The organism is Bradyrhizobium sp. 134 (assembly GCF_023074155.1).
GTDB lineage: Bacteria > Pseudomonadota > Alphaproteobacteria > Rhizobiales > Xanthobacteraceae > Bradyrhizobium.
This window is the reverse complement of sequence record NZ_JADPKX010000014.1, coordinates 1-57,671: the sequence shown is the minus strand read 5'-3', so window position 1 is coordinate 57,671 and position 57,671 is coordinate 1. Positions and strand designations below refer to the sequence as shown.

Here is a 57,671-nt window from a genome sequence, read left to right as displayed (position 1 = left end):
AAGTTAGATATGGCGTCGGTGATGGCTGCGATTGACGATCGATTGAATGAGATCCGACACGTGCGGAATGACATTTGGCGCTGTCGAAGAAGGCTTAAAAGCGAGCTGAGTAATCTCGAGCGTAAGGTTCTCGAAGATCGCCTGCTTGAGCGGCAATCTGCCTTTGAACGGCTCCTAGCGACCACGTTTCCTTTTACATTGACACTGTCAAGCAAAATTCGGGAGCCGCAGGTCATTGGCGCGCAAAATGGCGTCGGCTCATAGAACGCATGCGCCTGCGTCAGAAACGTAGGCTCCGTCGCCGCGGACCGCCGCGCCATCATGGCCGCCGCCGAGCTGAAATGCGTCGGTCCTCAGCCTTTTCACCGATGTGCTGGCCCGCGGTGAGCGCCGATAATGAAACCGTTCGGGCCCGCCATCCAGGACCACGGCTGGGGCACACCGATTGCGCCGTTTCTGCGAAACCGCGGTCACCATGAGTAGCTTTCATCCGACAGAGCGATCGAAGAAGCTTGAATCGGCCGTAGCGTCAGATTGTACAGAGCAGGCGAACGATACTCCAGACTAGGTGTAGCCGAATGAGAAGAGCCGCTATCGCTTTTGCATTATGTTCCGCTCTCGAGCTGCTCGGGCTAAGCGCGAGCGCGGTTGCGGACACAAGGCGGTACGCGTGCACGATCACTGCCGCCGATCGAGAGCCGGTCGGAGTTCGGAACGAGCGGGTCATTCTCACGGTTCAATATGGCTGCCAGATCGCGGATGGTCTCTCGCGTGACGCGGGGATTACAGCAGTGTCGGTCAGCGAGTGGGCTGCTGATAAAGGAACGTACCTAGCGTCCTTGGAATTTCACCGCGCGCTGGAGGGAGTTGCAATTGGGCAACTCTCCGAGGCGACCGGCTTCTCTAGCATGGAAGGGGAGCAAGGCATTGCGGTCGCAACTTCCGGCACGACAGTATTCAAGTTCGCATCTGGCTCATTGGCAGCCCTTTCAGGGAAGACCCTTAAATTCACCACCAAACTTACTGGCCTACGTAGCTTCGAATTGGAGTTCACAGATTGGCCAGAATCTCTTTTTTGGAAGTGACTCGTGTCTTACGCTTTATTTCCGCAAGCGCAGAAATATCCAAAGGAGTGAAGAAGGCAACGGACATTCTGCAGCAGATCGCACTGGAGAGGCTCCGCGCGGAGCTCGATAGGATGTTGCCGCTGGTACTGCGGGTGATGCGTCAAGAGCCCGGGCGCGCATCTTCCACGGCGACACTTATGTGGAAGATAAGGTTCTCGGCGTGTTCGAGCCGCCGGCCCGAGATCATCCGTAAGGACAAGCCGGCAAGCCCAATGAGTTCGGCAAAATGATCAAGCTGCAAGATCGTCGACTAACTCTATGCCCGGCGGCCCAATGGCGATCTGTTGATCCCGGCCATCGCAACCCACCAGGGGGCGTGCCGCGGCTGGTGGCGACTGACGCCGGATTCTACTCTGCCAGCAACGAGGCCGGCGCTGCGAGAGCATTGGGGGGTATGCATCCCCAATCGACCGAGCAAAAGCCCTGAGCGCAAGCGCGAACAGAAGAAGCGCTGGTTCCGCGGTGGCCAAAGATGACGCACGCGATGGACGCATCAGCATGGTTAAGCGGCGAAACGGCCTCAATCGATGCTGATAGAAGGATAACGCCGGAATGCAGCGCTAGGTCGCCCTCGGTGTAATCTCAACCTCGGCAACATCGGCCGGACGATGAGTAGCCGAGCCGCTCCGTAGACCTCGCACCCATCATGCTCGCTTCAGACCCCCGCCGTCCACTCGGCGGGGTTTGTTTTGTCCCATGCCGTTGGCCAAAGGCTGGAAAGCATCAATTTCGCGCCGGGAAGTAGATAAAAGTAGGCTACCCACGGGCCCTATTTGCCGAACAGAGAATATGGGAAGCTTCATTGACGGAGGATGAACGCTCAACGCGCACTTGAAGGCAGCCCGCGCTGATCGAGCCGCTCTAGTGGTGTCCGTCTGTAGTGGGAGCAGCGCCTCGCGCTCATTATCAGACAGGCCTCGTTGTCGCTGCACTCGGTGCCGCGTGCCGGCGTCGGCTCACCGCGTCACGCTTCCGCAAGCGGTGATAAAAGAAAGTCGACGCGCGCCCGATCGAAGCGCCGAATTGCGTCGCGGACTGTCTTACCGAGATGCTGAAGCGAGCTGCAACTGGACTGCCGAATGACAAGGACGGGCCATTGTAGAACGCCGACCTCTTTACCCCGAATGACCAAGGGCCACGAGCTTGCGCCTTTAAGGCTATCGCGGGCTGAGAATCGATCAGCCCCAATGCTCTCCACGAGATCGGGTGTCGCCACTTAGAGCGCGTCTCCACGAGATCAACTGGAATGACGAGCGAACCGAAAGATCGCCTGTAAGTGAAACAACGCCGTCTGCTGACAACTGAGTTCTCTTAGTCATCCAGAAGAGGTGCTGCAGCCCTCAATCATCACTTGCTCCGTATCGATCGCAAACACCATGGGCGCATCTACGTGCGCTGAACTCTCTCGAGCCGATCGTGTTTGCGATCGCTCGATGGGGCGCCAAGCAAAGCTGCGCACCGGAGTGACGCCGGCGCGCGGGAAGACTCTACCTATCTCGCTGGCGGAGAGCGCAAGTGATTGTTTTGTTTCAGACAGAGCGTTAGCGGGTACGCCTGTCGGTGCCACGCAGAGTCAGGTTTATAACAATCCGCATCCTGCCAGCTATCTAGCTCTACAGACGTGGGTTTTTCGTGTTCAACCAGCGCTGGCACACTCGTTGCAAACCCCTGCGCAACAGGCGGCTGTTAGCCTTTGCATCGACATGCAGAGGGGCAGGCCGCTCCTGATGGCACGCGAGCGAGTAAAGATGCCGATATGACCAAGGCTGGAGGGCAGGCATGACATCACCGAGACGCGTCTTGGTCAGCGATTCCGTCGACAAATCAACAGCGTCACACATGGCGCTCGCAAGCGCTTAGCCGAGATGAGCTGCAACATTCTGATCGACCGCTGCGGCATGATCCAGAACCCCGCGGAGTTGCGTCCGGTAGGACCGGCCAGCGAGATTGCACGCTTTACACCTCAACGCCGGATCGGAAATCCGTCGGTCTACCGGAAAAGCGCCGCTTCTTCATTTGAGACGACAATCGAAAGGAAATTTGTATGAGCCGAGCAACTACCGAGAGCGTCGCAGAGATCAAGGCGCGCAACAAGCAGCTAATTGATGAGGTGTTGAAGGTCTACCCAGAGAAGACCGCCAAAAGGCGCGCCAAGCATCTGAGTGTTCACGAGGCGGGGAAGTCCGATTGTGGCGTCAAGTCCAATATCAAGTCCATTCCGGGCGTAATGACCATCCGCGGCTGCGCCTACGCGGGCTCCAAGGGCGTGGTCTGGGGGCCGATCAAGGACATGATCCACATTAGCCACGGTCCGGTCGGCTGTGGTCAGTACTCATGGGGCTCGCGGCGCAACTACTACGTCGGCACGACCGGCATCGACACGTTCGTGACACTGCAGTTCACTTCCGATTTCCAGGAAAAGGATATCGTGTTCGGCGGAGATAAAAAGGTCACCAAACTCATCGACGAGCTACAGGAGCTGTTTCCTCTCAACAGGGGCATTACCATTCAGTCCGAATGTCCGATTGGTTTGATCGGTGACGATATCGAGGCAGTCTCCAGAGAAAAGTCAAAGGAATATGGCGGCAAAACCATCGTGCCTGTGCGGTGCGAGGGTTTTCGTGGCGTGTCACAATCGCTCGGCCATCACATCGCGAACGACGCCATTCGAGATTGGATCTTCGACAAGAGCGCCCCAGAAGCCAGCTCTAAATTTCAGCCGACCGCATATGACGTCGCCATCATCGGTGACTACAACATCGGCGGCGACGCCTGGTCGTCACGGATCCTGCTCGAAGAAATGGGCCTGCGCGTCATCGCCCAGTGGTCCGGGGATGGATCTCTCGCTGAATTGGAGGCGACGCCGAAAGCGAAACTCAACATATTGCATTGCTATCGCTCGATGAACTACATCTCACGGCACATGGAGGAAAAATTCGGGATTCCCTGGTGCGAGTACAACTTCTTCGGGCCTTCCAAAATCGCGGAGTCGCTGCGCAAAATTGCAAGCTTCTTCGATGATAAAATCAAGGAGGGCGCCGAGCGCGTCATCGCGAAATATCAGCCGCTGGTCGATGCGGTGACCGCGAAGTACCGGCCGCGGCTCGATGGCAAGACCGTAATGCTGTTCGTGGGCGGCCTACGTCCTCGCCACGTCATCGGCGCGTATGAGGACCTCGGCATGGATGTTGTCGGCACAGGCTATGAGTTCGGTCACAACGACGACTATCAGCGCACCGCCCAGCACTACGTCAAGGACGGCACGCTGATCTACGACGATGTCACCGGCTACGAATTCGAGCGCTTCGTCGAAAAGATCCGGCCCGACCTCGTCGGCTCCGGTATCAAGGAAAAATACGTCTTCCAAAAGATGGGCGTGCCGTTCCGCCAAATGCATTCCTGGGACTACTCGGGTCCTTACCACGGCTATGACGGCTTCGCGATCTTCGCCCGAGACATGGACATGGCAATCAACTCCCCGATCTGGGGGAAGACCACCGCACCTTGGAAGGACGCTCCGCGGCCGAGCCTCATGGCGGCGGAATAGGAAAGCCGACGCTCGGGCCCTTTCCTCCGCAGAGGAGGGAAGGGCAGGAGAACGAACACAAGAACCTGAAGAGTGCCATGATGACACAGAACGCCGAACACATCCTCGACCACTCCGAGCTTTTCCGGGGAGACGAATACCAGCAGATGCTGGCCAATAAGAAGGCGCTATTTGAGAATCCGCACGATCCCGCCGAAGTCGACCGTATCGGAGAATGGTCCAAGACGCCCGAATACCGCGAGAAGAACTTCGCCCGCGAAGCGCTAACCGTCAATCCGGCGAAGGCTTGCCAGCCGCTAGGTGCGGTGTTCGCCGCGCTCGGGTTCGAGCGCACACTGCCGTTCGTCCACGGCTCCCAGGGTTGCGTCGCGTATTATCGCAGCCATTTGTCGCGGCACTTCAAGGAGCCGACTTCGTGCGTCTCCTCGTCCATGACGGAAGACGCGGCTGTGTTCGGGGGGCTCAACAACCTGACCGACGGGCTTGCCAACAGCTACAACATGTACAAGCCGAAGATGATCGCGGTCGCCACGACCTGCATGGCGGAAGTCATTGGCGACGACCTCAACGCCTTCATCAAAACATCAAAGGAAAAAGGTTCAGTCCCCGCGGACTACGACGTACCATTCGCTCACACTCCTGCATTCGTCGGTAGCCACATTACTGGCTACGACAACACGCTCAAGGGCATCCTCGAGCATTTCTGGGATGGCAAAGCCGGCACGGCGCCTAAACTCCAGCGCAAAGCGAACAACTGGATCAACTTCATCGGTGGCTTCGACGGCTACACTGTCGGGAACATCCGTGAGATAAAGCGCATCTTCGAGCTGATGGGGATCGGCTACACGATCCTCGCGGATAACAGTGATGTGTTCGATACCCCCACCGACGGCGAGTTCCGCATGTATGATGGCGGCACGACACTAAAGGATGCCGCGAACGCAGTCCATGCGAAGGCAACCATTTCCATGCAGCAATATTGTACGGAGAAGACGTTGCCCTTCATCAAGGGGCACGACCAGGAGGTCGTCGCCTTCAATCACCCTCTGGGTGTCAGCGCCACGGACGATTTCCTGATGACGCTGTCGCGTATCACCAACAAGGCAATTCCCAATGCGCTGGAGCGGGAGCGTGGGCGTCTGGTAGACGCAATGGCTGACTCTAGCGCGCATGTTCACGCCAAGAAGTTCGCGATCTACGGCGATCCCGACCTCTGCTATGGCCTTGCCGCATTCTTGCTGGAGCTTGGCGCTGAGCCGACGCACGTGCTCTCGACCAACGGAAGTAAGGGCTGGGAGCAGAAGATGCAGGCGCTGTTCGCGAGCTCGCCGTTCGGTAAAAACTGCCGCGCCTTCCCGGGCAAGGATCTCTGGCACATGCGTTCGCTCCTGTTCACAGAACCAGTCGATTTCCTGATCGGTAACACCTACGGCAAGTATCTCGAGCGTGACACTGGAACGCCGCTAATCCGCATCGGGTTTCCCATCTTCGATCGCCATCATCACCATCGTTATCCAGTGTGGGGCTATCAGGGTAGCATGAATGTGCTGGTCAAGATTCTCGACAAGATCTTTGATGAGATCGATAAAAAAACGAGCTCGGTTGGCAAGACGGACTACAGCTTCGACATCATACGTTGAGGCGAGCGCCCCGCCTCATCGTCCGCAGGAACAGCGGCGCTGTGGCGGGGATCCCGGGTTATCCGCCGGGCCATCCTCTTGGTCTGTGCGAATGTCTTGACATCCCCGAAAGAGACACCATGACTTCGCTTCCCACGACCATACAGGACGTCTTTAACGAACCGGGCTGCGCCAGGAATGCGAGCAAGTCGAACGTCGAGCGCAAGAATGGATGCACCAAGCAGCTGAAGCCGGGCGGCGTCGCCGGTGGGTGTGCCTTCGATGGCGCCAAAGTCGCACTGCAGCCCTTCACCGACGTCGCCCATCTTGTGCATGGTCCAATCGCCTGTGAGGGCAATTCTTGGGACAATCGCGGTTCCGCCTCCTCCGGCTCCGATCTGTGGCGCAGAAGCTTCACCACGGACATGAGCGAGACCGACATCGTGTTCGGCGGCGAGAAGCGGCTGTACAGGGCAGTCAAGGAGATCACAGAGAAATACGACCCGCAGGCCATCTTCGTCTACCAGACATGCGTGCCCGCAATGATCGGTGACGACATCGATGCGGTCTGCAAGGCAGCGTCCGCCAAACTTGGCAAACCGGTCATTCCCATCAATGCACCGGGATTTGTGGGGTCGAAGAACCTCGGCAACAAGCTCGCAGGCGAAGCACTGCTGGAGCACGTCATTGGTACCGGAGAGCCCGATTACACCACTGCTTATGACATCAACATCATCGGCGAATACAACCTGTCCGGCGAGCTCTGGCAGGTCAAGCCGCTGCTCGATGAGCTCGGAATCCGGATCCTGTCGTGCATCTCGGGGGACGGCAAGTATCGCGAGGTGGCTTATTCGCACCGAGCCAAAGCCGCGATGATGGTCTGCTCAAAGGCAATGATCAACGTCGCACGCAAGATGAGGCAGCGCTACGGCATCCCGTTTTTTGAAGGCTCGTTCTACGGTATTGAGGATTCCAGCGATTCACTACGCCAGATCGCGCGCATGCTGATCGAACGCGGCGCGCCGGCCGAGCTGATGGAACGCACGCAAGCCCTGATCGCACGCGAAGAGACCAAAGCCTGGGCTGCGATTGAACGTTTCAAGCCACGCTTTGCCGCAAAGAGGGTTGTTCTCATCACCGGTGGCGTGAAATCCTGGTCGATGGTGTCCGCTTTGCAAGAGGCCGGGCTCGAGATCGTCGGCACGTCCGTGAAGAAATCGACCAAGAAGGACAAGGAACGTATCAAGGAGTTAATGGGCCAGCACGCCCACATGATCGAGGACATGTCGCCTCGCGAGATCTACAAGATGCTAAAGGACGCAAAGGCCGACATCATGCTCTCGGGCGGCAAGTCGCAATTCGTCGCACTAAAGGCGGCGATGCCATGGCTCGATATCAACCAGGAGCGCTGCCACGCCTATATGGGCTATATCGGCATTGTCAAACTCATGGAGGAGATCGAGAAAGCGCTCTACAATCCGATATGGGATCAGCTCCGCCAAGCCGCGCCATGGGATGAGTTCGACCGAATGCGTCAGGCAAGGACGTTTGCGCAGATGTATGCGCAAGCCGCTGATCCAGTTCGAGACGCGAGCAAGAACGGCGTCAATACGATAAGTCTCTCCAATAAAAATGAGGCCAGCGGTGACGAGAGCGCGATTGCGGCCCATCGCCTGAACCTGGCCAAGCCATGCACCAATTCCACCGCACGGTGCGTTGCTTGTAAGGACATTCGTTCCGATTTGCAGCCCCCTGCGCTGCAGGCGGCCGAGTAGGGGAACGGCATGGCGGTCGTCACTACCTCGAAGAAAGCCTGTTCGGTCAATCCGCTCAAAATGAGCCAGCCGATCGGCGGCTCATTTGCCTTCCTGGGACTGCGCGGCGCGATGCCGCTTTTGCACGGTCCGCAAGGTTGCACCTCCTTCGGGCTAACGCTGTTCGTGCGCCATTTCAATGAAGCCGTGCCGATGCAGACGACGGCCATGAGCGAGGTTGCCACCGTGCTCGGTGGCCACGAGAATCTCGAACAGGCGATCCTCAACATCTACAATCGGCTCGAGCCTGAGATCATTGGTATCAATTCGACTGGCGTCACCGAGACCAACGGCGATGACGTCGAAGCCTTCATCCGGTTGATCCGACAGAAGCATCCGAAGCTCGAAAAGCTTCCCCTTGTCTACGTCTCGACCCCGGATTTCAAGGATGCCTTTCAGGATGGCTGGGGCAAGACAGTGGCGCGGATGATCGAGATGCTTGTGGCTCCCGTCGACACGGCGAGACCGCGCGATATCTCCCGCGTCAACGTGCTACCTGGATGCCACCTCACGCCCGGCGATCTCGACGAGCTGCGCACGATTTTTGAGGATTTTGGGCTCAAGCCCTCGTTCCTGCCGGACGTCGCCGGTTCGCTGGACGGTCACATCCCCGACGAATTCACGCCCACCACGATCGGGGGCATTGGAGTGGACGAGATTGCGACCATGGGGCAGGTGGCCTGGACGATCGCGATCGGCGCGCAGATGCGCCGTGCGGCCGAGGCCATGCAGGTGCAGACAGGCGCGCCGTTCCGCCTGTTCGAGCGGCTCTGTGGCCTTATCCCAAATGACGAATTCATCGCCTTCCTGAGCCAGATCAGCGGCCGGTCGGTGCCCTGGAAATATCGCCGGCAGCGTGGACAGCTGGCAGACGCCATGCTGGATGCACATTTCCATATCGGCGGCCGCAAGCTCGCGATCGGCGCCGAGCCGGACTTATTATTCGATCTCTCCAGCTTGCTCCACGAGATGGGCGCACAGGTAAGTGCTGCGGTGACGACGACGAACTCACCGGTGCTCCAGCGGGTCAGGACCGAGGACGTCCTGATCGGCGATCTGGAGGACCTTGAAGAGCTTGCCAGGTCGCGTGACTGCGACCTCTTGATGTCGCATTCACATGGTCGCCAGGCCGCTTCGCGACTCAATGTCCCGTTCTTCCGGGTAGGCTTTCCGATGTTCGATCGCCTTGGCGCTGCGCACCTCACGATGGTTGGCTATCGCGGCACGCGCGATCTGATCTTTGACATTGCCAATCTGATCATCACCGACCGCGAAGCGAACCATGGGCCGACGCCCGACACCTGGCGATCAAGCTGCGGCGGCCCACAGGTCCATCCACCCCAGTTGCATTGAGCAGGGAGAGAAAACAACCCGGATGAAAGTTGCATTCGCCACTCAGGACTTGAAGCACGTCGATGCCCACTTCGGCTGGGCCAAGAACATCGTGATCTACGAGGTCGGCCCGGACGGGCATCGGTTCATCGAGGCGATCCAATTCGACGGTGACCTCACCGAAGACGGCAATGAGGATAAGCTCGCGCCGAAGATCGAGGCGATCAGGGAGTGCGCAATCCTCTATGTTGCGGCGATTGGCGGCTCGGGTGCTGCGCGAGTCGTCGCCAGGAACATCCATCCGATGAAGGTGCTGCAGCCAGAGCCCATCCACGACCTTTGCGTCAAACTCGAAACCGTGCTGAAGGGGTCGCCGCCGCCCTGGCTGCGGAAGCTGCTCACCAAAAGCCGGGATCGTACGGTGGATTTCGAAGCCTGAAGGAATAAAGATGGCCGATCCGTCTGAAGTCACTCCAGCCGCCGCCGCCGCGGAATGGCCATTTCTGAAAGAGCTCATCAAGATCTGGCGCGCCCAGGACACCCACGGCGCCTGGGAGGGCAAAAAGGATCTTGAGCTGCTCGAACCCTACGTTCTCGATAAGCGCAAGCGCCGTGCGCTGCCGATCGTCGGCAATCCCGACCCGGACACGACATGGCGGCTGGAGCTGTTCTTCGACGCCGTTGCGCTCTCTATCGAGAAGGCAACCGGTGTGATGATCTCGCCAATGCTGAAGATGCATCACGAAGGGTTCGGTCGGATCGTGCTGATCGGCGGCCGGCTCGTTGTCGTGAGCAAGCAGCTGCGCGACGTGCATCGCTTTGGTTTCGACCATCTCTCTGATCTCGCCAATCAAGGCGACAAATTCGTCAACAGCGGCGTTGAGATGATCCGTAAGTTCCCGGAAGTGGCGAGTTGTTGAGGCAAGTGTGAGCGATATCGAAACTCTGAAAGCGGAAATAAAGAAGCTGTCGGCCAAGGCGACCCAGGCCAAGATGGACCTCCACGACCTCTCCGAGGAGCTGCCGGTCAACTGGTCGTCGATCCTGAGCGTGGCCCAGAAGGCCCACGCTGCCTTCAGCGAGCTCGAAAGCAAGCGCCAATATCTCGAGGCGCTCGACAAAACATAGCGGACGGTTAGCCATGTCATTCAAGACCCGCGACGGTCGCAATTGGAGGCCGGACTACCTGGTTTCTATCGATCCCACCAAGTGTATCGGCTGCGGCCGCTGCTACAAGATCTGCGGCCGTGAGGTCATGACGCTGAAGGGGCTAAGCGAGGGTGGCGAGATCATCGATCTCGACGAGGACGACGATGAGCTCGAAAAGAAGGTCATGGTGCTGAAGGACGAAGGCGCTTGCATCGGCTGCAGCGCCTGCGCCCGGGTGTGCCCAACAAACTGTCAGACCCACACACCACCTCGTTGATTCAGCTTTCTCCGACGAGATCGACGAGTGAGTTGTCAGATACAAGCTGGTAGGGAACTCCCAGATCCGACCTGTTCTGGCGTGAAGCCGGCAGTTGCCGAATCGGGCCGCGACCTCGCATGGACCGCCGGCGGCGAAGGCCAGCAGGATCGTGAAAACGACAATGCCGACACCTCGTTGAAGAGTGACTCGCCCTGCATCTCGACCTCGAGACTTTCAGGTGCCTTTACATTTTGAGCGTACCCATGACCGCTACCGGATCGGTCAGGCTGATGAGGCCGCCAGACACGAGCGCCAAAGACAGCGGCAGCGACTAACCAAGGAGACCAGCGGGCTGCCAGAATAGAAAGCCAAGGATAAACGTCGACGTGATCGTGGCGAAGGTGGCAAGCTCGATTCGGGGTACGGCGCGGCTTACCAACGTTGCGAGATCGACGTGGAGCGCTCCCCCGAAGAGCAAGAATGCTAACAGTCCCGGACATCGCGACGGACGTGAAGTCGATCTGGAGCACTGTCTTTGTTAGCGCTTCGAGCAGATGCGTGGCGACGAAGGCAGAGATCCCGCGTTTGCCTGACGCTTCTGGCTCGATTGCAAGGTTCGCGATAGTGATGACGAAACAGTGGATCAGCATACCGTAAGCCCTGTGCAAAAAAGCGGGCTTCGTGCCCCAAACCTTCATTGGGAACGCGTGTGCGCGGATCTCATTATGGCCTGCCTGCAACAGCAGTCCACTTGCGAGAGGCCGCATATATTCCAGCAACTGGAATCGTCATTCAGGAGAACTGATAAAGAAGGTGTCGCCAGTCTGGCGTCTGACGACTATCCGACACTGTTCTGTCGCCTTTGTTGGTCCGCGACACTGGCCTAGTTCGCGAGCTCTTGTCTGGCCTCAGGCTAATCCGCTGAAAGCAATCACAATCTTTTCCTTCTGCTGGGTCGGCCAAATTGGCACGAGTTTTGAAGCTCCTTCGTTGCGAGCCGGGAGCCGCCGACCGACCTTCATTTCGTGGATGACACCGCGATCGATGGAACGAAGAAAGAAAAGCAAAATGTCAAATCCGCATCAGACAGCATTCTATGGGCAGGGGGCCTCGGCGAAATCGCCCCGATGTTCTCAGCAGTTTGCCCGAGCGCCTGGCGCGCGCCGGTCGGATCAGCCAGCCAACAGGTAAGGAAGATGGACGTGCAAGAAACCACGGCAGCATGCCGGGACGCCTTCGCCGAACTGGCGTCGCCAGCGCGCACCCACGACCCGTATCCGTTTATGCGGTGGTTGCGCGAGCACGATCCGGTGCATCGCGCGGCGTCGGGCCTCTTTCTATTGAGCCGCCACGCCGATATTTACTGGGCGCTCAAGGCCACGGGCGATGCGTTTCGGGCACCGGCGCCGGGCGAACTGGCGCGCTATTTTCCGCGTGCGGCGACCAGCCGGTCACTCAATCTGCTGGCGTCTACAATAGCGATGAAGGACCCACCGGCGCATACGCGTCTGCGCCGGCTGATCTCGCGCGATTTCACCATGCGCCAGATCGAAAACCTGCGGCCGAGCATCGCGCGCATCGTCGCAGCGCGCCTGGACGGCATGGCGCCCGCGCTGGAGCGCGGGGAGCCGGTGGACCTGCATCGGGAATTCGCGCTGGCCTTGCCCATGCTGGTCTTGGCCGAACTGTTCGGCATGCCCCAGGACGACATGTTCGGGCTCGCCGCCGTCATCGACCCCATTCTGAAAGGCCTGGGCCCGCACGCTAGCGACCCCCAGCTCGCCGCGGCCGACGCGGCCAGCGCCAGGGTGCAGGCCTACTTCGGGGACCTCATACAGCGTAAGCGCACCGATCCCCACCACGACGTCGTGTCGATGCTGGTCGGCGCACACGACGACGATGCCGACACGCTGTCGGATGCGGAGTTGATCAGCATGCTTTGGGGCATGCTGCTGGGCGGCTTCTCAACCACTGCTGCGACCATCGACCATGCGGTGTTGGCGATGCTAGCGTATCCCGAACAGCGGCACTGGCTTGAGGGAGACGCCGTGGGGGTGCAGGCATTCGTCGAAGAAGTCCTGCGCCGCGATTCGCCCGTCATGTTCAGCACCACTATGCGGATCGCCCAGCGCGACATCGAATTGGGCGGCGTGGTGATCCCGAAGAACGCGGACGTGCGCGTGCTGATCGCGGCCGGCAATCGCGACCCGGACGCCTTCGCCGATCCCGACCGCTTTGATCCCGCGCGGTTCTACGGCACCAGTCCCGGCATGTCGACGGACGGAAAGATCATGCTGAGCTTCGGCCACGGCATCCGCTTCTGCGTCGGTGCGCAACTGGCCAGGGTGCAGTTGGCCGAGAGCCTGCCGCGGATCCAGGCGCGCTTCCCCACGCTGGCATTGGCCGAGCCGCCGACCCGGGAGCCCTCCGAGTTCCTTAGGACGTTCCGCGCGCTGCCGGTGCGGCTGCGTGGGCAGGGGGGCTGAGATGCGCGTCGTGGTCGACCAGGATCTGTGCGCAACCACCGGGCAGTGCGTGCTGACGCTGCCGGGCGCCTTTCGCCAGCGCGAACCGGACGGCGTGGCCGAAGTGTGTGTGGCGACGGTCCCGCAGGCGCTACACGCCGCCGTGCGGCTCGCGGCCAGCCAATGCCCAGTCGCCGCCATTCGGGTCATCGAAAGCGACGTTGGCGATGACGAGCGCGCCAGCGCCGACCCTGCGCCTTCTCCGGGAGAGGCCGAGCGGCATGCCGCGAAAGAACAACGCAATCCAGGAGGACACGATGGCGCGGTTTGAAGGCAAGATGGCCGTGGTGACCGGCGCTGGCGCCGGCATCGGCAAGGCAGCGCCCTCGCCATCGCGCGCGAGGGCGGCAGAGTGGTGGTGGCCCACATTGATGGCTCGGCGGGCATCGCCTGCACCGCGCAGATCGCGGCCGAAGCGGGCCACGCGGCTGGCCGTGGCCATGGACATCGCGGACGCGCAGTCGGTGGCAGCGCTGCGCGAGACGGCGGAGCGGCACTTCGGTGGGGTTGACCTGCTGGTGAACAACGCGAGCGACATGCATCTGACCCCGCGCCACTGCGCGATCCTCGACCTGGCCCTGACCGTCTCGGATGAGACCATGGCGACCAATCTGCGCGGCACGCTGCTCTGCTGCCCGCAGGCCATATCGCTCGCGGCGGTGGCGCGATCGTCAACATGTGGTCTTGGCAGGGGCTCAGCGCTGACCCCGCGCAGACGTCCTACGCCGCGTCGAAGGCGGCGATGAAAATGCTGTGGGCCTCGCTCGCCACCCAGTACGGTCATGCGCAGATCCGCTGTAACGCGATTGCGCCGGGTCTCGTCATGACCGAGCGTCTCCTAGCCAAGCTGGACGAGTGCATGCAACGGCATCCGCGGCGGCACCAGCTCCTGCCGCGCGTCGGCTGCGCCGAGGGACGTGGCCGCGCTGGTGGCATTCCTGCTCTACGACGATGCTGCGTTCATCACCGGCCGGGTCGTGTGCATCGACTTCGGCATGCTGGCGCATGTGCCGACGTGCGCCGAGCGTGGCAACAGCCGCGCCGCGCGGCCTGCCGACACACCGCCGAAGCGGCCGCGGCGCCGCGCTGCTGACCGACATGCTGCTCAACCCGCTGGACCGTCGGCACCGGCTGCGGCACGACATCCCGGTCGTGCCCGGCGCTTTCCCCCTGGTGGGGCATCTTCCCGCCATCGTCTGCGACCTGCCGCGCCTGCTGCGGCGCGCGGAAGGGATGCTGGGCAGCCACTTCTGGCTGGATTTCGGCCCTGCCGGACACATGATGACCTGCGTGGATCCGGATGCGTTCGCACTGCTCCGGCACAAGGACGTGTCCTCGGCGCTGATCGAAGAGATCGCGCCCGAATTGCTTGGCGGAACGTTGGTTACCCAGGACGGCGGCGCGCACCGGCAGGCGCGCGATGCGATCAAGGCGGCGTTCCTGCCCAAGGGGCTGACCCAGGCCGGCATCGGCGACCTGTTCGTGCCCGTCATCCGAGCGAGGGTGCAGGCGTGGCGCGACCGCGGCGACGTAACTATCCTGCGCGAAACCGGCGACCTGATGCTCAAGCTGATCTTCAGCCTCTTGGGAATCCCCGCGCAGGACCTGCCGGAATGGCATCGCAAGTACCGGCAACTGGTGCAGTTGATCGTCGCGCCCCCGGTCGACCTGCCCGGACTGCCCCTGCGGCGCGGCCGCGCCGCCCGCGACTGGATCGACGCACAGTTGCGCCAATTCGTCCGCGACGTGCGCGCGCATGCCGCGCGCACGGGGTTGATCAACGACCTGGTGAGCGCCTTCGATCGCAGCGATGATGGGATGTCCGACGACGTCCTGGTCGCCAATATCCGCTTGCTGCTGCTTGCCGGTCACGACACCACTGCCTCGACGATGGCCTGGATGGTGATCGAGCTGGCGCGGCAGCCTGTGCTGTGGGACGCCCTGGTCGAGGAGGCGCAACGCGTGGGCGCGGTGCCGACCCGGCACGCGGACCTGGCGCAGTGTCCGGTCGCCGAGGCGCTGTTCCGCGAGACGCTGCGCGTGCATCCGACGGCCACGCTCCTGCCGCGTCGCGCGCTGCAGGAATTGCAACTCGGCCAACGGCGCATTCCCGCGGGCACCCATCTGTGCATCCCGCTGCTCCATTTCTCGACCTCGGCGCTGCTGCACGAGGCGCCTGATCAGTTCCGCCCGTCGCGGTGGCTGCAACGCACGGAGCCGATCCAGCCGGTGGACATGCTGCAGTTCGGTACCGGCCCACACGTCTGCATCGGCTACCACTTGGTATGGCTGGAACTAGTGCAGTTCTGCATCGCCTTGGCGCTCACCATGCACAAGGCCGGGGTGCGGCCACGGTTGCTGAGCGGCGTCGAAAAAGGCCGGCGCTATTACCCAACCGCACATCCGTCCATGACAATCCGCATCGGCTTCTCATGAGCTGGCATCGCATCCCCGTGTGGCGAGGCAGCGGCGCCGGCGACGGGCGGCATTGCTGCACTGGGCGCGTGCGCTCGGTGCGACGCCGGCAACACCGCGGCGGCTCGGCGCTCGCCGTGGCCGTGTCAGGTACAAGGACATGAACAACATGCAGACCGGTTCTACGCTACACGACGACCGAACTGGCGTTTCCGCGCTCGGCGGATTGGGCGCGCAGGTGCGCGGCGCATCCGGCAGGCTGCTGCCGGAGATCTGGATGCAGGACGGCGCAAAGCGGGTCGAACAGGCGTTGGCGCGTCTTCTCTGCGCCGAAGACGATGGTGAGGCCGAGCTGATGGCGGCGATGCGCTACGCCACCTTGAATGGTGGGAAGCGCACCCGCGCCTTGCTCTGTCTGGCTGCCGGCGCACTGGCCGACACGCCGGCGCACATGCTCGACGACATCGGCGCCGCCATCGAGATGATCCATGCCTGTACCCTGGTCCACGACGACCTGCCCGCGATGGACGACGACGTGCTTCGCCGCGGCCTTCCGACCGTGCACGTCAAGTTCGGCGAAGCCACTGCGATCCTGGTCGGCGATGCGCTGCAGGCGCACGCCTTCCTGACCCTGGCGAGCCTGGATGTGCCGGCCGACAACCGTATCGCGCTCGTGCGCGAACTGGCGCAGGCGGTGTCCGCCGAGGGTGCCGCAGGCGGGCAGGCCATGGATCTGTCGCTGGTCGGAAAGCACGTCGAGCTGGACAGGATCGTGGCGATGCACCGGATGAAGAGCGGAGCGCTAGTGCGCGCGTCCGTTCGCATGGGCGCGCTATGCACCATCGCCGAGGATGCCGCGCACGCTGCGCTGTACTGTGCGCTCGATCGCTACACCGCCTGTTTCGGCCTGGCGTTGCAGGTGGTCGACGACATTCTCGACGCGACAGCTGATACCGCGACGCTGGGCAAGACCCCCGGCAAGGACGCGGCGGCGCAGAAGCCGACCTGCGCGTCGATCATGGGGCTGCAGGCAGCGCGCCAGTTCGCGCTGGATTTGTTGCGCGACGCCGGGGAGGCCATCGCCCCACTGGGGCCGCGTGCGGAACGGTTGGCGCAGATGCTGCTGCGGGCCAACGCGTATCTGTTCAAGCACGCGCCATGCGCATGAGCGCGCCCGTCTGCGTGGAGTCGCCCCTGTGCCGCTGCGATCGGCGGGCGGGAGCGATGCATGCTGCACTGTGTCCGAGTCCGCGGCGCCAATCGCAGCGGTTGCCCAGAACGGCCGCGGCGCGCTGCGCGCAAGCCTATGCGGCGGACCGGCGCCAGCATCGGCGCGTCGCCGCACCGGAGCAGGCGACCGTCCGGCGCTGCCCATGCGCGGGGCCGCGACCGGCCCGCGGCGACGTGCGCGGCGTCTGCCCGGACCGTCTGCAGAAGGAAAATCCCGAGTGAACGCGCTTTCCGAACAGATCCTTTCCGAATTGCGCCACCTGCTGAGCGAGATGAGCGACGGCGGCAGCGTCGGCCCGTCGGTCTATGACACGGCGCGAGCTCTACAGTTCCGCGGCAACGTCACCGGTCGGCAGGACGCATACGCATGGCTTATCGCGCAGCAGCAGGCCGATGGCGGATGGGGAAGCGCGGACTTCCCGCTGTTCCGCCATGCGCCCACTTGGGCGGCGTTGCTGGCATTGCAGCGTGCCGATCCTCTTCCCGGCGCTGCCGACGCAGTCCAGGCTGCAACACGGTTCCTCGAGCGCGAGCCCGATCCCTACGCGCATACGGTGCCGGAAGACGCGCCGATCGCCGCGGAGCTGATCCTGCCGCAGTTGCGCGGCGAGGCCGCATCCTTACTGGGCGGCGTGGCGTTTCCGCGCCACCCGGCGCTGTTGCCGTTGCGGCAAGCGTGCCTGGTCAAGCTGGGGGCGGTAGCGACGTTGCCGAGCGGCCATCCGTTGCTGCACTCCTGGGAAGCCTGGGGAACCTCGCTGAGCACCGCATGCCCGGATGACGACGGCAGTATCGGCATCAGTCCGGCGGCCACCGCCGCGTGTCGTGCGCACGCCGTGACACAGGGGAGCACGCCGCAGGTCGGGCGCGCCGACGCGTATCTGCTAGCGGCATCGCGGGCGACGCGCAGCGGCATCGAAGGTGTCGTTCCCAATGTCTGGCCGATCAATGTGTTCGAGCCATGCTGGTCGCTGTACACCCTGCATCTGGCCGGGCTGTTCGCGCATCCCGCGCTCGCCGAGGCGGTGCGCGTGATCGTCGCGCAGCTCGACGCGCGCCTGGGCGTGCGCGGTCTGGGCCCGGCCTTGCACTTCGCGGCCGATGCGGACGACACCGCCGTTGCGCTGTGCGTCCTGCGCCTTGCAGGCCGCGACCCGGCGGTCGATGCGTTACGCCATTTCGAACTCGGCGAGCTGTTCGTCACCTTCCCCGGCGAGCGCAATGCCTCGGTGTCGACCAACATCCATGCTCTGCATGCGTTGCGACTGTTGGGAAAGCCCGCCGCCGGGACCAGTGCCTACGTCGAGGCCAATCGCAACCCGCATGGTGTATGGGACAACGAAAAATGGCACGTTTCGTGGCTGTATCCCACCGCGCATGCGGTCGCTGCGCTGGCGCAAGGCAAGCCCCAGTGGCGCGACGAGCGCGCGCTGGCGGCGCTGCTGCAGGCGCAGCGCGACGACGGCGGCTGGGGCGCCGGTCGCGCGTCCACATTCGAGGAAACCGCCTATGCGCTGTTCGCGTTGTACGCAATGGACCGGAGCGAAGAGCCGACAGGGCGCCGGCGCATCGCGCAGGCGGTGGCGCGTGCGCTCGAGTGGATGCTCGCCCGCCATGCGGCGCATGCATTGCCGCAGACGCCGCTGTGGATCGGTAAGGAACTGTATTGCCCCACCCGGGTCGTGCGCGTGGCCGAGCTCGCCGGGTTGTGGCTGGCGCTTGGTTGGGGGCGGCGCGTCCCGGCCGAGGGAGCAGGAGCGGCGCCATGATCCAGACCGAACGCGCGCTGCAGCAGGTGCTGGAGTGGGGGCGTTCCCTGACCGGGTTCGCCGACGAGCATGCCGTGGAAGCGGTCAGGGGCGGCCAGTACATCCTGCAGCGCATCCAGGCGAGCCTGCGCGACACCAGCGCCCGCACCGGCCGCGATCCGCACGACGAAACGCTGATCGTGGCGTTCTATCGCGAACTGGCGCTGCTGTTCTGGCTCGACGATTGCAACGACCTTGGCCTGATCGCGCCGGAGCAGCTCGCTGCCGTGGAGCAGGCGCTGGGGCAGGGCGTGCCGTGCGCGCTGCCCGGATTCGAGGGCTGCGCTGTGCTGCGCGCTTCGCTGGCCGCGCTCGCCTACGATCGTCGCGACTATGTTCAGCTTCTTGACGATACCCGGTGCTACTGCGCGGCGCTGCGCGGCGGACACGCGCAGGCGGTAGGGGCGGAACGCTGGTCCTACGCCGAGTACCTGCACAACGGCATCGATTCGATCGCCTACACGAACGTGTTCTGTTGCCTGTCGTTGCTGTGGGGGCTGGACATGGCGACCTTGCGCGCGCGTCCGGCGTTTCGCGAGGTCCTGCGGCTCATCTGCGCGATAGGGCGCCTGCACAACGATCTGCATGGACGCGACAAGGACAGGTCGGCCGGCGAGGCCGACAACGCGGCGATCCTGCTGCTGCAGCGCTATCCGGCTATGCCTGCGGTGGAGTTCCTCAACGACGAGCTGGCCGGCCATACGCGCATGCTGCACCGGGTGATGGCGGAAGAACGCTTTCCCGCGCCGTGGGGACCGTTGATCGAGGCCATGGCGGCCATCCGCGCGCAGTACTACCAGACCTCGAGCAGCCGCTACCGCAGCGACGCTGCGGGGGAGGCCAGCGTGCGCCGGCCTGAAGGCGCGGGAGGCGGCGGCGTGCGCGCGCTGCCGTCGGTCCGATCCGACGCAACGCCGTCGCCCGATGCGACGGACGGAGCGAGCATGAGCGACACCGCCCTGAGCCGGCGCAAGGACGACCATCTGGACATCGTGCTGGACCGACGAACGGCGCCGGCCACGATCGCCCCCGGTTGGGAGTACGTCCGTTTCGAACACTGCGCATTGCCCGAGTTGGACCTGACGCAGATCGACCTGCGCGCCTCGCTGCTGGGCAAGACCATGCGCGCCCCGCTGCTGATCAGCTCCATGACCGGCGGCATGTCACGCGCCGAGGCCATCAACCGGCATCTGAGCGAGGCAGCGCAAGCCTTGGGGATTGCCATGTGCGTCGGTTCGCAGCGCGTGAGCCTGCAATCCCGCAACTCCCAGGGGCTGACGCGCGCGCTGCGCCGCCTAGCCCCAGACATTCCCTTGCTGGCCAATATCGGCGCCGCGCAACTGCGCGAGGCCGACGGCCTGGACCTGGCGCGCCGGGCGGTAGATGCGCTGGAGGCCGATGGACTCATCGTCCATCTCAATCCGCTGCAGGAAGCGCTACAGCCGGAGGGCGACCGCGACTGGCGCGCCGTCCTGGCGCAGATCGCTCGCGCCGCGCGCAGCGTGGGCGTGCCGATCGTGGCCAAGGAAGTGGGGTCGGGCCTGTCCGCCTCGGTGGCCTGTGCGCTCGTTGCGGCGGGCGTGGCGGTGATCGATGTCGCCGGCGCCGGCGGCACCAGTTGGGCCGCGGTGGAGGGCGAGCGCGCCCGCGATGCCGCCGACCGTACAGTGGCAATGGCGTTCGCCGATTGGGGGATTCCGACCCCAGCCAGCCTGCAGGCGGTACGTGAGGCGCTGCCAACGGTGAAGCTGATCGCGTCGGGCGGAATCCGCGACGGCGTCGACGTGGCCAAGGCCATTCGCCTGGGCGCGGACATGGCCGGGCAGGCGGCCGGCGTGCTGCGCGCGGCTACGGTATCCACCGAGGCGGTTGTCGCGCATTTCGAGATCGTCATCCGCCAGTTGGCCGTCGCCTGCTTCTGCACCGGCTCGGCTGATCTGGCGGCGTTGCGTCACGCGCGCTTGTTGCCATCGGCGCATCTGCCCGCCGGTTGATGGCGGCGTCGTCCGCACTTGCGGCGGGCGCCTAGTCTTACTCAGCCAGAAAGTCGCGGATGCGGGGATTCGCGGTGGTGGCGGATTTGCTCGGGTGCTGCTTCGTGCCAGGGAAGCGCCCCGCCATGCCCGACTGGACAGCCGAGAGTGAAGCCGCATTCGGCGCCTATGTCGATGCTTTGATCGGGGTGATCGGCCACGCCGAACGAGCTGAGCCCCTGACGGGGCCGGAACAAGGTGCGCCGGGAGACCGGCAAGGAGTAGATGGTGCAAGTCCATTGCAATGAAGGAGTAGCGATCGACCCCGAGTCATGGGCGATCCGTCGTGAGGAGACTTTCTGTGGTGTCAAACAAGGTTGTTAGGCTCAAGCAGTTTGTCAGCATCGTTTTGAGACAAAGCGGTGGCGGTGGAATGAAGGTTACGATCGAGGGCGGAACGAATTTGACGACACATGCCGGAGGAGGTCCGCATAGACAAAGAGCTGGGAGAGCCTGTTCGACGGCGACATCTTGCTTGTCGATGCGCCGGATCATGGCAGCGCTGCAGAGCGCGGTCGTGAATCATGAGGCGGAGACATATGCCCTTCTCGCCGGTTTTGCCCGGACTGCCATACACTCCGACCGGTCAGCGACTAGACGACACGCCGGATCCGAACCGTCTGCGGCACCATTGAGGTTCGCAATCCCCGATTGCCATCCAAGGCCGATCGAACGACACCGGAGCTGATGGAACTGATGGCGCGGCTAGGAAGCATGCTGCCCTAGCGGCAGGCGCCAAAGGTGCTGGCCGATTCCTGCCGACTGAACCGACCGAGACGCATGCGATCGTGCGCAAGGTACGATCAGGATCGGCAAGCGGCTCGACGACCAGGTCATGCAGGAAACTGGCGTGCGAGGTCCCAAACGGATGACCGATGGCACCTTGAGATGCAGCTTCCCGGAGCTCGGCGCAAAGAGTTCGTCATCAGCATCGATACGGCGTACGTTCGTAGCGCCTGATCAACATTCGGCGCGAATTTTCGAGCTCGTCGTGGCCAGATGCGCCCGCGGGGGACGGGGAGAAAGGGGCGGTTGCTATTTCTTAACCGGCAGCACCGACCATCAGGCAATCCGCGATCGTGCTCTTCGCCCTCTCTAGGAAGTCGGAATATCGCGGCTTTGGGGATGTGACGGTGATCTCGGACGGGGCCGAAATCTTAAAGCGGCTGCCCCGCGCCATGCCGAAACCAACGACCCACATCATCGACTGGTTTCATATTGCCATGGAGATCCAGCCCATACAGCAGATCGCCGATCGCATCGTACGATTCCGATCAGGCCCTTTTTGAGTGCTTCCAGCCATCGGCAGGGACGTCAGAACTGTGAAGTGGCGTCTGTGGGATGGGCGGGTCGGCCGCGCGATTCGCGACCTCGAGCAACTTCCCAGGACAGACTCAGTTGCGACATGCTGCATAGCTTCGCTTCGTTCTCACAACATTGAAGACGTGCGGCAAAGTCTGCTCAGCTATCGCTTGGCCTGGCTCGACCAACCGGCACCCCGCCGTCGCGTTTTACGGCTCTGCGGAATTGCATGTACGAGGCAAACCGCTTGACACTGGCTCCCTGGGTTCTCTCGAACGATGCAAACGTGTGCGTTACTCAGTCCTCGGTTCGGTCTCCATCATTCATGGGCGCAGCTCGTTGATCGGTTGGCGAGCATCGAACGCGCGACATCTCTGCGCCACGCAGGCTGGCAAAGGCCTGGAGCACAGCGCCAAAGCCGAACCATACATCGGCGATCCGCCCTCTGAAATGTGACCGCGACCATCAGCCGATCAGCATTGGATTGTCCTGATCCCCATGGATGCAGTCAGGCGCACGGTCGTGGCCAGCCGCCCCTCAGTGCAGTTGACGACAGTGCTCTTGGCCGACACACGACTAGCAGAGTGGCGGTGTGATCTCCCGAAAGGGAGGCCGGTAGTCCATCACCAGGGTTTGTCAGAGCCAGTCCCGGTGAAGCGGGCGCAGTGACTCTCTCCGCGGCATAGTCGTCGAGCTGGCGAGAGAGAGGTCTGCCTCAGACGGGGCGGTTTTCGCTTCTGTTTTTCACCGGCTCCATTTTGGCCAGGCCGTCCTCGTATGAAACTTCCCTGTATGATCCACCGATGTCCTTGGCCGCGTCGAGCAGGTAGTCGAGCCTACCGGCCGTACCGAGCTTCTTGATGTCATTCTTGTCGACGCCGGCGAGGTCCATCATCTCCTTCCAGACAGTTGATTCGTCGCAAGGCAGAATGCGGAAGGTGATGTCGCCTATCTTGGTGCGGTACTTCGCCAGCAGATCAATGTTGTTGCAGAAAATGAAATAGCTGCCTTTGGGGCTCAGCCTGCCATCCAGAACCTTTGCAGCCTCAGGTAGATACCCGAACGAATGCAGATATCCGGCAAGGACTGGGATAGTCGGTTCGCCTTCCTGCGCGATTGCAAGAACTTGTTCAATGGAATAGTCCGGCGGTCGTTTTTCGTCGGCGAGCTGGGCTTGGAACTTCAGCGCGATGTCGCCCCGAAATCCAAATCGCCCCGGCTTCGTTGTCTCGGTCTTAAGCACCGCATTCAGCAACCGCCCCTCCTTGTCCAACTGGCCAAGAGCGGTGTTGTCGATCGACGTCATGGAAGGCTCCTCATCAATCTGTCGTGTACATGCATCGCCAATGCGGCGTGTCCGCTGACCTTATGCAAGTTGTTTGCCGTGCGCCCATGTCTGCAGCGACGCACACGGTAAGCGGCGGATTGGCGCAATGTGCAGGGATAATACGTGCTGGCACCATCACGAGGTCTCGGCCGGATAAGGGCGGGACGCCCGAAAACCGCCTGTCGCAAATCAGACAGGTCGCAAATCGAATGGTCGCCGCGTTCAAAACCAATGGACTTCAGCTGCATCTCGATTGGCATGGGATTTGCGAATTGTGCCTCCGACAGAAACTGAGAGCGAGCCAGAAATGATCAGCCTAACGGATAGCGCCATCAACGCACTGAAGGCCGCAATCTCCTCGACGGCCCAGCCGGCAAGCGGTTTGCGGGTCATGGTCGAAGGCGGCGGTTGCCAAGGGTTCACGTACAAAATGGGTCTTGCTCATGAGCCGGTCTCCGATGAGCCCGTGTTTGAGCATGACGGGATCAAAGTCTTCGTCGACAAGGCGAGCCGGGCGCATCTCAACGGTACCACGATCGATTTCGTGGTGTCGCTCGAAGGATCAGGGTTCCGCTTCGATAACCCAAATGCCAAATCGAGCTGCTCCTGCGGCAAATCGTTCAGCTGAGCCGCCTTCGGACCATTCGCAATGGAAGGAGCATCGAACATGGGCCTGAAGGCTGAACGAACGAAGCAGTCTTCGAGTGCAGAGGCTTCCGATCGCGAGCGGATTGTCCGTGCCGTGCTCGATGAGATTCGGCCAAGCCTCAGGCGTGATCGTGGGGATTGTGAGCTCGTCGAAATCGAAGGCAACAAGATCATGGTCAGGCTCACCGGCGCCTGCATGTTATGCAAGCTCGCGAGAACGACGCTCGCGGCCAATCAGGCGCGCCTGATCGAGCGGCTCGGCGAGTTCGTCCGCCTGATCCCGCTCGCCGCGGCTGCCAAAGAGGGGCCTTAAGTGCAGAGCGGACAGTCCGTGCAGCTGATCTACCTGGATAACAACGCGACGACCCGTGCACATCCATCGGTAGTCGCGTCAATGCTGCCGTTCTTCTCTGGGCAATTCGGCAATGCGTCGTCCGGGCATGCATTCGGCACTGAGGTTGCGCTCGCATTGAAACAAGCGCGCCGGAAGCTGCAGGCCCTCGTTGGCGCGGCATTCGATCACGAGATCGTCTTCACCTCGGGCGCGACTGAATCCGACAACACCGCGATCCTGTCCGCGCTCGCCGTGCAGGAGGGACGCGACGAGATCGTCACTACGGCCGTTGAGCATCCAGCCGTGTTGTCCCTTGCCGAGGAGCTGGGCCGACGCGGAATCAAGACCCATGTCATTCCGGTCGATGCAAGCGGCCGATTGAACATCGAGGCTTATCGCAACGCATTGTCGAGGCGGACGTCAATCGCCTCGGTCATGTGGGCCAATAATGAGACCGGTACGATCTTTCCGGTGAAATCCCTCGCCAAGATGGCGCGCTCAGTCGGCGCGCTCTTTCACACCGATGCGGTCCAGGCGGTCGGGCGGATTCCGATTGACCTGAAGACTACGGACGTCGACATGCTGTCGCTCTCCGGCCATAAGCTCCATGGTCCGAAGGGGATCGGCGCGCTGTATGTGCGCAAGGACACCAGGTTCCGACCGCTGATCTTCGGCGGCGCACAGGAGCGGCATCGCCGCGCTGGCACCCAAAACGTTCCGGGCATTATTGGGCTGGGCAAGGCGGCGGAACTCGCTGCGGCACACCTCATACAAGAGCAGACGCAGATTGGCATGCTTCGCGACCGGCTGGAGCAAGGCATACTCGCTCTCGGCTGTTGCATCGTGCTTGGTGATATCAAGAACCGCTTGCCAAATACGTCCAACATCGCATTCGAGCATCTCGAAGCAGAGGCCATCGTCGACCACCTGAACCGCAACGGAATTGCCGCCTCGCTCGGTTCAGCCTGCGCGTCCGGCTCGATGGAGCCGTCCCATGTCCTGCGCGCGATGAGAGTACCACCGGCCTTTTTGCGCGGTGCGGTTCGCTTCTCGCTGTCGCGCGAGACGGCGCCGGATGAGATCGATCGTGTTCTGCAAGTCCTGGCGGACATCAATGCCAAACAGAGAGCCTTGTGGCGTGCGTGTCAGGAGCGCGCGGGCGAGAGCTCACAAGTTGCGGAGCTCCTATGAAGGTCATGATTCGCCGTTCGCCCGAGACGGGGCTTTCGATTTATGTGCCCAAGAAGGATCTTGAGGAGTCGATTGTCGAATGTGAGCACGAGACGCTGTGGGGTGGTTGGATTAGAATCGCGAACGGGTGGGTGCTCGACCTACCCGCGATGGCGAGTGACACCATCCTTCCAATTACGATCAATGCCAGAAAGCGCGGCGGCGAAGCAACCGAATGATGAATGCTGCGACTCCACAGAACCTCGCCAAACCAGCGGATGCGGAAGCTGTTCTTGGCGTAGCGGTCCGGCCTTTGCGAGGAAGGCCATCAATCCCTGGCTTTGGCTTGGCGTGGTCGAAGGTTCCAGCCGAACCTGCCGATGACTCCGGAAGCGGTCGAACCGTCCTTGGGACCCAAGATGGCGCCGACGCATGGTGTCAAACGCAATACTCGGCCTAGGCCTGCACTGTTGGGCCAGCGAGATGGCGTTGCCGGGGAGGCCTCGCGAGGGCCCATTGTGCTGACATCGCCAGCCCGGTCGTTACATTCCGCACATCTTCACAGCGTCAGGCCAATCGCTGCAACTCCGCAAGATACAGTTTCGAGAGGATTGGATCTCGCACCGGGCCAAGTCGTAGCTCGCAAATCGTGATGCAACGGTCGCGATGCAAATCCTTGAATCAGTCGAATTGCGCGAAGACTAAGGTTGTAAATGACGCATCGTCATACAAGGAGCGTCGACGACTCGCGAACTGGAAGGCCAACGCCCTCCGCTCCTGACGATGATCCCTATCTGTGGTTGGAACAAATAGAAGGCGCGCGGGCGCTGAACTTCGTCGAGCGGCAGAATAGCAGAACCCTGGAGGTGTTTGGCGGACCCGCAGCCGAACGAGACAGAGATGCGCTGACGGCGATTTACGACCGACCTGACAATATCCCCTATGTCAGCCGGCGCGGCGAGTATCTCTACAATCTCTGGAGGGACGCCAATAATCCACGCGGCCTCTGGCGGCGAACCACTCTGGAAGAGTATCGCAGGCTGAAGCCATCATGGGACATCCTGCTCGACCTCGATCAACTTGCGGTCAGCGAAGGCAAAGACTGGCTTCTGAAAGCCACGGCCGCACCGCCTGGAGATCACTCGCGATGGATCTTGAGTCTATCGCGCGGCGGAAGCGATGCCGTCACCTTGCGTGAATTCGACTCAGACACGAAGCTCTTCATCCACGACGGCTTTGTCTTGCCGGAAGCCAAAGGCAGCGGCGTATGGCTCGATTTTGATACGCTGGTGTTGTTAAGCTCCCATGGTGACGGCATGGCCGCGACCACCGGCTATGCGCGCACGGTGAGGCTGTGGCGGCGTGGTACGCATGTTGACAACGCGGCAGTGATCTTTGAGACCAAGGCCGCTCATGTGTCAGTCGGTTGCAGTGTTGACGACACTGTCGTGCCGCCCAGGATCTGGTTCCTCGATGCGACAGACGTCTCCAATTGCGTGGTCTGGCTGGGCGATGAAACGGGAGCCAAGACGAGGCTCGATTTGCCAAGTAACATCTGGATGCGGTCGCATCGCAATTGGCTTGCCCTGAAGCCGCGCGAATCCTGGTCTGTGGCAGGGCAGACCTATGCCGCGGATACGGTGCTCGTCATCGCGCTGCCGGCATTCCTGGCGGGCAGCCGCCAGTTCGACATTCTATTCGAGCCGGGCCCGCGCCGTGCGCTGCAGAGCTTCTTTTGGAGTGCGGGCAAGCTTGTGCTTTGCATTCTCGACGAACTCCGCCCAGTGTTCGAGATCTGCACGCCATCCGATCATCGCTGGAACCGCGAGCAATTGGGCGGGCTTCCTGATCTTGGCGTCGTCGACATCTGGTCTCTCGATCGCGATCCGTCCGAGAGCAATGGCGACTTGCTGGCTCACGTCGAGGATCCGCTCACCCCGCCGTCCCTCATCCTGCTGGAGCGCGGCGTTGGCAGTCCCGCCGTGCTGAAGCAGGCGCCGAAGACGTTTGCCGCGGAGCACTGCGTAGTCACGCGGCACGAGGCCGTCTCGATCGACGGTGAGCGAATTCCCTACCTACAGACCGGCCCGGTCAGACAGACCGGCAACGCGCCGGTCCATCTGAGCGGATATGGCGGGTTTGGAACGTCCGTGAAACCGTATTACAATTCCGCGCTCGGTAAGCTTTGGCTTGACTGCGGCGGCACCACGGTTCAGGCAAATTTGCGCGGCGGCGGTGAGTTCGGCACGCGCTGGCACGACGCCGGCCGGCTGGCCGGCAAGAGATTGTCGCATGACGATTTCGCAGCCGTCGCCGCCGATCTCGTTAAGCGCGGCGTGACACAGGCCAAGCGGATCGGGGCCGAGAGTGGATCGAACGGCGGCATCCTCATTACCAACATGCTAACGCGATATCCTGGGCTCTTTGGCGCACTGTTCTGCACCGTCCCGCTGATCGACATGCGCCGCTACACCAAACTGCTCGCCGGGGCGAACTGGCTCGCCGAATATGGCGATCCCGACAACGCTGAGGAGTGGGAGTGGCTGAAGACCTATTCTGCCTATCATGCTGCAAGACCCGGGCAGTCCTATCCACCGATCCTGATGGCCACCAGGCGGCGGGACGATCGCGTCCATCCCGGACATGCGCGCAAAATGGCAGCGAAGCTGCAGGCGATGGGCTATGAGGCTTATTTATACGAGCATGCCGCCGGCGGCCACGGCTGTGGCAAGGACAACAGGGAGCACGCCGGCTTGTTGGTGCTGGGCCTGCGTTTCCTGAAGAGCAGGATCGGCTGGCTGGATACCGAGGACGGGAGCGACGTAGTGTAGTTGTTGGACGGCAGTTCGTGCGATGTCGACCGAGGCGGCTGCAGCTTTACGAATCTGAGGCGTCCACACCCGCACCACCTATTCGAGATGCCTACCAACGTTTGGACGCACGGTCCAATTCGTGGCCGTCGGGACTCTGGGCACCAGGCGTTTCTCTTCACCTGCCCGACAATGCGTCCGGAGTGTCAGGAAAGGGCCCGCGTGATCTTCACGACATAGGTCGGTAACGGGTTTCTTGTCTGCATCTAGGAAGCATCGCCGGTTCAAGTTGTCCTTCAAAGCGTCCGGAACGTCTTTTGCGGATTGTGCTTTGCATACGCGTCACATTTCGGCGACAAGATCAACTTTCAACGACACCAGCCGCCATGTCTTTGCCCAAGGGCATAGATGAACCAGCGTACCGCCCTCGTAATAGCGCTGCCGGGCGCTGTTGTGATCGCAATTCTGTCAGCTTTCGAACATGAGTTGGTAAAACGGACATTCGAACGGACGATGCTTAACTGCTTGGAGCGAAACACAAAATACGTTTGTGGCAGGTATGGCACGCCAGTTGCTCTTGCCTTTTCAGAACTCTGGGGATGCTTGCTGGAGGGATTCGGCTTGCGAAGAGAATTGGAAAAATGAGTACTTCAGCGCAACACCAGGTAGCCTGCGGCGGCAGCGACATCAGCGAGACCATGCAAGTCATGGCTAAGCACAACAGCTGCGGTACGGTCGGTGGGAGCGACAAGGCCAGGTGCCGATCTCAGGCCGGCATCGGCAATGTGCCAAATGAGGTCTGGGAAAAGGTGAAGAACCATCCCTGCTACAGCGAGGAGGCGCACCATCATTATGCCCGGATGCATGTCGCCGTCGCACCCGCCTGCAATATCCAGTGCAATTACTGCAATCGTAAATACGATTGCGCAAACGAATCGCGCCCCGGCATTGTCAGCGAGAAGTTGACGCCGGAGCAGGCCGCCAAGAAGGTGCTGGCGGTCGCTTCCGCCATCCCTCAGATGAGCGTGGTCGGCGTTGCTGGCCCCGGCGACCCCCTGGCGAATCCGGACAAGACATTCAAGACCTTCGAGCTCGTCAATAAACTCGCGCCAGATATCAAGCTGTGCCTCTCGACGAACGGTCTGGCGCTAGCTGATCATGTCGACACGATTGCAAGACTTAAGGTCGATCACGTGACGATCACGATCAACATGATCGATCCCGATATTGGCGCAAAAATCTATCCCTGGATCTTTTACCGCCACAAGCGCTACACCGGCATTGAAGCTGCAAGCATCCTCAGCAATCGGCAGCTCCAGGGCCTGGAGATGCTCACCGCGCGCGGCATCCTGTGCAAAGTCAACTCGGTGATGATTCCCGGGATTAACGATCAGCATCTGGTTGAGGTTAACAAGGCCGTGAAGTCGCGCGGCGCCTTCCTGCATAACGTGATGCCGCTGATTTCGTCACCCGAGCACGGCACCGTGTTCGGTCTCAGCGGGCAACGCGGCCCGACCGCACAGGAAGTGACAGCATTGCAGGATAGCTGCGAAAGCGAGATGAACATGATGCGTCACTGTCGCCAGTGCCGCGCCGACGCCGTCGGACTGCTCGGGGAGGACCGCGGCGCCGAGTTCACCATGGAAAAGATCATGGCCATGGACATCAAATATGATGAACAGGCCCGAAAGGAGTATCAGGCCAAAGTCGAGAAGGCGCGCATTGCAAAGCTTGCGGCCAAGCAGGAGCAGCTTGCTGGGCTTGCCAGCGCGTCCAGCGAAATCAAGGTGCTGGTGGCGGTTGCAACCAAGGGCTCGGGATTGGTCAACCAGCACTTCGGTCATGCCAAGGAGTTCCAGATCTACGAGCTCTCAACTTCGGGCGCAAAATTCGTTGGCCATCGTCCTATTCATTCCTATTGCCAGGGCGGCGATGGCGAGGACAGCAAGCTCGAAATCGCCATCGATGCCATCAACGACTGCCATGCCGTGCTCGTGTCAAAGATCGGCGGCTGCCCGAAGGCCGAATTGATCAAGGCCGGAATCGAACCGGTCGATCAGTACGCCTGGGAGTTCATTGATGGCTCGGCGATCGCCTGGTTCAAACTCTATCTCCATAAAGTCAATGAGGGGAAGATCAAGCACATTGAGCGGGTCGATCCGGCGGCCCGCCGCAATGCGCTGATTTCCGCCGCCTGAGGATGGGTTCAGACAATGCCGTTCAAGATCATCGCCTCGCAATGCACGGGCTGTTCGGCCTGCGAAACGCAGTGCCCGAACTTCGCTATTTCCGAGCGAGCCGGCATTTTCCTGATCGATCCTGAGAAATGCACCGAGTGCGCCGCCTACTTTGATGAGCCCCAATGCGTGGCGGTTTGCCCGGTTGACAATACATGCGTGCTTGATACGGCGCTGCCGCGTCACCAGGCTGCTTGAGGGCCACGATGGATGTCACTACGACACTCGTTCAGAAACTCGGGCGGATGATGCTCCGCCTTCACGAGGCGCCGGCCACGGCTTTCCCCTTCTCAGACCGGGTGGACGGCTCTCCCTGGTCGCTAACCTTTTCGCCAGTTGTCGACCCATATTCTGGCAACGCGCACGTGGGCGGGAGCGCTCGAGCTATTCCTGTCGACCCGAAGGCCGCTGTCTTGGGCGTCAAGGATCAATTTCGCCGATGGACCCACAAAGGGCTGACCCGTCTTCCACGATATCAATCCAGTCATGTGCGGCCATCATTGAACAGGCGACATTCATGCCCGAGGCCTTCTTCAGTTGGTCATCCGAGAGAGGGCGTCCTCACCGAGCCGTGTCTTGGTCGCACGGTATCGAGCCGGCTAAGCATCATCACAGGGCGACAGGGCTATCCTATCACCTCGATGAAGGTGCAGAAATACACCTGCGCCACGGCAGGGCGTTCGGACCCGATCACGTGATGCGGAAACGAATTTCCTGCCACCGGTGCGGTCGGCGCCACCAAGTTGGAATTCGGCTGCTATGAGAGCACCTCGTGCGGGTCTTCCTGTTCTCGCTCAACGCCTATTGCCGACTTGCAGGTGCGTCTCGGGCAACCCGGCGAAGGACGGCAACTGTCGGAGGCTGCTGGGGCTTTGTCCGGCGGACGATGCTAGCGCCAAGGTGTTGTTGGGCGAGCGTATGGGCGGGACCGTGAGTGATCACGTCCACAATGCCCTCGGTTGGCGGGGTAATCAGGTCGACTCTGTCAGCTGTGCGCATCCCGCGCTGAAGCACGCGGCTCGCGGCCGGCTCAAGCACGCCCGGCTCGATGACAGACGCGCGTGCCGCGTCGACGGCTTCTTCAACATCAACGATGGGCTCACGGATAGTTGTCTCGATCGTCTCGATTTTAGGCTGCGGGCATTGATGTTGCTGCACCGGGATCCCGACAGGCTCATGCAATCCGCGACCCCAAGCGCCGCCGTGCGGGAATGGAGGGGGTCCATCGAGCATCATGATAGGGCGGTTCGTAAGCCCGGGCGCTCGCGAGGCGCGGTACAGTTGAACCATGGAGCGGGGACGGCAGCATGAGCAACATCGCCCGTGATAGTGACATCGTCGAGCTGACGGACGCCCCCTTCTTTGATTATGGTGACAACGTGCGGGCCAACCGCACCATCCGCAACGACGGCACCTATGTGGGCAAGGAGATCGGTGAGGTTCTGGTCAAGAAAGGGGAGCTTGGCTATGTCGTCTCGATCGGCACGTTCCTGCAACAATTTTATATTTATGGAGTCGAATTCCTCGGCTCCGGCAATCGCGTCGGCATGAAATGCAAGGAGCTCGATCTAGTCTCGCCAAGCCACGAAGGCGAGGAGCCGTTCTTGCCAGGAGCGGCACCCCGATGATCGAACCAAGATCGCCAAAATACCGGTCAGGCCAACGTGTCAAGGCGGCAATCGATCTGCTCAACGACGGTTCCTTTCCCGGCGCGTCGGCCGAAGAGTGTCTGGTCAGCGTCGGGTATATTGGTCAGATCGTCCAGGTCGGTCGCCATACGGGAGCGAACCTACCCATTTATATGGTCGACTTCGGCAAGCAGTTGGTGGTTGGCTGCCTCGAGGCAGAAATCTCTGCAGTCTAGGACATCGCGCAATGAACGCAGCAATCATCAGACGACATCATTCCGGATTGCCTGCGCATCCCAACGAGCTCGACCGGTGGCGGATCGTGCGCGCGCTGAAGAACCGCGAGCACTACCGATATGTCTCGCCAAAGGTGACAGCGGTTGCTGGTGGCTATCTGGTCGAGAGCCCGTGCTGCTCAGGCAATATCAATGCGGAGGGCGGCCTCGTCGACGTCGCGCTGCTGCACCACGATAGGACTGCGGCGGCATGGCAGCTGCTCCGCAAAGATCACCGCAGGGGCCTTTGGGAGTGGCATTCAACCCATCAACGGCTTGGCCTGGCGACAGCGGTTCTGAACGCCGACCCTGAACGTTTGTTCTGGCAATAGATCGTGGAGATGGTGCTCGAAGGCGCCTTGACGGAGATCGAGTAGACGCTCGCCGCTATTCATACAGCCTCTGAGCCCTGCCTGACGCTCCGGCAGAAAGCTCCACATCTTGCCTGGATTTGTTGCGAGGCGTCCGAGATGACGCAGAATCCGTTCCGCCGGGTTGGAGGTTCGACCTGCATCTACTCGACAGTGAAGGTCACCAGGTCACTGCTACAGATCACGAATGATCCGCAGCGCGCCGGCATTGTGCTGGCCAAGCGCTCTGGCAAACCGATCAAGCAATCGCCTGCCGGTGCCAAGCTCACACAGGACGGCTAGGCCCGCGGGTTGCTTGCCATGCCGTAGTGCCCGGCCCGGGAATATCACGATCAGGTCGCTCGCTCGTCCATCGGGTCCATAAGACGGGGACAGGCGATGGTCTCCCAGAACTGTTCGCTGAGGACGGAATCGCCTGGGAACGTCAACGTGGCTTATTAAACCAAGGATACTGCGGTAGATGAAGTTTGGATCAGCGAGCCGTGCTCGATCTGCTGACGAGGAATAACGCTCAGGCTTTGTAAGATGTGCCTTTGTGAGTACTCGCCCTTAGGTCCACCGCCGTGCACTCGCCGTGAAGGCCGGTTGATGATGCGCGCGCAAGTGAGGCAGTGCGACTGTCCCGGCCCATCCGCTCTCTCTAGTGCACCAATAGTATTGGGGCTTGGAAATATCATACTACAAACTACTGAGTGAAGTCGGCGCGTTCAAGCAGAAGCGCTTTTCGAGTTGTTGTTTCGAAGACGCATCGAGTGTCCCATCTCTATCGCTTGCTTCCATGTTGAAGGCGCTGACGTGCACGTAGAAAATCAGGTTTGTCACGCGAATAAAGATCCAGATGACAGAGGACAAATTCGCGTGTAGTTCCAGTTCTTATCTCAAAGAGAAAAATCCGCTTGAATGGTTGTCGATGACCATTGATATGGTAATGGGAAGCAGTTGCGTCTTCGCCAAAAACAAGACGCTCCAGGCAGATGTGCAAAGCGAAATCGGAGAACACGTGGCAAAAAGCACCAAGCGCAAAGAGTATAGTAAGGATGACGTCAAGCTGCTCAAGGCGCACTCAAAGGCCCGCACCCCTGTAGCTAGGGTTTCAAAGCTTATGAAGCGATCCGAGGGCTCTCTAAGACAGAAAGCACGTACCTTGGGGATTGGCTTGGGTCACCAGCGCTGAGATCCGCCTCAATGTTCGGAAATTGACCGGCGTGATGATCGAGACGGCCAGGCGGCTTACGACCGCCAGGCCACCCGATCGCTTCAGGTCCCTGCGCCCAAGGGTCAGCTCGCCATGAACGAGCTGACCGATTTCCTGATAGACCGGCTCACTTGGCCTAAAACTCGTCGAGTCATGGTTTTAATCAGGGACTGATAAGCCCGACTCGTTCGTCTCATAGTGCGGCTTACATCGGTCAATATAGATTTATCGAGCCCGGAAATACGGTCCGCGAGCGTGCCGGCGGATCATCATCCCGGCCGGTAGACGTCATTCGGCGCTGAGCTATCTCCCTCTGCCTCCATCCTTCTCGAGGCGCGACTACTGGAACCCTAGTTGCCCCGAAGAGGGAGCTTGGCCCGAGTCCGTGGGTGCCGGCATGTCAGCCTACAGCATTAGCGGCCTGCGGCTGACGCAGATCGCTCCGATGATGCTGCCGGCCGGCAAGGCGCAGAAAGAAGGGAATAGCCGCGGTCCGGCCTATGGCGACAACATAAAGGAACTTCGGCAGGAGATGTGCGTCGAGTAGGCGCAGAAGCGTACAAGTATTTTGTATGTTCATGCGGAGCCGCCTCGGCATCCTCTTGTATGCGGGATTTGTTATGAGGTGAGCAAGAGCGGTGGTGAACCTTGTTCAGCGTCATCATCGAGACTGTCGATTCGCCGCCACGACTGCCGCGCGCGGACAGCGCGGCGGTCGCGGTAGACTCGATGGTGGCAATGAGAATTGAATTGCATGCCGCACTCGCTAGCAGCAGGCCGCATTTGCGGTAAGATCGTCCGTATCCAGAAACGATTGAATCTGACGTCCTTAATTCGGGAGCTGCTCCTTGCTGCACTTTCGATATGTTGCCTCAGGCAATTTTAAGCGTGTCGCCGCCGATTTCGCGGTTGCAAGGGCAGAGCTCATCCGTCTGTATCGCATCCAGAACGCGTAACGTGTCCGTCGGGCTGCGGCCGACATTGAGGCTTGTCGCATAGACATGCTGGACCGTGTTCTCAGGATCGACGATGAACGTGTAGCGATGCGCGATGCCATCACGCGATCGCACTCCAAGGCCATCGACCAGTGCGCCCTTGGTGTCCGCAAACTGCCAGATCGATAGACGGTGCAGATCCTTGTGCTCACGCCGCCAGGCGAGCTTGCAAAACTCGTTATCGGTCGAGCCACCAAGCACGATTGCATCGCGATCGGCGAAATGCTTGGACAGGCGAGCAAACTCAGCGATTTCGGTTGGGCAGACGAATGTGAAATCCTTCGGGTAAAAGAAGATGATTTTCCATTTTCCGGGGAAACTCCTCTCAGTCAGCGTCTCGAAGGCGCTCTGCCCGTTCTCCTCTGGCAGGTGAAAGCCGGGCTTCACGCCTGTGATGTCGAACGGCGGCAACTTACTTCCAATTCCAGGCATATTGTCCTCACAGCATCGCGTCACACGGAAACAGCGTTCCGCGACTGGCAAAGCAAGCGATATGCCACCCCGCTGATGGTAAGCCCCATCATGCCGGTCGTGGAACATTCGCCTTTGATGATGGCGGTGTCCTCGGACCCTATCTGCACCGTGTGGTCTCCTCAATTGTCTCGGCCCGGCATTCCCCGTTGCGCGCTCCTTCGCCCGCCTCTCGCAGGGGAATCCACGCGCCCCGCTTTGTCGGTTTTCTGTCAGAGCCCTTGCCGCTGTCGGGTCCACCACAGCTTCCGGTCTCGGGCGCTGCGCTATTAGTCAAGCCTAATCAGATGCTTAACGCGCGTGCGAACGAATGGCACGCCAGTTGCTAACTGAATGCAGCAACAAGGAGTGAGGGCTGAGGGCACGCCGACGCCGATGGCGAGCGATGGCCTCCTTCCCGAAACCCATGTGCCCACGTTTCTGAGAGAGAAACAGCCTCGCGCGTTCGGCGCGCAAAATTGGCAATCGGTTGATGGAGAGCAACATGTCTTCGCTGAGACAAATCGCGTTTTATGGCAAGGGTGGCATCGGCAAATCGACAACGTCGCAAAATACGCTGGCGGCTCTTGCTGAGCTGGGCCAAAGGATTCTCATCGTCGGCTGTGATCCCAAAGCGGACTCGACTCGCCTCATCCTGCACGCCAAAGCGCAGGACACCATTCTGAGTCTGGCGGCGAATGCCGGCAGCGTTGAGGACCTCGAAATTGAGGACGTCATCAAGCTCGGCTACAAGGACATTCGATGTGTCGAGTCCGGCGGTCCAGAGCCGGGGGTCGGGTGCGCCGGAAGAGGCGTGATCACTTCGATCAACTTTCTGGAGGAGAATGGCGCCTATGAGGACATCGACTATGTCTCTTACGACGTGCTGGGCGACGTCGTCTGCGGCGGCTTCGCGATGCCTATCCGCGAGAATAAGGCACAGGAAATCTACATCGTGATGTCCGGCGAGATGATGGCCATGTATGCCGCCAACAACATCTCCAAGGGTATTCTGAAGTATGCCAATTCCGGCGGCGTGCGCCTCGGCGGCCTGATCTGCAACGAGCGCCAGACCGACAAGGAGCTGGAGCTGGCAGATGCTCTTGCCAAGAAGCTCGGCAGCCGGCTAATCTACTTCGTGCCACGCGACAATGTCGTGCAGCACGCGGAGCTGCGCCGCATGACTGTGCTGGAATACGCGCCAGAGTCCAAGCAGGCGGATCACTATCGCAATCTCGCGACCAAGATCCACAATAATGCGGGACAAGGCGCCATCCCGACGCCAATCAGCATGGACGAGCTCGAGGATATGCTCATGGAGCACGGCATCATCAAGCCTGTCGACGAGAGCCTGGTCGGCAAGACCGCCGCCGAGCTCGCCGCTGTTTCGGCATAGTTCATCTTGTCGGCCTTCTCGACCGGGGAAGGCCGACATCGTCCACTGCGGGACCTTTATGATTGGCACACAAAGCGAATTTGCCAATACAGTGTCATCTCCTGTATCAGCAGCTCACGTCGCCGAGCAGCGCGATGCGAGTGAGCTCTACGGGCTTCTGACCGGGCGCCATCCAACAGAAGTCGACATCAGCGACGATAACGATTTCGATCGCCATGTGCTCGCTTGCGCTCTCGCCGCATCCGCTATGGATGGCGGCCAACTTCCCGAATGGGCTGGCTTGACTAACCAGGAGCTCGATGCGCTGTTGGTGCAATACTTTCCATCGACGCCGATCAGGAGTTGTACCTGGCGCGAACAGTCCGCGTTACCGGCTCCTGACGAGACGATTATGGTGCGAGACCTCCTGCTTGCGCAACGTTCCACTCATGGAGAGGTCGGCGGCTGGCTCGCGACGATGATCGCGCGGCGCGCCATGGAGCCTAATCACCTGTGGGAAGATCTCGGTCTGCGGGAGCGTGACGAATTGTCCCGCCTCCTGATGCGCCATTTCGGGCCGCTGGCGGCTCGCAACACCAAGAACATGCGGTGGAAGCGCTTCTTCTATCGCACGCTATGCGAAGATGACGGTCTGGTGATGTGTACCACGCCGGTCTGCACGGAATGCAATGATTTTGATCTTTGCTTCGGCGAGGAGAGCGGGGAGAGCCGGATGGCCGGACGCCGGCGGGATCATCTGCGTCGTCTCGATGACCCCGTCCAAGCCATCCGAAGTTCGCAGGGCTGAGCTCATATGGATGCCCGCTCCTCGGCGCGAGTCCCGGTGTATCGGACCAGCTTTCGGCCAACGGTCACATGACCGGACTGAGGGTTTGAAAAGACACCGGGTAAACAACTTCGCGCAGGCAGCCTAAGCAGGACGCGGCGGCGCCTGATCATCGAGCTTGATAACTGGTGGATGCGACCGTCACATTTACCGCCCAAATGTTCTATGTTGACGCGCGATCGAGGCCAACATCCGCCCTCTCGATCGCGCCCGCTGACTTTTTACGAACGACGACTTGTGGTTGGACGACCGGATGGCTCAAGAATCCTCTTCGATCAGCGCCGGGATGCACGCGCCTTTCCCTGAAGTGTTGCAGCTTGAGGTCAGGCCCGAACCGTTGCCCGGCTGCCAAGCTTCCAAGCTCGGCGCCTGCCTTCAGCTCGGTCGCAAGCGCACCGGACCTGGCGCTCCGCCGTTTCCACCCTGGCGGATTTGCGACACACCGGACTAATCTGAAATTCGACGTCATTCACAAGTTCTCGGGAATTCGAGCGGTTTGGCACAGCAGTTGCTGTACAGCTTCCGGAATAAACCTACGGAGCCGCTGATGGCGTTAGCTGCCGCAATCACCGCGCCCGACAAAGATCAGTCGAGGTCCATAGTCCTTAATGACACCACCTTGCGCGACGCCGAACAGACACCGGGCGTGGCCTTCGCGACACCGGAAAATGTCTCGATGGCGCGTGTCGCTGGCCGCGGCCGGAGTCACGGAGATCGAGGCCGGCACGCCGGCGATGGGTCAGGAAGAGATTGCCGCGATCCGAGCGGTCGCCGAAGCCGGCCTCGCGGCCACGATCATCGGCTGGTGCCAGATAAAACCCGCGGATGTCGATGCGGAGATCGAGGCCGGTGTTTCGGTGGTAATCCTATCGATTCCATCGTCGGACGCGCAGATTGCGGCGAAACTCGGTGGCGCCGTTTGGCCGTGCTGGAGCGGGTGAAGCGCGTCGTGGCCCACGCTCGCGACAAGGGACTGGGTGTCGCGCTAGGTGGCGAAGACTCCTCGCGTGCCGATGTCAACTTCCTGATCGACCCACCGCATTGTGATCGGCGAGCATTCAGAGCTTGCCGCTATCACTTCGCTGTTGTCCGACTTGCAGCTTTCGGTCACCGCCGACGAAACCCAAACCATTCTCGCGCGCGTCCGTAAGCATGCCGTCGAGCACAAAGGCCCGGTTTCCGAGGAAACGGTGGTGGCGATGTGGCGCGACATTCATGAGAGATCGCTCCTCAACGGAGGCGATCAGGTGGTCAGCCATGCGCTTCGCGCGATCAGGTTGGAACATTCGGGCCAGGACGGCTTCTGGTCGCGGATCTAGATGGAGGTTGAGAATGACGACGGACGGGATCCTTTCGCAATTGAACAAGGCCTCCGCGGCAGAGGAGTTTTTTGCACTGCTCGGCGTCGAGTACGATGCGAAAATCATCGACGTGGCGCGGCTTCATATTCTGCGTCGCATGGGTGAATATCTCGCGGGCGAGGAGTTTACCGGTGCATCCGATCCCGACATCGCCTCGCGTTGCAAGGCCACGCTCGAGCGCGCCTATGCCGATTTCGTCACGTCCTCCCCGATCGAACAGCGCGTGTTCAAGGTCTTGAAGGATGCGGCCGCACCACAATCGAACAAGCATCCAGCATTGGTGCAGCTCGGTTCTTTGGAGTGAATTCAGTTTATATCGTGCTCTGGAGCGTGAAGGTTCAGAGAACCTGCCAACCACCCAGGGCGTCGAATTCAAACGCAAGTTGCAGTTACGGCCGCGGGTCCGCAGCTTGGACACTCGGCTCCCTAAGAGCCAATCACGGCTCAGCGCTGATATTTCCGTCGTTTCAAGCTGGTGCCCATGGTGCACCTATCTCCTGCAATTGTACGCCGGCAGCGGGGAGCACATATTTGGCGAGGAAAGAGCACCAAGATGCGGATGACTGTCTTCTGTCGCATTCTGGACATAGGTCCAGCACCGTGTCGAATGTTCCGATCCTCGTGAGAGGCTGCCAATCCGATTTCCTTCAGTAAGATTCTGTATTGGCGGTCAATTTTCATCGTCTGCGCAATTGGTACGACAATTGCTGACATTTACTCAGCTAGTCTGGAGAAACGAATGCACATCTTGGTCCGCATCGAGTTTGTTTTTGACGCCGCGCAGTTTCGCGCGCGCTGCCTGTCGACACCATGATACGTCGCGACGCCAAAGCGATGGTTGCATATTCCGGCCCGGCTGAGCTGAAAGCTGCGCTTGATCCGCGCCAAAGATTCGTGGACGAAATCACTCCCGCTGGCCGATCTATGGCCGAGGTTTTGCGGGCGGCGCCCTTGCTCTCCGGCGCTGGTCGCGCGGCGCCGTTGACGGGCGGCTTCACCGCCGGCCCTCGTGCCCTCGCCAAGAGTTGCGGGCGTGTCGCTGCAATCGGAAATATTGCGAGGGCATTCGGAGCAATGGATCGCGTTTTCACCGGCAAGCTCGCGGCCGACAATAGGACCAGCCGAGCCTCTGGCAGGTCCTCGGTCTGTTCCAACTCGGTTGCATCTCGAAGATGAGGAGGACCAATCGATCGGATCGAGTGACCGCGCGGTTGCGTGCCTCACTAGTTCCAATGCCAAACGGTGGCCCAGAATGCCGAACCGGGAAAGAACGCCCAAGCGGGGTGCTTCCGGGCTCGTCGACAAAGGTCCAGCAACGGGTGTCTGGGCCCCGCGCTGCTGCCAGGCAGTGTTGAAAAAATGGCGGCGGGCACGCGGCCGAACTCTTAACTGAAGCAATCTTCACGCGCGAATTCAAAGCTGGAGGCGGAGCACGCTTCGCTGGCGAGCCGCTACTGAACACGGATGGGAGTACAGATGATGAGCACCGCACCCAAAAGCGCAGCTCCGGCCGCGGGTGGTGGTCGCGCGGCGACCAAGAGGGAGCTGCCCGAACGATTCAAGGCTTATAGGCACGTCTGGGTCTTCATCGAGCAGGAACGCGGGATAGTGCATCCCGTCTCCTGGGAGCTGATGGGTGCCGGCCGCCGGCTCGCCGACAAGCTCAACGTTGACCTCGCCGCGGTTGTCATCGGCCCGGTCGGAGAGACAACGCAGCAGGCGATCGCCGAATCCTTCTGCTACGGCGCGGATCTTGCCTATATCGTCGCGGATGATCTCTTGGCCGATTATCGCAATGAATCCTACACCAAGGCCCTGTCAGAGCTGGTCAATACGTACAAGCCGGAAATCCTACTCCTAGGGGCAACTACACTGGGCCGCGACCTCGCCGGCTCAGTGGCCACCACACTGCTCACCGGTCTAACCGCCGACTGCACCGAGCTCGATGTCGATGCCGACGGCTCGCTTGCAGCGACCCGGCCGACGTTTGGCGGCTCACTATTGTGCACGATCTACACACTGAACTATCGTCCACAGATGGCAACCGTCCGTCCGCGCGTGATGCCGATGCCCGAGCGCGTGACCGGCGCCGTCTGGCGCGTGATCTCGCATCCGCTCGGGCTTGTAGAGGAAGATATCGTCACAAAAGTGCTGTCGTTCCTCCCGGACCGCGATTCTACAAAGTCCAACCTTGCCTATGCCGACGTGGTCGTCGCTGGAGGGCTCGGTCTGGGATCGCCTGAGAACTTCCAACTGGTACAGCAGCTCGCGGACGTGCTTGGCGCCGAATATGGCTGCTCGCGGCCGCTGGTCCAGAAGGGCTGGGTCACCGCGGACCGACAAATCGGCCAGACCGGGAAAACCATTCGGCCAAAGCTTTATATCGCGGCCGGTATTTCCGGCGCGATCCAGCATCGCGTTGGCGTGGAGGGGGGCGACCTCATCGTTGCGATCAACACGGACAAGCACGCTCCGATCTTCGACTTCGCCCATATCGGCATCGTCACCGACGCCATTCGACTGTTGCCCGCGTTGACCTCTGCATTCCGCGCGCAGCTGTCGCCGCACTCGCACGACCGCATCGCTGGCTAGGGGAGCTTGTTATGATCGAGGAAAGATTCGACGCGATCGTCGTCGGTGCTGGGATGGGCGGAAATGCGGCAGCGCTTACCATGGCCGAGCGGGGCCTAAAAGTGCTGCAGCTGGAGCGCGGCGAGTATTCGGGGTCGAAGAACGTGCAAGGCGCCATCCTCTATGCCGACATGCTGGAGAAGCTGATCCCGAATTTCCGAGAAGATGCACCGCTTGAGCGGCATCTCGTCGAGCAACGCTTCTGGATCGTGGACGAGCGTTCGCACACGGGGATTCACTATCGCTCCGATGATTTCAACGAGGAGAAGCCGAACCGCTACACCATCATCCGCGCGCAGTTCGACAAATGGTTCTCGCAGAAGGTCCGCGAGGCCGGCGCCACGGTGCTGTGCGAGACCACGGTGACCGAGCTCCTCCAGGATTCCCATGGGAGGGTCGTCGGGGTGCGCACAGACCGAGATGGGGGTGAAATCCATGCAGATGTCGTCGTGCTGGCCGAGGGGGTAAACGGAGTGCTCGGGACGGGTGCGGGCTTAAGAGGGCGGCCGAAACCGGACAAGGTCGCACTCGCGGTCAAGGAGATGCATTTCCTGTCGCGCGAGACAATCGATGCTCGCTTCAATCTCAAAGGCGACGAGGGGCTCGTCATCGAAGCCGCCGGAACCATCTCCCGCGGCATGACCGGTATGGGCTTCATCTATTCCAACAAGGAATGCATATCGCTCGGTATCGGCTGTCTTGTTGCCGATTTCCAGCGTACTGGCGAGACGCCTTACGGCCTCCTCGAGGGCTTCAAGCGTCACCCGTCCGTCGCGCCGTTGATCGAGGGTTCGGAAGTAAAGGAATATTCCGCGCATTTGATCCCCGAAGGTGGATACAGAGCGATCCCGCAGCTTTGTGGTGAGGGCTGGGTCGTTGTCGGAGACGCCGCCCAGCTCAACAACGCCATCCATCGCGAGGGGTCCAATCTGGCGATGACGTCGGGCCGTATCGCCGCGGAAGCGATCTGTCTTATCAAATCGCGAAATGATCCGATGACGGCCAAAAATCTTTCGCTTTACAAAAAACTCCTGAATGAATCCTTCGTGATCAAGGACCTGAAGAAGTACAAGGATATGCCGGCACTGATGCACACCCACTCGCAGAACTTCTTTCTCACATATCCGCAGCTCTTCTCCAAGGCGATGCAGGATTACGTGCGCGTCGACGGCACACCAAAGCTTGAGAAAGAGAAGCTGATGCTGAGCTCGTTCATCAAGGCGCGGTCGTGGAGTGGATTGTTCAGCGATGCCCTGCGCATTGCCCGGGCCTGGCGGTGATCATAAACCAAAGACAACGACGAACGACGGAGCCAGAAACAATGCCGAGCGAGCCATCCCGACGTGTCGAAGACAAACTATTCTACAACCGCTATCTCGTTGATTCCGGCCGCGCCCATATCAAGGTGCGGCCGCACACCACACCTTCGTCGCGGCTCTTATCGATGCTGAAGGCCTGCCCTGCACGGTGCTACGAGCTCAGCGATAAAGGTCATGTTGAGGTGACAGTCGACGGGTGTGTCGAGTGCGGCACCTGCCGGGTGATCTGCGAAGAAAGTGGTGATATCGAGTGGAGCTACCCACGTGGCGGTTACGGTGTGCTATTCAAATTTGGTTAAAGCTTCGGGGTAGGGGCTGATTGGCAGGCTGCGGCGTTGTGGCGGTACAACGAGATCACGCGCGAGTTTGAGATTTCACCTGATTCAATCGAGTCCCGATCTTTCCATCTACCGGGCGGGCCCTTCCCAGGTTCCGCTACAATATGCCCGGAGATACCCAAAGCGAGCCGGATCCGAGACAGGGCTCAACTCATTGGCGGGAATAGGTCGTCCATCTCGGATCGACCGATCCTGGTTCTCTCCCCAAAATCTCGCCGGTTTCGTCCTTCTTGGAGTTCGAGGCGATCCGCCTGTCGCCACTGCCTCGCAACGCTGCCTATCACCTCAAACGGAACGCTGGAAGCAGGATTTCGCTTCGCCATAGCCGCCGACCCGACAACGTGCCATCGAGCGCCTTGTAGACTAGACAAGCACGGCGGATCACAAAATTAGCGATTTGCGACTCCTCCGCGCGACCGCCGGGTTGCGCATCGTCAGGCGGGCTGCGCGCATGCAGCACACAATTTTGCCCTTTCATTCGCCTGTATCGCCGGGACATATGGTCGGCCGGAGAGCATGACGATGGTTGGATTACAAAAGAGCAGGGCAGCCGCTAACGCGCGGCGAGCAGAGGCACGCCGTGAGAGTTCGGTGGGCGACATCCAGGCCCGCATAGCCGAACTGAGAAGCTTGCCGCGCGAGAAGCTCGCGGATGCGGTGTTCATGCTCTCGATGAATGCAAGACGGCAGGGCGAGTTGATACGACATGCGATCGAGAAGCGCGCCGAGGTCGACTTGGACTTTGATCCGCCGCCGAATGCTGATTTCGCGACCTATCTCGCAAATGATGTGGTCTCGACCTTACGCCACCACGTTGCTGACCTTCCGACCTTGCTGGACCTGTTGGTTGAGCGAGCGCCTGACGTCTGCTTCACCGTCCATCGGGAGGAGGCCGTTTCGCTACTGGCCGCAATCATTCGCGAACACCGGCTCGAAGGAGTCCTTGAAGGCCTCTAGGCTCGCCGGGCTCCTGAACCAGCCAGCGAAGGATCGCCATGCCGGGATCGGTTCGGAAGCGGATTTGAGAGGAGCTGCCGAGCGTGCGTGAGTGTCCAGGGCGCTTTGAGGGACAGTCCTGCAAGATTGAATGTCCAGAGCGGATGGGGACGTCAGAAAATCTCGGCGCCTGCTTGCGAGGTCAAAACCGCCTCGAAATTCGCGGCGTAGCTCCTTTGTCATCCGTTTCCCGTTTATCGCTGGCGCGGAGCCGCTATGCACGTCCGGTCGCAGTCCCCGGCCGCGTCAAGCTCGGCGACCTTCGCGTTAGCGAGGACGAGATCCGCATTCTGAGCTTTCATGTTCAGTTGCAGCGCGCGTTTGCCCGCTGGCGGATCATGGAACCGTTCGCTAACAGCCATGCAAGGGAAATCACGGCAGGACACGTCGACCGAGCCGCGGCGATGTGCCAAAGCGGCGAAAGGCGGTCGCTCAACTCGGTGAGGCGTCCTGGTGAAATCGATAGCCCTTGTTTCGGTAGTCGCTGGCTGCGCCCTGGGGCGGCGAGGCAAGGCTGGCAAGTATTCCGCGAGCAAGTCGAGAATAGCAGAAAAGCTGAGTGGCGGCCCACTGCAAATTGGACGAAAGGGCCTTCTTGGGTGGCGCTGGATCGTCGACATGAACGCTCCGCCGAGCGTCTGCCATAAACCCCCTATCCTTGCTCGAGGCCGGGAATACGCCGAACTCGCGTCGGCTATTCGCTGTCTTCGCGAGCCGTACCGGCTTTCGCCGAACGTCGTGTCCACGAGCACGCCGAAGACACAGCCGAAATCCGCAGCTGAGTACGGCCGAACGGCGCGTCCCACGTCAATGCCGGCCAGGTCGGTCAGTAGGCCCGCTCAAACCCCACGAAGGCGCCTCACGCGCTGCGGCCAGCGGCACGTCAGCGACCTGCTGCAATAATCTGAAAGCATCCGATCGCAACTTCCATCACGATCAGCACGACTATAACCCACTCAAGACGCAGCGAGCGCCGTGTGTCGATAATGTCCGTCAGTGCGTTAGCCGTTCCGGAGATGGCCGACAGCTTGCGCTCAAGCATCTCAAGACGCTCCTTCAGTTCGTATTCGTCTTTCAGACGCGCATAGAGCCGCTCGAGTTCCGGCTTCTCCCAGAGTGCGTCGGGCTTTTCGGCAATCGCGATGCGGCCCGCGACGCGCTGCTCGACCAGGAGCGCATTGCCGATCAGTTGGAGAATGCCCTTGCGGCCCCGCGGCGTCCGGCCGCGCTCGGCCAGTTCGCGTGCAAAGGGTTCGATCACGTCGAACACCGCGGCGACACGGCGCTCATCTCGCTCCAGCGCCGTGCTCTTGGCTAGCGTATCGGCGATCAGCAGCAGCCGATCGTCACTAAAATTTCTAACACAAATCCGCCCGCCCGGCAGGATGACCTCAGCGCTCTGCTCGTTGCAGAGCTGCGCCTGCGCGCTATCCTCCTCATAGGAGGTGAGTTCACCGATGACGCGCGGTATCAGGGTTTCGATCAGAGCGGTTTCCTCCGAGGGCGACAACCCGATGAGCACTACAACGCCATAGCGGAAGACCACGACAAGGCCCGCATGAATGCGGAAAGCGACCGGCGTCGAGGACACCAGCGTTCCGATTTCCAGAGCCGACGGGTTGATACGATCCCCCAGCATGACTGCCCGAATGCGCAGCACCGAGGCGGCCGCCGTCTGTCCGGAGACCACAGCCTTACCGGGCGTAAGTTGATCCATGTTCACTTTAGCATCCGGTTTGGCGCCACTGCGACGCGATAGCGTTCCCCAGAAACACGTCCAGAACTTCGTCGCAGATGGTGCAGCGGAATTTGCCGAGCGCGTTGGTGAGAGATGACGCTGAGATCCAGCAAATGCCGGCTCCAGAGTTTGGATGGGTGGTCTCTAATTCATGTTCGTGCATGCTTGCCCGCAAGCTCAATCGAACGCCCAGCAAAGCTCTTCGAGGAATTCGACGATCCCCGGCCGCCAAACATTTGGCTGCGTCGTAGGCGCCTTCCTCGAACAACGTCGAGCAAGATTGATGCCGAACCGGTGTCTTCGCGCCAGCGGCGTCAGGATTTCCGCTTCAATGGGCGAGCGAAAATGATCGATTGGAACGGCGCAGGTTGATCAAAAAGCTGGTCGCGATGTGTGTTCAATTTCCTCCAGAGCATGTCGGCTACAGAACACGGCGGATCTTGGGCGCCGCACAAGCTTTCAAAGCGCAATCAGAGCCTTAACCGCGGCAGCGGCGCTGGCATAGCTGTTGCTATGAAATGTCGCAAAGACCGAGCGAAGGCTGAGTGCAGACCTGGTCCGATCGGGCGAAAACAGCACGTTGCCCGTGGACCGAGGATGGGAAAGGTGAAGTGCCGTTTCCAACCGTCAGCCACACGAACGTCGCGGCAAATTCTTGAGCCAAGGCCCGAGTACAACGGCAGAAAGGACTAGAGACCGTGCATATCGAACCGGGAATAGTAACAGGCGCCAAGTTCGTATTGAGCTGCGCGACAGGCATTGCGATGGGCTGCGTCGTCGCCAAGCTTGTGGTCGAGACCATACACGAGCGGCGCGCTCTGTCATTTGCTGTGCAAGCCATCGCCGCGACGGGTCTTGTGTTCACGTTATTCGAATTCCTGCCGCACTTTGCGGTTTGGGCATCGGAAGTGCACCTCGTCCTGGGCTCCACGCTGTTCCTCTTGTTTGGCGCGGCGCCGGCGGCCTTAGGTCTTGCGCTCGGCCTCTTGCTGCAAAGCGTCCTCTTTGTTCCGACGGACCTGCCGCAATATCGGATGAATGTCACGACGCCTCTAATACCGCTGTTTGCGATCAAGGCGCTCGCAAAGCGCCTCATTCCATCCAAGGCTGCCTATCGCGATCTGCAGTACAGCAAGGCGCTTTCGCTCTCGACTGCGTATCAATCCGGTATCGCTGTCTGGATCGCGTCTTTGGCGCTCTATCGCGCGGGCTTCGGCGCCGCCAACCTCGGTAAAGTCGCATCGCTCGCGGTTTACTATGCAGTTGTGGCCTTGGTCGAGCCGCTGGCTGATCTGGCTGCGCTGGCGCTCGGGAAACAAATTGGGCGGCGTGACTGTGAGGGGATCTGTCGCCTACCGCTCCCAGAAGGCATGTTGCGGTCGAAAGTAACGATGGCCGCCATCTCGGCCGCTTTGCTCAAGCGATACGTACGCTTTTCCCGATAGCAGCCGGCTGCAGCGATCCCGGGCGACGCGCACTCGCTGTTGTCCGCGAGGGGGCCGACTTTAGGCTCATTCCGCACAAGGCGACCAGGAAATCATTTCTCGCCGAATTGCGGCCGGCCGTCTGCGCCGGCCCGGTCGCTGGTGATCGGACGCGCACTACCGATTTCGACCTGCTGGTGCGTGATGTGGCGAAGGCGAACTGCCGCCACGACGTGGAGGAATGGCGGGAAGCGCTCAGGGCAGCAGCCTGGTCGCAGAGCATCGGGGACGAGGTTGGACACGAGGGCGTCTTGCGCTGCTGATACACTGGGAGTCATCCGTCGAACGAGCTTATCCATGCAACATTGGCAGCCTCCTCAGCACAGCCGCGATGGACCGCCGTTCGGCGGCTTCCCACGCTCTGCTGCACTCGGCCGGAATGTTCGCAGTTCGACAAAGAAGATCGCCATGTATGGATTGATCGTGGTGTTGACCACGCTCGCACTGTGCAGCATCGTGTTTGCCGGCGAATTGACCGGGCCGGCAAAGGTCATCAGCACCGACACCCTTGAAATTCACGGGACACGCGTTAGGCTCTGGGGCATCGACGCGCCGGACAAGTCTCAAATGTGCCGAGATATCAACCTCAATCCTTATCGATGTGGCCTCATGGCCGCGAGCGATCTTGAAGCCTTCATTGCAGAGCGCGAAGTCAGTTGTCTGTCAGTCCTGGAGGATGAGTGTGGACGGACATTGGCGATCTGTTCAGCTGATGGCATCGATCTCGGAGAATGGTTGGTGCGCAACGGTCTCGTGCTCGATTGGGAGCGATACTCCAGGCGCCGATACCACGCTGCGCAACGCGCGGCCGATCGTGCCGGACTGGGCTTGTGGGCGGGCAGCTTTGCCGTACCTTGGCTATATCGAGCGTGCATTCGGTTAGGTGGTGGACCAGCCAGCTGTTCTGACGACGCGAATGCTCACCCTTGACCGGTATTCCTCACACCAGAATATACGCCAGAGTCGTTCCGCACAAAGTGACCGTCACGGGCGAGCTGGCGTCGGCCGCGAGTGAGCAAGCTTACCACTGCCGCGCCACCATGCTCAAAAGGGGTAAGATGGTCTCAAGCTCTCGTAAGCGCGAAAGTCGCAAGACAGAAAATCGCGAGCTCCACAGGAACGCCATGGTTCTCGCCCTAATTCTTCGGAATCATGGACTTGCAGTCATGCCAAGGCGGCGCCTTTTGAGTTCGAAAGAGCCGCATTTACTCGGAAGAATGGCGGGCTCTCCGGACAAAGCAAAGGCGTGGCACGGAAAACAATCAGTTTCGCCGGGTACAGGTTGAGCGGAAGAAAGAAGGCCAGTGGCGTTCAAGGCACCATTGGGCGCGGTAGGCAACACGAATGAGGCTTGGGATGCAGCCGACCTCCACTCCATTCGACGCAAACTTTCAGGTTTTGACATGCCCAGGGCTCGCAGCCTGATTCCCAGAGGTCGCCAGATGCCGTCCACCAAAACTCATACACTCGCACTCAAATCTGATGCAGCAAGCCGGTGTGAGCGCTTGCTCAACGCCGGCTCCGCGGGGCGTATCGAAAGGACGGTAATCGAATTGGGCCCTTTGCCGCGGGAACGCCGCATAGGTCCCTTCCCGGACTTCGCTGCTGTTGGCGATATCGGCGGCGATTGCCTTTTCAAGCAACGGCTGCTCCGATTTACGCCAGAATTTGGCCGGGCGCGTAACAAGCTGAACACCACACGCGCGGTTTCGGCGATAAAGACGTGTGGACCTGCCTTGCAGGCGCCGATCACAACAATGCCTCAGAAGACAATGCAGCTGCTCGTTCGGTTGGAAACAGCACGGCTCGCTGACGACTGGCCGGAGATCCGCTGAATGAGCAAAACCGCATGCGACGAGGACAACTGCTGCGGCAGCCCCAACAAGAACGTCAGATCGCATATCACCTACCGAACACGAAGTGCGCGCCTTCCAGAACGAAACGTGAGCCACTGAACGCGCAGCGTCGCTCCCATAACCTAGTGGTGTGCAGACTCTGTGCCGACGGGCACGATGCAAGCTCCTGGCCTTTTTCGATCGCGATGTCGCCAACCCGACAATAGCAGTCATTGCTCAAACAAGCCCCGGGTTTGAGGTCGAACACGAATCGAATGCCGGGCGCCGGCACCGCCGGTTAGATTCAGTGAACGCTCCTGCGAAAGAGATTAGGTGATCGAGTTTTTTTGCAACCACACAACGAAGTCGCACCTTAATTCGAGGCGCAGTGCTGAGCTCAGTCAAAGACCGCAAGCTCACGTCTTGACCGTCTCCCCGAGATCAGCCCCATAGCTGTGTTTCATAGCTGTTCTATTCGCACGGCGATCTCGGCAGCGAATTGTTCGTGCCGTTCTGGGTGGTGCTATTGTGCCAGACCGATGCAGGTGGGACCCTGATGGGCAGCTGGCGTCTCGTCCGCACTAGGGCTTTCGCGTGACGACCAAGTCGCGGCCAGATGGTCTCGGCCCAGAGGCCTTGCATCCGCTCGTTGTTCTTGGCGACTTCCGTGCCACTGTCGGCGCCGCGCCGCTCGGCGGTGCGTTGGAACGTGGCCAGCTCGATCGTCCATGCCTGGAGAATTAGCGTGCCGGCCTCGGCGATCGTTGCGGCGCTGACCTGGTGGGGTCAATGCTTTCGGTGTTTTCGTTAGGACACGAGCTTCAGCCCGACAATGCCGGCGACGATCAACCCGATGCTGGCAAGGCGAAAAGCGGCGGCCGGTTCTCCGAACAGGATGATCCCGAGCGCTGCGGTGCCGACCGCACCGATGCCGGTCCAGACCGCATAAGCAGTTCCAATGGGCAGCGTCTTTAGAGCAAGGCCGAGCAGGATCACGCTGCCGGCCATGGCCGCGAGCGTGAGCACGGACGGAACGGGCTTGGTAAAGCCCTCGGTGTATTTGAGGCCGATTGCCCAGGCGACCTCCAGCAGGCCGGCGGCCAACAAAATGCTCCAGGCCATGGCGGCCCTCCGTTCATGGCAGGGTCGCCCCCGCGGCTGATGTGGTGATGAGCTGGGCGCCATCCTTGCCGGGGCTCGCGATTCGCTTCGAGCAGGGGTCAACTTCTCTCAAAGATCAGCATTCCGACGTTATTGGTTCGGCGAATTCACACGATCGACAAAGCAGAAAGCCGTCCGTTCCGTTCATGCGATCGGCAATGTTGCAAAAAGCTGCCCCCTCGAAGAGATCCTTGTACCTGTCGCGGAGGAGGTTGCCCAAAACGTGTCGTCGCTCAAAATCCATGCAGCAGAAAGTAACGTCGCCGTTTGGGAGAAGAACATTACGATATTGCCGTTCGTCAGGACATGTCAGTGCTCCAACGATTGGCTGCCGTGCTCCAACCATTTTCTCGCCGTTGCCAGCCCTGCTGCGCGGCGGAGGCGAACGAACCAGCGCTTCGTCAGGAATTATGCCGACAAGGTCGGGATGCACCTCGCCCATGACTATGAAGAGCAACGATGAAAAGTCGGCATCCACAAGTTGGCGCATCAAATCGACATAGTTGCGCTTGACGAGACCACTATCCATGTGCGTGCCGTCATCAAAAACATGCACTAGGAAAACGCGGAACTGCATCGCACGCAAACGTCTTAGATCCCGCCCGTTCATTCCTGCCAGGGTTGTGAAAATTCGGATTCCATGGCCACACGCATAGGCATGCTCAACCATTTCGGTGCAAGCTGGATTGAGCCAAGGCTCCGAATATCCGGAAAAGCTGATGTCGACAGCTGCTGGTACGCGCGCCAGACATCGCTTGAAATCTTGGAGAGAAAGATGCTTCACGTCGGATATCGCTCTTTGCCGTTCGGCAAACTTGTCCTGTGGGCAATAAGAACATCCGACGACACAGCCCGTTGTCGTAGTTATCTCCAAGACCCTGCCGCCGCTGATTGCAGAGCGCAGCTCCTGTGGAGTCATCGATTCTATATTGTCCACTTCCGCGCTCCGCGTTTGGAACAAAGAGATATTGAGGGGACCGTCGATTTGCATCTCATGCCGGTTCGCTCATGCTTCAGTTCTCGATTCGTCGTCCACCAGCGCGACTCGGCATGGTCGCAAGCGCGATCGCGGCAGATGAAGAATGCGCCACGGCTCTCTCCCATAACACCCCAGTCCAGCAGGATTGGACGGCTGCCGAATGCACATCCCTCAATGGGGCTCGTCTAACGTCTCGCTTATTCCAAGAAGCATCTCTCATGCCATTGGCGGTACTGTCCTTGACTCGACACGTCCGCGATGAATGTCCTCCCAAATGCGCGACCGAGGTGAAACTCTACGCAATCGATAGAGTACAATATGACGCTACGTACGATTCAAGCTCTCGCGAAAATGAGCTGAATGACAGCTTTCTTATGAATCTTGACGGTGTAGCCTGCCCCGAGCACCACGTCATCATGATGGTCGGCATCGACCCGCGAACTTCCGATTGCGAGTGCCCTTGGCTCCGGTCGAGATTGCAAAGGCTTCACCTTCGTGGACAGCCTTTTGGCTCAAATTTCGGCGGGAAAGCCGGTGCTGGACAGCAACACGGTTCTCATCGTCGACGAGTGCGGCCAGATCGGGTCGCGGGCGATGGACAGGCTGCTGACGTCCGTCGCCAAAACGCGATCAAAAATAATCTTTATTGGGGATGTTGAACAACTGCAGCCGATTTCTGCGGGCCCGGCGCTGAAAATCTTGAGCACGATTTTGGAGCCGGCCCGTATCGAGACGATCGTGCGGCAACGCGAGACCTCGGCCCGCGATGCCGCGCAGGCTTTCGCCAAGGGGAACGCTGCGGAGGGCCTTAACATGTACGCAGAGCGTAATCTCATTTGTGACTGTGCTGGCGCCAAAGCCACCATCGAAACGGCCGTGAATGAATACCGCCAGGCACAGCGGACTTCGCCCAGTTCAACTCATCTCTTGATCGCCAAATCGAATAAGACGGTTCGTGCGCTGAATGCAGAATTGCGCCGGCACATGCGGGAGGATGGGCTTCTCAGCGGACCAGATTACGTCCTGGCTGCGGGCGATTCATCGGGGCGAGGATTTCACCTGTCGTTGGCCGTAGGCGACCGCATCAGGTTTGGAATCAGGCAAGACAAGATCGGTCGTGGTGTGATCAATGGCACCGTCGGAACGATCGAAGCAGTTGAGCAGGAGGCCGACGGGCACCTCATCGTCACGGCAACGATCGACGGGAACGAAACCAGCTTTTCGACCCGGCTGCTTGCGGACAAAACCGGACGTCCTCGGTTGGGGCATAATCTGGCCGTTACAGCCTACAGTTCTCAAGGCTTGACCGCGGAGACGGCCACCGTCGTGCTTGATACGGGCTACGATCGACATACGGCCTACGTCGCCATGAGCCGGGCCCGTGGAACGGTTAAGATCGTCTACGACGCCGACCTCGCGGCCAGTCAAATCGCGGCGGAGCGAACCTTCGACGCACCGGCCCAGCCGAGCAGCGCCGAGGAGAGGCTCGCCTTTATTGCGACGCGCATCTCTCGCGCTAACATCAAAACGTCCACGTTGGCGCTCACGCATCCTGACGGTGCCGATATTGAGGCACCCAGCAGAAGCAAGGGCCGCTCTCGGTAGCGTCCGATGACGTCAACGCGAACGGGGGCTCCTGGTGTGAGATGACGGTGGCGGCGTTTCGTCCACCGCCGGCCGCCTGATCGGATCAATAGCGCGCTTTGCGGTTTGGCCGCCGAACGACATACCGAGAAATCGTGGTTCGTCGTCAGCACGATGGCGACATCGTCTTCGGCGGTACGGATGATCCGTGTCGGAACCCCAACCTCAGGAGATCAAGAAAATGCCCTACAACGAGAGGGCGGACGCCCAGCTCAAACAGCTCGGCAACCAGTTGGTTGACCAGTTGATCGGTCGTGCGCTTCGGCACAACCCCACGGACACGATGGGGGCGTTCGCCCAGGCGACGCGTCTGGCGGAAGCGCTGGTCGGCTTCCTGCCGATCGGCGATGGCCCGAACAGTCGCGCTGACCATGAGATCGCAGCCGCGATCCCCCGTGTGAAGGCCATCCTGGCCATGATGACCATGTACGAAGGTTAGGCGAGATCGGGAAACAAACGTTTCTCGGCAAACGGGCCGACGGCGAAAGCTGTCGGCCCGTTTTGCTTTGCTGACGGTCGGTATGTTTCCGTTACGCCGTCGTTTTACGACTGCATTTGGCCGCCGAACGGGACTTCCTCAAAGCGTGCAACGGATCAGGCGTGATGTGGGCGATGCCGCCGGCACACGAACGAGGACCTGTTCCCATGGCTAAGCTTCCCCTCACGCCCCCCGCCGCCATCCTCACCGCCTCCAAGAAAGGCGGTACCGGCAAAACCCACTTGATGACGACCATCGCCGATCTGCTGACCCTGAACGGCTATTCTTACTGTGCGTTTCAGGCCGACGACAAGAAGCGGCTCGGCAAGATGCTCGGAGCGCGGGTCGTGGATTTGCGGCCCAATCCGGATCTGGTCATGAACGACCCCGCCCTGGTACGCAGGGCGTTCACGCCGTTCTACACCGCGTGCGAGACTGCGACCGGCACCGGGGGCTCGGTTCTGTTCGACATCGGGGCTGACGAGGTCGAAAACACCGCAAACTTCCTCACCGACGTCGAAATCGAAGAAGATCTGATCACTTGGAAGTTGCCGATGCTGGTGTTCGTCCTGGTGCAGGCCGAACCCGATGCCATCGGGTCCGCGGCCGAGACGATCCGCCGCTTCCGGATGGCCGTCCCGAGCGCAGATTTGGTCTTGGTCGAGAACCTGCACGAACGCAAGTCGCTCGACCAACTGTCTGTCGGCAGCATCGCCGGACAGCAGTACGCAAAAGAGCTCAAGCCGGTGCTCGACGGGGTCACGCGGATCGCGATGCCCGGCATCATCTCGGAATTTTGGGAACCGTACGAGAACGCCGGCCTGCGCTTCCTCAAGGCAATGGCCATGGACCCCACGGAGGACAGCAAGCTCCTGAAGAAGCCGGTCGGCGACGTCAAACGCGCCCGGCGCGCGGTCACGATCTTCTTCAGGTCGATGCACGGTGCCCTGTCCCAGCTCATCAAGCTGCCGAAGGGTGGGGCGTGATGCCGGACAACGCCGATAAAGCCCGGCCGGCGCATCGGTCGGTTCGGGTCGTCATCCCGCCGTTCAAGGCCATCATCAAGGAGGGCACCGAGGAGATCAAGCGACAGGCCAACGACCTCGTCGAGCGGACGCTGGAATCCCCAACAGCCGTCGATCCCAAAATCCTTCGCAAATGGGGAGAGGATGGGGCGCGCTATTTTTTCAAGCGGCTGAAGGCGCGCGTCAGCGACCAGGTCGGCGCTGCCGCAGCGGCGAGGAGAATGCCCCGTGGTGCCAACGTCAAGAGCAGCGTCGGGCACCACGGCATCCCTGCAAAGGCCGCCGCCATCGTTGCGAAAACGCGATCGGCGATTTGGCCGCGGAAAGCGCCTGCGCCGAAAAGCGCCAAGGCTCCCTTTGTCGCCGTGAAGAATTGGCAAGCCCAGCAGCGCGATCGCTTGTCCTATGTGGCAGTGGCGACGCTGCGCGGGCTCCTCGTGGCGCTGCTCATGACCGTCGGCGCCATCATCCTTCTCAGGTTGATGGCCTGACATCGTATTCCTCCCAATCCTCCCAGTAGACTGGAACACAACATGGGTATTTTCGCGTATCTGCAGGTCGGCCTTAAGCCCCGTCCGCACCCCTTCGTGGCCACCGCCCTGGGTCTCCTCGTCGGCGCAATGACGTTTCCGCTGGTTGTCACCGCGCTGCTCGCCATGACGGTTATCGGCGACCATTTTGTCTGGTCGAAGTGGGTGGCCGCCCTTACCGAGTTGGCCGATGCATCGAAGCTTTGGGCTTATATCGGAGCGCACCGTCCGATTTTGCTCGTTGGCCTCGCCGTCAGTATGTGCGCAGCCCATCTGACGCGTCTCGACGCTCGGGATCGAACGCCATGGACGGAGCCGTTCGAGACGCCCGACGATGCCGACCCCGCGTTTATTATGACGAAGATGCCCGCCTGAAACTCCGCTGGAGTTTCCGAAAGGAGGCAGGAGCGAGGGCGACAAAAGGTTTCTGGTTGGCCCCTTATCTCAACCTGCCGTTTGCGTTGGAAAGTCGGAATCTGCTGGTGGTCGGCGCCTCCGGCCACGGCAAATCCAATATCGTGCGGGCGGTCGCCACCCAGACGATGCAGCGCGGCGACCGAACCGTGATTCACTGCAACAAGGGTGACGTGACCCGAAGCTTCGACCTTCGCGATGTAGTCTTGATTTCGCCAGCCCACCGGGACGGCTGGGCCTGGGACATCGGCGCTGACCTGGACGGTCCCGCCGCCGCCGCCGAGTTCGCCCGCGACATCATCCCCTCATCCGACCAACCGTTTTGGTCAGATTCCGCTCGCCTGATCCTGACCGACACCATCAATGCCATCTCGGTCGAAAAAGGCCACGCCTGGGGGCCGCTCGACGTCCTGTTGGCGCTCCTCAGCAGTCCCGAAGACCTGCGCCTCAGGATCGCAAAGATCGACCTCAGCGCCAGCCCGTTGCTGGCCACGGGCGACGACGGCGGCACTGACAAGACCATCCAGGGCATCATGTCGACGTTGTTGTCCGCCGCCCTTACCACCCTGCGTCCGATGGCTTACGCCTGGGCCGGCCTGCCGCCGGAAAAGCATTTTTCCATCAAGAAGTGGCTTGTCCCGAACTACAACGGTCCCAAAATCGTCATTGTCCAGACGATGCCGAACTTCGAAGCCATGTCGACGTCGGTCTGCGGCGGCGTGTTGCGGCGAATCTGCAAGGGCGTTTCCGACGCCTCCATGGCGATCGACCCGTCACGGCGGACCACGCTCATTCTCGACGAGTTCTACTCGCTGGGGAAAATCGAGGGCCTCGCCACGGCGCTATCGGTGGCGAGAGAGAAAGGTCTGATTTGCGTCGCTGCCGTTCAGTCGATGCAGCAGTTGCGACTCCTGTACCAAGACGAGTCCGCGCTGCTTTCGGATCTGTTTCAGATCAAGATCTATAGCCGTCTTACGGCAGGCGAGGGGGCTTCGGACGTCTCGGAAACCCTGGGGTCGCGCACGATCCGGTGGCGAGCGCCAAACGAAAATCCGGCCCAGGGTGACAAGCGACAATTCCTCACCAAGGACGAAACCAGGCCCATTGTCACCGCCACACAGCTGGCGCGGGACTTCGGGTTGTTCGAACCCAATATCCCCAACGAATACATCCGGGCGATCGTGCACAACGCAGGGGCCGCCCATCGCTTTGACTGGCCGGCGACCAGATGGGAGGTGAAAGGGGGCTGCCTGGACGCGGTTCTAGAGATGGATCGGCGCCAGGCCTCATCCGCGTGATCTATATGGCCAAGAAACGCGAGGCCCTGGCGTGCCAGTGGTCCAATCCGCGAGCGAGCGCAGGTTCATCAGCGTCAGTGATTAATGGTTCCTCGGATGCATTACCTGTCGCAACCAAGAACGTGAAACCATTGACCCGCGGTCCAAGTTCGCATTGAGCCAGTTTTGACGAAGGCAAGCTGGTTTGCGGCGAGGCGGCTAATGCTCTGTTTTCCACTTTCAACGGAACAACGGACTTGGCCTCATCTGTCGCTGGCCAGAACCCGTCGCAAATGACCCCAAACGGCAGCGTCTTAGCATTACAGTTGCTTTGTTTGCGGGCTTCTGAATCCATGGGCAACCATGATTCGAATGTCGTGGACGCGGGCCGCGTCGGTTGAGGAGACGCTTGCGTTGTGGGCGGCGTCGCTTCGAGAGATCAAGCAACGGATACGTCCGTTGTTCACGCAAGAGCGTGTGGCGACGAATGCAGGCTTGTTCCTGGAAGGTCTGCTCGGAGATGAGCAGCGCAAGACCGGCTGGATGCGCGCGGAGGCGGCTGGCGATCCCGGCCCATGGCGGCAGCAGGCGATCCTGGGTCGCGGGGATTGGGACGCTGATGCCCTGCGCGACATCGTC

Annotated in this window: 50 protein-coding genes and 4 pseudogenes; 49 read left to right on the top strand and 5 right to left on the bottom strand. The window is 60.7% G+C overall.

Features of this window, described 5'->3' with window-relative positions; all coding sequences use genetic code 11:
- The first annotated feature begins 791 nt into the window (after nt 1-791).
- The 18 genes and pseudogenes from IVA75_RS05495 to IVA75_RS05405 all read left to right on the top strand — a co-directional run bounded on the left by IVA75_RS05495 (nt 792) and on the right by IVA75_RS05405 (nt 22,147).
- Complete coding sequence (locus IVA75_RS05495) at nt 792-1,085, top strand: hypothetical protein (RefSeq protein ID WP_247285925.1); 294 nt, start codon at nt 792-794, stop codon at nt 1,083-1,085.
- 2,086 nt (nt 1,086-3,171) lie between these two features.
- The gene (nifD, locus tag IVA75_RS05490) at nt 3,172-4,674 is read left to right on the top strand and encodes a nitrogenase molybdenum-iron protein alpha chain (RefSeq protein ID WP_018457672.1); all 1,503 of its coding nucleotides are present in this window, start codon (nt 3,172-3,174) and stop codon (nt 4,672-4,674) included.
- Nucleotides 4,675-4,754: 80 nt separating this feature from the next.
- On the top strand, nt 4,755-6,314 hold the full coding sequence (nifK, locus tag IVA75_RS05485) for a nitrogenase molybdenum-iron protein subunit beta (protein WP_247285966.1): 1,560 nt from the start codon (nt 4,755-4,757) through the stop codon (nt 6,312-6,314).
- 119 nt (nt 6,315-6,433) lie between these two features.
- Nucleotides 6,434-8,068: a nitrogenase iron-molybdenum cofactor biosynthesis protein NifE gene (gene nifE, locus IVA75_RS05480; RefSeq protein WP_247285967.1), complete on the top strand. Its 1,635-nt coding sequence runs from the start codon at nt 6,434-6,436 to the stop codon at nt 8,066-8,068.
- 9 nt (nt 8,069-8,077) lie between these two features.
- Nucleotides 8,078-9,460, top strand: a complete 1,383-nt coding sequence (gene nifN / locus IVA75_RS05475; protein WP_247285927.1) for a nitrogenase iron-molybdenum cofactor biosynthesis protein NifN — start codon at nt 8,078-8,080, stop codon at nt 9,458-9,460.
- Nucleotides 9,461-9,482: 22 nt separating this feature from the next.
- Nucleotides 9,483-9,878 (top strand): nitrogen fixation protein NifX, encoded by a 396-nt coding sequence (nifX, locus tag IVA75_RS05470; protein WP_247285929.1) that lies wholly within the window; start codon nt 9,483-9,485, stop codon nt 9,876-9,878.
- A 10-nt stretch (nt 9,879-9,888) separates the two neighbouring features.
- Entirely contained in the window at nt 9,889-10,359 is a 471-nt protein-coding gene (locus IVA75_RS05465; RefSeq protein ID WP_018457677.1) for a NifX-associated nitrogen fixation protein, read from the top strand.
- A gap of 7 nt (nt 10,360-10,366) precedes the next feature.
- Nucleotides 10,367-10,567, top strand: coding sequence for a CCE_0567 family metalloprotein (locus IVA75_RS05460; protein ID WP_018457678.1), 201 nt, complete (start codon nt 10,367-10,369; stop codon nt 10,565-10,567).
- A 13-nt stretch (nt 10,568-10,580) separates the two neighbouring features.
- Nucleotides 10,581-10,865, top strand: coding sequence for a ferredoxin III, nif-specific (gene fdxB / locus IVA75_RS05455; RefSeq protein ID WP_247285932.1), 285 nt, complete (start codon nt 10,581-10,583; stop codon nt 10,863-10,865).
- Nucleotides 10,866-12,043: 1,178 nt separating this feature from the next.
- On the top strand, nt 12,044-13,333 hold the full coding sequence (locus tag IVA75_RS05450) for a cytochrome P450 (protein ID WP_247285968.1): 1,290 nt from the start codon (nt 12,044-12,046) through the stop codon (nt 13,331-13,333).
- A 1-nt stretch (nt 13,334) separates the two neighbouring features.
- Nucleotides 13,335-13,643, top strand: a complete 309-nt coding sequence (locus IVA75_RS05445) for a ferredoxin (protein ID WP_247285933.1) — start codon at nt 13,335-13,337, stop codon at nt 13,641-13,643.
- Nucleotides 13,630-14,465 (top strand): annotated as a pseudogene (locus IVA75_RS40310) (SDR family oxidoreductase). The gene IVA75_RS05445 and the pseudogene IVA75_RS40310 overlap by 14 nt, the downstream one beginning before the upstream one ends.
- Nucleotides 14,466-14,470: 5 nt before the next feature.
- Nucleotides 14,471-15,808 (top strand): cytochrome P450, encoded by a 1,338-nt coding sequence (locus IVA75_RS05430; protein ID WP_026233421.1) that lies wholly within the window; start codon nt 14,471-14,473, stop codon nt 15,806-15,808.
- A 148-nt stretch (nt 15,809-15,956) separates the two neighbouring features.
- On the top strand, nt 15,957-16,955 hold the full coding sequence (locus tag IVA75_RS05425) for a polyprenyl synthetase family protein (RefSeq protein ID WP_247285969.1): 999 nt from the start codon (nt 15,957-15,959) through the stop codon (nt 16,953-16,955).
- 280 nt (nt 16,956-17,235) lie between these two features.
- Complete coding sequence (locus IVA75_RS05420) at nt 17,236-18,786, top strand: hypothetical protein (protein WP_247285934.1); 1,551 nt, start codon at nt 17,236-17,238, stop codon at nt 18,784-18,786.
- Nucleotides 18,783-19,684: pseudogene (locus IVA75_RS05415) on the top strand (hypothetical protein). Before IVA75_RS05420 ends, IVA75_RS05415 begins: the two are co-directional and overlap by 4 nt.
- Before the next feature lie 85 nt (nt 19,685-19,769).
- Nucleotides 19,770-20,819, top strand: a complete 1,050-nt coding sequence (gene fni, locus IVA75_RS05410) for a type 2 isopentenyl-diphosphate Delta-isomerase (RefSeq protein WP_247285935.1) — start codon at nt 19,770-19,772, stop codon at nt 20,817-20,819.
- 1,118 nt (nt 20,820-21,937) lie between these two features.
- Nucleotides 21,938-22,147, top strand: coding sequence for a hypothetical protein (locus IVA75_RS05405; RefSeq protein ID WP_247285936.1), 210 nt, complete (start codon nt 21,938-21,940; stop codon nt 22,145-22,147).
- A 728-nt stretch (nt 22,148-22,875) separates the two neighbouring features.
- Here IVA75_RS05405 and IVA75_RS05400 read toward each other — a convergent pair.
- Entirely contained in the window at nt 22,876-23,466 is a 591-nt protein-coding gene (locus tag IVA75_RS05400; protein ID WP_247285937.1) for a hypothetical protein, read from the bottom strand.
- 328 nt (nt 23,467-23,794) lie between these two features.
- Between IVA75_RS05400 and IVA75_RS05395 the strand changes: the two genes are divergently transcribed.
- From IVA75_RS05395 to IVA75_RS05335, 13 genes are all read left to right on the top strand, one after another.
- On the top strand, nt 23,795-24,115 hold the full coding sequence (locus tag IVA75_RS05395) for an iron-sulfur cluster assembly accessory protein (RefSeq protein ID WP_247285938.1): 321 nt from the start codon (nt 23,795-23,797) through the stop codon (nt 24,113-24,115).
- A 21-nt stretch (nt 24,116-24,136) separates the two neighbouring features.
- The gene (locus IVA75_RS05390) at nt 24,137-24,448 is read left to right on the top strand and encodes a NifU family protein (protein ID WP_247285939.1); all 312 of its coding nucleotides are present in this window, start codon (nt 24,137-24,139) and stop codon (nt 24,446-24,448) included.
- Nucleotides 24,449-24,466: 18 nt separating this feature from the next.
- A complete protein-coding gene (nifS, locus tag IVA75_RS05385) occupies nt 24,467-25,660 on the top strand; it encodes a cysteine desulfurase NifS (RefSeq protein ID WP_247285940.1) in 1,194 nt (397 codons plus the stop codon).
- Entirely contained in the window at nt 25,657-25,878 is a 222-nt protein-coding gene (nifT, locus tag IVA75_RS05380) for a putative nitrogen fixation protein NifT (protein WP_018457694.1), read from the top strand. The genes nifS and nifT overlap by 4 nt, the downstream gene beginning before the upstream one ends.
- Nucleotides 25,879-26,352: 474 nt before the next feature.
- Complete coding sequence (locus IVA75_RS05375) at nt 26,353-28,470, top strand: prolyl oligopeptidase family serine peptidase (RefSeq protein ID WP_247285942.1); 2,118 nt, start codon at nt 26,353-26,355, stop codon at nt 28,468-28,470.
- A 620-nt stretch (nt 28,471-29,090) separates the two neighbouring features.
- Nucleotides 29,091-30,647, top strand: a complete 1,557-nt coding sequence (gene nifB, locus IVA75_RS05370) for a nitrogenase cofactor biosynthesis protein NifB (RefSeq protein ID WP_247285944.1) — start codon at nt 29,091-29,093, stop codon at nt 30,645-30,647.
- A 15-nt stretch (nt 30,648-30,662) separates the two neighbouring features.
- Nucleotides 30,663-30,884 carry a 4Fe-4S binding protein gene (locus IVA75_RS05365; RefSeq protein ID WP_247285945.1) on the top strand — a complete coding sequence of 74 codons (222 nt, stop codon included), beginning with the start codon at nt 30,663-30,665 and terminating at the stop codon, nt 30,882-30,884.
- A 1,109-nt stretch (nt 30,885-31,993) separates the two neighbouring features.
- Nucleotides 31,994-32,314 carry a nitrogen fixation protein NifZ gene (locus IVA75_RS05360; protein ID WP_018457701.1) on the top strand — a complete coding sequence of 107 codons (321 nt, stop codon included), beginning with the start codon at nt 31,994-31,996 and terminating at the stop codon, nt 32,312-32,314.
- On the top strand, nt 32,311-32,550 hold the full coding sequence (locus IVA75_RS05355; protein ID WP_018457702.1) for a nitrogen fixation protein NifZ: 240 nt from the start codon (nt 32,311-32,313) through the stop codon (nt 32,548-32,550). Before IVA75_RS05360 ends, IVA75_RS05355 begins: the two co-directional genes overlap by 4 nt.
- An 11-nt stretch (nt 32,551-32,561) precedes the next feature.
- Nucleotides 32,562-32,921, top strand: coding sequence for a hypothetical protein (locus IVA75_RS05350; RefSeq protein ID WP_247285946.1), 360 nt, complete (start codon nt 32,562-32,564; stop codon nt 32,919-32,921).
- A gap of 138 nt (nt 32,922-33,059) precedes the next feature.
- Nucleotides 33,060-33,242, top strand: a complete 183-nt coding sequence (locus tag IVA75_RS05345) for a hypothetical protein (RefSeq protein WP_247285947.1) — start codon at nt 33,060-33,062, stop codon at nt 33,240-33,242.
- A gap of 556 nt (nt 33,243-33,798) precedes the next feature.
- Nucleotides 33,799-34,134: a hypothetical protein gene (locus IVA75_RS05340; RefSeq protein ID WP_247285948.1), complete on the top strand. Its 336-nt coding sequence runs from the start codon at nt 33,799-33,801 to the stop codon at nt 34,132-34,134.
- A 418-nt stretch (nt 34,135-34,552) separates the two neighbouring features.
- The gene (locus tag IVA75_RS05335) at nt 34,553-34,702 is read left to right on the top strand and encodes a hypothetical protein (RefSeq protein ID WP_247285949.1); all 150 of its coding nucleotides are present in this window, start codon (nt 34,553-34,555) and stop codon (nt 34,700-34,702) included.
- A 325-nt stretch (nt 34,703-35,027) separates the two neighbouring features.
- On the opposite strand, the gene IVA75_RS05330 is transcribed toward IVA75_RS05335, so the two are convergent.
- Nucleotides 35,028-35,582: a peroxiredoxin gene (locus tag IVA75_RS05330; RefSeq protein ID WP_247285950.1), complete on the bottom strand. Its 555-nt coding sequence runs from the start codon at nt 35,580-35,582 to the stop codon at nt 35,028-35,030.
- A 523-nt stretch (nt 35,583-36,105) separates the two neighbouring features.
- Here IVA75_RS05330 and nifH point away from each other — a divergent pair.
- From nifH to IVA75_RS05290, 8 genes and pseudogenes are all read left to right on the top strand, one after another.
- Nucleotides 36,106-36,996 carry a nitrogenase iron protein gene (gene nifH, locus IVA75_RS05325; RefSeq protein WP_026233535.1) on the top strand — a complete coding sequence of 297 codons (891 nt, stop codon included), beginning with the start codon at nt 36,106-36,108 and terminating at the stop codon, nt 36,994-36,996.
- A 58-nt stretch (nt 36,997-37,054) separates the two neighbouring features.
- A complete protein-coding gene (locus IVA75_RS05320) occupies nt 37,055-37,783 on the top strand; it encodes a nitrogen fixation protein NifQ (RefSeq protein ID WP_247285951.1) in 729 nt (242 codons plus the stop codon).
- Between the two features lie 586 nt (nt 37,784-38,369).
- A pseudogene (locus tag IVA75_RS05315) lies at nt 38,370-39,036 on the top strand (hypothetical protein); the annotation flags it as partial.
- Nucleotides 39,037-39,154: 118 nt separating this feature from the next.
- The gene (gene nifW / locus IVA75_RS05310; RefSeq protein WP_247285952.1) at nt 39,155-39,487 is read left to right on the top strand and encodes a nitrogenase stabilizing/protective protein NifW; all 333 of its coding nucleotides are present in this window, start codon (nt 39,155-39,157) and stop codon (nt 39,485-39,487) included.
- A gap of 1,175 nt (nt 39,488-40,662) precedes the next feature.
- A complete protein-coding gene (locus tag IVA75_RS05305) occupies nt 40,663-41,775 on the top strand; it encodes an electron transfer flavoprotein subunit alpha/FixB family protein (protein WP_247285970.1) in 1,113 nt (370 codons plus the stop codon).
- Between the two features lie 11 nt (nt 41,776-41,786).
- Nucleotides 41,787-43,094, top strand: a complete 1,308-nt coding sequence (locus tag IVA75_RS05300; protein WP_247285953.1) for an FAD-binding protein — start codon at nt 41,787-41,789, stop codon at nt 43,092-43,094.
- A gap of 41 nt (nt 43,095-43,135) precedes the next feature.
- Nucleotides 43,136-43,432: a ferredoxin family protein gene (locus IVA75_RS05295; protein WP_083926516.1), complete on the top strand. Its 297-nt coding sequence runs from the start codon at nt 43,136-43,138 to the stop codon at nt 43,430-43,432.
- A gap of 630 nt (nt 43,433-44,062) precedes the next feature.
- Nucleotides 44,063-44,428 (top strand): hypothetical protein, encoded by a 366-nt coding sequence (locus IVA75_RS05290; protein ID WP_018458223.1) that lies wholly within the window; start codon nt 44,063-44,065, stop codon nt 44,426-44,428.
- A gap of 922 nt (nt 44,429-45,350) precedes the next feature.
- Here IVA75_RS05290 and IVA75_RS05285 read toward each other — a convergent pair.
- Nucleotides 45,351-46,184 (bottom strand): RMD1 family protein, encoded by an 834-nt coding sequence (locus tag IVA75_RS05285; protein ID WP_247285971.1) that lies wholly within the window; start codon nt 46,182-46,184, stop codon nt 45,351-45,353.
- Nucleotides 46,185-46,903: 719 nt separating this feature from the next.
- Between IVA75_RS05285 and IVA75_RS05280 the strand changes: the two genes are divergently transcribed.
- From IVA75_RS05280 to IVA75_RS05270, 3 genes are all read left to right on the top strand, one after another.
- On the top strand, nt 46,904-47,650 hold the full coding sequence (locus tag IVA75_RS05280) for an energy-coupling factor ABC transporter permease (RefSeq protein ID WP_247285954.1): 747 nt from the start codon (nt 46,904-46,906) through the stop codon (nt 47,648-47,650).
- A gap of 336 nt (nt 47,651-47,986) precedes the next feature.
- Entirely contained in the window at nt 47,987-48,619 is a 633-nt protein-coding gene (locus tag IVA75_RS05275) for a thermonuclease family protein (protein ID WP_346658405.1), read from the top strand.
- A gap of 374 nt (nt 48,620-48,993) precedes the next feature.
- A complete protein-coding gene (locus IVA75_RS05270; protein ID WP_247285955.1) occupies nt 48,994-49,524 on the top strand; it encodes a hypothetical protein in 531 nt (176 codons plus the stop codon).
- An 807-nt stretch (nt 49,525-50,331) separates the two neighbouring features.
- On the opposite strand, the gene sugE is transcribed toward IVA75_RS05270, so the two are convergent.
- Both sugE and IVA75_RS05260 read right to left on the bottom strand, forming a co-directional pair.
- Nucleotides 50,332-50,646 carry a quaternary ammonium compound efflux SMR transporter SugE gene (gene sugE, locus IVA75_RS05265; protein ID WP_018458212.1) on the bottom strand — a complete coding sequence of 105 codons (315 nt, stop codon included), beginning with the start codon at nt 50,644-50,646 and terminating at the stop codon, nt 50,332-50,334.
- A gap of 115 nt (nt 50,647-50,761) precedes the next feature.
- Nucleotides 50,762-51,622: an SPASM domain-containing protein gene (locus tag IVA75_RS05260; protein WP_247285956.1), complete on the bottom strand. Its 861-nt coding sequence runs from the start codon at nt 51,620-51,622 to the stop codon at nt 50,762-50,764.
- 537 nt (nt 51,623-52,159) lie between these two features.
- On the opposite strand from IVA75_RS05260, the gene IVA75_RS05255 reads away from it, so the two are divergent.
- The 7 genes and pseudogenes from IVA75_RS05255 to IVA75_RS05225 all read left to right on the top strand — a co-directional run.
- Nucleotides 52,160-53,269: an AAA family ATPase gene (locus tag IVA75_RS05255; RefSeq protein WP_247285957.1), complete on the top strand. Its 1,110-nt coding sequence runs from the start codon at nt 52,160-52,162 to the stop codon at nt 53,267-53,269.
- Between the two features lie 220 nt (nt 53,270-53,489).
- Nucleotides 53,490-53,747 carry a hypothetical protein gene (locus IVA75_RS05250; RefSeq protein ID WP_247285958.1) on the top strand — a complete coding sequence of 86 codons (258 nt, stop codon included), beginning with the start codon at nt 53,490-53,492 and terminating at the stop codon, nt 53,745-53,747.
- A 116-nt stretch (nt 53,748-53,863) separates the two neighbouring features.
- Nucleotides 53,864-54,772 carry a hypothetical protein gene (locus tag IVA75_RS05245; RefSeq protein WP_247285959.1) on the top strand — a complete coding sequence of 303 codons (909 nt, stop codon included), beginning with the start codon at nt 53,864-53,866 and terminating at the stop codon, nt 54,770-54,772.
- The gene (locus IVA75_RS05240) at nt 54,772-55,302 is read left to right on the top strand and encodes a hypothetical protein (protein WP_247285960.1); all 531 of its coding nucleotides are present in this window, start codon (nt 54,772-54,774) and stop codon (nt 55,300-55,302) included. Before IVA75_RS05245 ends, IVA75_RS05240 begins: the two co-directional genes overlap by 1 nt.
- A gap of 42 nt (nt 55,303-55,344) precedes the next feature.
- Nucleotides 55,345-55,716, top strand: a complete 372-nt coding sequence (locus IVA75_RS05235) for a hypothetical protein (RefSeq protein ID WP_247285961.1) — start codon at nt 55,345-55,347, stop codon at nt 55,714-55,716.
- Between the two features lie 56 nt (nt 55,717-55,772).
- The gene (locus IVA75_RS05230; RefSeq protein ID WP_247285963.1) at nt 55,773-57,053 is read left to right on the top strand and encodes a type IV secretion system DNA-binding domain-containing protein; all 1,281 of its coding nucleotides are present in this window, start codon (nt 55,773-55,775) and stop codon (nt 57,051-57,053) included.
- A gap of 342 nt (nt 57,054-57,395) precedes the next feature.
- Nucleotides 57,396-57,671 (top strand): annotated as a pseudogene (locus tag IVA75_RS05225) (IS701 family transposase); the annotation flags it as partial.

What these genes read in the sequence shown, in the direction of transcription:
- nifD (WP_018457672.1), top strand. Translation starts at nt 3,172, where the DNA reads ATGAGCCGAGCAACTACCGAGAGCGTCGCAGAGATCAAGGCGCGCAAC.
- nifK (WP_247285966.1), top strand. Translation starts at nt 4,755, where the DNA reads ATGACACAGAACGCCGAACACATCCTCGACCACTCCGAGCTTTTCCGG.
- nifE (WP_247285967.1), top strand. Translation starts at nt 6,434, where the DNA reads ATGACTTCGCTTCCCACGACCATACAGGACGTCTTTAACGAACCGGGC.
- nifN (WP_247285927.1), top strand. Translation starts at nt 8,078, where the DNA reads ATGGCGGTCGTCACTACCTCGAAGAAAGCCTGTTCGGTCAATCCGCTC.
- nifX (WP_247285929.1), top strand. Translation starts at nt 9,483, where the DNA reads ATGAAAGTTGCATTCGCCACTCAGGACTTGAAGCACGTCGATGCCCAC.
- IVA75_RS05465 (WP_018457677.1), top strand. Translation starts at nt 9,889, where the DNA reads ATGGCCGATCCGTCTGAAGTCACTCCAGCCGCCGCCGCCGCGGAATGG.
- fdxB (WP_247285932.1), top strand. Translation starts at nt 10,581, where the DNA reads ATGTCATTCAAGACCCGCGACGGTCGCAATTGGAGGCCGGACTACCTG.
- IVA75_RS05450 (WP_247285968.1), top strand. Translation starts at nt 12,044, where the DNA reads ATGGACGTGCAAGAAACCACGGCAGCATGCCGGGACGCCTTCGCCGAA.
- IVA75_RS05445 (WP_247285933.1), top strand. Translation starts at nt 13,335, where the DNA reads ATGCGCGTCGTGGTCGACCAGGATCTGTGCGCAACCACCGGGCAGTGC.
- IVA75_RS05430 (WP_026233421.1), top strand. Translation starts at nt 14,471, where the DNA reads ATGCTGCTCAACCCGCTGGACCGTCGGCACCGGCTGCGGCACGACATC.
- IVA75_RS05425 (WP_247285969.1), top strand. Translation starts at nt 15,957, where the DNA reads ATGCAGACCGGTTCTACGCTACACGACGACCGAACTGGCGTTTCCGCG.
- fni (WP_247285935.1), top strand. Translation starts at nt 19,770, where the DNA reads ATGAGCGACACCGCCCTGAGCCGGCGCAAGGACGACCATCTGGACATC.
- IVA75_RS05400 (WP_247285937.1), bottom strand. Translation starts at nt 23,466, where the DNA reads ATGACGTCGATCGACAACACCGCTCTTGGCCAGTTGGACAAGGAGGGG.
- IVA75_RS05395 (WP_247285938.1), top strand. Translation starts at nt 23,795, where the DNA reads ATGATCAGCCTAACGGATAGCGCCATCAACGCACTGAAGGCCGCAATC.
- IVA75_RS05390 (WP_247285939.1), top strand. Translation starts at nt 24,137, where the DNA reads ATGGAAGGAGCATCGAACATGGGCCTGAAGGCTGAACGAACGAAGCAG.
- nifT (WP_018457694.1), top strand. Translation starts at nt 25,657, where the DNA reads ATGAAGGTCATGATTCGCCGTTCGCCCGAGACGGGGCTTTCGATTTAT.
- IVA75_RS05375 (WP_247285942.1), top strand. Translation starts at nt 26,353, where the DNA reads ATGACGCATCGTCATACAAGGAGCGTCGACGACTCGCGAACTGGAAGG.
- nifB (WP_247285944.1), top strand. Translation starts at nt 29,091, where the DNA reads ATGAGTACTTCAGCGCAACACCAGGTAGCCTGCGGCGGCAGCGACATC.
- IVA75_RS05365 (WP_247285945.1), top strand. Translation starts at nt 30,663, where the DNA reads ATGCCGTTCAAGATCATCGCCTCGCAATGCACGGGCTGTTCGGCCTGC.
- IVA75_RS05360 (WP_018457701.1), top strand. Translation starts at nt 31,994, where the DNA reads ATGAGCAACATCGCCCGTGATAGTGACATCGTCGAGCTGACGGACGCC.
- IVA75_RS05355 (WP_018457702.1), top strand. Translation starts at nt 32,311, where the DNA reads ATGATCGAACCAAGATCGCCAAAATACCGGTCAGGCCAACGTGTCAAG.
- IVA75_RS05350 (WP_247285946.1), top strand. Translation starts at nt 32,562, where the DNA reads ATGAACGCAGCAATCATCAGACGACATCATTCCGGATTGCCTGCGCAT.
- IVA75_RS05345 (WP_247285947.1), top strand. Translation starts at nt 33,060, where the DNA reads ATGACGCAGAATCCGTTCCGCCGGGTTGGAGGTTCGACCTGCATCTAC.
- IVA75_RS05340 (WP_247285948.1), top strand. Translation starts at nt 33,799, where the DNA reads ATGACAGAGGACAAATTCGCGTGTAGTTCCAGTTCTTATCTCAAAGAG.
- IVA75_RS05335 (WP_247285949.1), top strand. Translation starts at nt 34,553, where the DNA reads ATGTCAGCCTACAGCATTAGCGGCCTGCGGCTGACGCAGATCGCTCCG.
- IVA75_RS05330 (WP_247285950.1), bottom strand. Translation starts at nt 35,582, where the DNA reads ATGCCTGGAATTGGAAGTAAGTTGCCGCCGTTCGACATCACAGGCGTG.
- nifH (WP_026233535.1), top strand. Translation starts at nt 36,106, where the DNA reads ATGTCTTCGCTGAGACAAATCGCGTTTTATGGCAAGGGTGGCATCGGC.
- IVA75_RS05320 (WP_247285951.1), top strand. Translation starts at nt 37,055, where the DNA reads ATGATTGGCACACAAAGCGAATTTGCCAATACAGTGTCATCTCCTGTA.
- nifW (WP_247285952.1), top strand. Translation starts at nt 39,155, where the DNA reads ATGACGACGGACGGGATCCTTTCGCAATTGAACAAGGCCTCCGCGGCA.
- IVA75_RS05305 (WP_247285970.1), top strand. Translation starts at nt 40,663, where the DNA reads ATGAGCACCGCACCCAAAAGCGCAGCTCCGGCCGCGGGTGGTGGTCGC.
- IVA75_RS05300 (WP_247285953.1), top strand. Translation starts at nt 41,787, where the DNA reads ATGATCGAGGAAAGATTCGACGCGATCGTCGTCGGTGCTGGGATGGGC.
- IVA75_RS05295 (WP_083926516.1), top strand. Translation starts at nt 43,136, where the DNA reads ATGCCGAGCGAGCCATCCCGACGTGTCGAAGACAAACTATTCTACAAC.
- IVA75_RS05285 (WP_247285971.1), bottom strand. Translation starts at nt 46,184, where the DNA reads ATGGATCAACTTACGCCCGGTAAGGCTGTGGTCTCCGGACAGACGGCG.
- IVA75_RS05275 (WP_346658405.1), top strand. Translation starts at nt 47,987, where the DNA reads ATGCAACATTGGCAGCCTCCTCAGCACAGCCGCGATGGACCGCCGTTC.
- sugE (WP_018458212.1), bottom strand. Translation starts at nt 50,646, where the DNA reads ATGGCCTGGAGCATTTTGTTGGCCGCCGGCCTGCTGGAGGTCGCCTGG.
- IVA75_RS05250 (WP_247285958.1), top strand. Translation starts at nt 53,490, where the DNA reads ATGCCCTACAACGAGAGGGCGGACGCCCAGCTCAAACAGCTCGGCAAC.
- IVA75_RS05240 (WP_247285960.1), top strand. Translation starts at nt 54,772, where the DNA reads ATGCCGGACAACGCCGATAAAGCCCGGCCGGCGCATCGGTCGGTTCGG.
- IVA75_RS05235 (WP_247285961.1), top strand. Translation starts at nt 55,345, where the DNA reads ATGGGTATTTTCGCGTATCTGCAGGTCGGCCTTAAGCCCCGTCCGCAC.